Below are 42,849 nucleotides of genomic sequence, written 5' to 3' on the forward strand. Positions count from 1 at the left end.
ACGACGACGGAGCGAACACTTCAGGCGACCCCACCCCCGGGAGGTGGTCCCACGACTGGCAACACGGTGGTCCCATCCATCTGGCAGAACCTGCCTCAGGGTGGTCCCATGCTCATGGCAGCTGACATCAGTGGGACCTGGCCCACCGGTGGCGCCCCCTCCGTCGCCCGTGTGACTCCTGTGGCTCAAGTGGCCCTGTGATGCTCATGAGGTTGTAGTTACACTTGGCCGTCATGGCTCGCCGGCTCGGCATCATGGGCGGCACCTTCGATCCCATCCACATGGGGCACCTGGTGACCGCCGAGCAGGCGCGCGTGGACGTCGGGCTGGACGAGGTCGTGTTCGTCCCCGCCGGCGCGCCGTGGCAGAAGAGCGGGGGGCGTGCGGTCTCCGCCGGTGAGCACCGCTACCTGATGACCGTGCTCGCCACCGCCGCGAACCCGTTCTTCAGCGTCAGCCGGATCGAGATCGACCGGGGCGGGCCGACCTACACCGTCGAGACCCTCCGGTCCCTCCGCGCGAGCCTGACCGACACCGAGCTGTTCTTCATCACCGGTGCCGATGCGATCCTCAACATCCTGACCTGGAAGGACGCCGGTGAGGCGGTCGACCTGGCCTCCTTCGTCGCGGCGACCCGGCCCGGATACGACCTGGCCGCCCTGGAGGAGCACGACCTCACCCGCCAGGTCACCCTGCTCGACGTCCCCGCGCTGGCGATCAGCTCGAGCGACGTCCGCGCCCGCTTCGAGGCGGGACGACCGGTCCGCTACCTCATCCCGCGCGAGGTCGAGGAGTTCGCCCGCAAGCACGGGCTGTACGGCACCCACGGGCAGGGCCTGGCCGCGGCCGACGTCGGGGTGAGCTGATGGACCTCCTCGACCCGCCGGCTCCACCGCCCCCCACCACCGACCGCCCCCGGCACCGTCGTGCCGCCGGTCGCCGCAGCGCCCACCTCGCCCGCAGCCGCCGCACACGCCGGCGGACCAGGTGGCTGCGACGGGCCCGGCGGACCGGACTGGTCCTGGCCCTGGCGGTGGCCATCGGCCTGGTCGTGTGGGCCGTCCTGCTCCTGACCGGCGGGGACGAGACCGCCGAGGCCCCCGCGGACGGCCAGGTGACCCCCGCCGGACCGGTGCCGCAGCAGGTGATCGCCTGGGTCCGCACCGCCGAGCCAGGTGGTCCGGCCATCGGCCTGACGCTGCTCGCCGCCGGCGAGGACGGATCCGCCAACGCCACGTTCGTCCCCTCCACCACCCTCGTCGAGATCCCCGGCGTGGGCATGGACCGGGTCGGCCTGGCCCACCAGTACGGCGGGCACGCGCTGACCGCCGCGACGCTCTCGAACGCGATCGGCATCGAGATCGCCGGGTCGGTGGCCCTCGACCAGCCCGCGCTCGGCACCCTCCTCCAGCGGATCGGCGGGGCGGAGGTCGACGTCCCCGAGCGGCTGGTCGCCCGCGCCGCTGACGGATCCGGCACGGTCGCCTTCGAGCCCGGCCCGCAGTTCCTGAACGGGGTCAGGCTCGCCGCCTTCTGGGCCTTCGCCGAGCGGGGCGAGAGCGAGCTCGACACCTTCCCCCGCCAGCAGCGGGCGCTCGACGCCATGCTGCGGGCGGTGGCCGACGCCGACCCGGCCGCGGTGGCTGACGCGCTCGACCCGCACCGCGCCGACCTCGACCGGACCGTGCTCAGCGACGTGATCGGCACCGCCGCGCGGGCCGCGGTGGACGGGCGGATGACCTACCAGCTGCTCCCCGTCGAACCCCTCGGCTCGGCGGACCAGGGCCTCGGCGCCAGCTTCCAGCTGCTCACCGAGGAGGTGGCGGCCCTCGTCGACGCCGAGCTCCCCGGCGCGGTCCCCGCGGCGGGTGCGACCGGACCGCTGTCGCTGCAGGTGCTGAACGGCGTCGGCACCCCGGGGATCGGGCAGCAGGTCGACGAGCGGCTGCAGGGGATGGGGCTGCGGATCGTGCGCACCGAGAACGCCCGCAGCTTCGACTTCCTCGAGACCCAGATCCTGATCTACGACGAGACCCCCGAGCTCCTGGACGCCGCGCGGCAGGTGCAGTCCGCGCTCGGCGTCGGTACGATCCGGGTCAGCCGCCAGCCACAGAGCGTCGTGGACCTCACCGTGGTGGTGGGCGGCGACTTCATCGGCCGCGGCTCGAGCGCCCCGGCTGGTCTCTAGCCACCGATCCCCGACGAGGCGACTTGCCAGCTCCCACGGACACCACTCCCACCGCAGGCAGCACGACCGCTGAGATGGACCTCGCGCAGATCCGCCAGCAGGTCATGACGGGGGCGTCAGCGGTCAGCGCGAAGAAGGCGACCGACGTGGTGGTCCTCGAGGTGGGCCCGCTGCTCGGCATCACCGACTTCTTCCTGCTGCTGTCCACGGCCAACGCCCGCCAGCTGAAGGCCGCGGTCGAAGAGGCCGAGCACCAGCTGCGCACCACCCACGGCCGCCGTCCGATCGGCCGCGAGGGATCGCCCGAGGCCGGGTGGATCGTGCTCGACTACGGCGACTTCGTCATCCACGCCTTCACCGCGGTCCAGCGGGAGGTCTACGGCCTCGAGCGGCTGTGGAGCGACGCGGTCCGGACCGAGGTCGATGAGGCGGTCGAGGCCCGCTAGCCACCGTCGCGGTGGCTGCTACACTCCACCGCCTGCCCGGGGCTGTAGCTCAGTTGGTAGAGCGCTTCAATGGCATTGAAGAGGTCAGGGGTTCGATTCCCCTCAGCTCCACTCCCCAGGACCCGCCGCCGTGGCTGAGGTCCACGGGGCGGAGGTCGACGAGCTGGTCGCGGGCGCGACCGCCTACGTCAGCTGCCGCTTCCCCGGTGCGGCGCTCGAAGGCGCCGATCTCACCCGCCTGACCTTCGAGGGCTGCGCGTTCGAGGCCGCCAACCTGCGCAACGCGCGGTTCCACGACACCCGGCTGACCGACTGCACGTTCGTGGGGTGCGACCTGCTCGGCGTGGACCTGACCGTCCTCGACTGGCCGCAGTTCGGGCTGGCGGACCCGCCCGCGTTCGTCGACTGCCGCATGGACCACGTCGACGCCCACGGCCTCGCCCTCGACGGGATCGTCCTGTACGGCTGCGCGCTGGTCGAGGCCGATCTCGAGGGCAGCGCCCTCCGCGGCGCGGACCTCCGCCACGCCGACCTGACGGGGACGAGGCTGTCGGGCACCGACCTCTCCGAGGCCGATCTGACCGGCGCGGTCGGCTACGACCTGCACCCGGAGCGGACGACCACGACCGGTGCCCGGGTGTCGCTGCCCGAAGGGGCGGCGATCCTGCGGGCGCTCGGGCTGGTGGTCACCTCGTCGGAGGACCGGATGTCCGCGGTGGAGCGCCTGGCCGACCGCTGACGCCCCACCCCGGCGGCGCCGGCGCCTGCGCGTGTCAGGCTGGTGGAGCCGCGAGGGAGGGGAACCGCACGCACATGAGGTCGTCGACGCACGCAACCACCGTGCTGCCATGGCTGGTGATCGCCGTGCTCGCCGCGGCCTGCAGCGGGGCGGCGGACGGCGACGGCGCGCGGGGCACCGGCCAGGACGGTGGGCAGGCGCTCTCGGGCGAGATCACGATCCTCCACGCGTTCACGGCGGAGGCCGACGTCCAGGCGCTGGAGGCGGTGACCGAGGCCTTCGAAGCCCGGCACCCGAACGTGACGGTCACCGAGGAGGGGTCGAACGACTTCGGCCAGCTCGCCCGGGCCCGGATCGCCTCGGGGACGCCGCCGGACATCATCCTCCACCCCCAGCCCGGCCTCCTCCGGGACTTCATCGCCCAGGGCGTCGTCCAGCCGCTGGACCGTCCCACCCCCGCTCGAGAGCAGGATGCGCGCGTCGACCTCGTCGCGGAGGTCGTCGACCTCACCACGGTCGACGGCGTGCCCTACGCGTTCCCGGTCCGGGTCAGCATCAAGAGCCTGGTCTGGTACGACCTGCCGGTCTTCGAGTCCGCGGGCTACGAGGTCCCCTCCACCTGGGATGACCTCCTCGCCCTGACCGAGCAGATCGCCGAGGACGGCCGCCACGCGCCGTGGTGCATCGGCATCGAGTCCGGCGAGGCCACCGGCTGGCCGGCGACCGACTGGGTGGAGGACGTGGTCCTGCGCGCACTCGGACCCGAGCGCTACGACGCGTGGGTCGCCGGCGAGCTCGCCTTCGCCTCCCCGGAGGTCCTCGATGCGGTCGAGCAGCACATGGTGCCGATCTGGACGACCGACGGCTACGTCGCCGGGGGCCGTGAGGCCATCGCCCGGACCGACTTCGGCCAGTCGGTCGCGGGGATCCTCGGCGGGTCCGATGCGCGGTGCGTGCTGCACCGGCAGGCGACGTTCATCGAGGGGTTCATCGCCGAGGCCGACCCCGACGCCACCTTCGGCACCGACTACGGCGTGTTCGTCCTGCCGCCGATCGACCCCGACCACGGCACGCCGGTGCTCGGCGCCGCCGACCTCGCCGCCCGCTACACCGACACGCCCGCATCGCGTGCCTTCATGGACTTCATCACGACCCGCGAGGCGGGGGAGGGGTGGGCCCGCGGCGGCTTCCTGTCGCCGCTCGCCGACGTCGATCCCACCGCGTACCCGACCGACTCCGCTCGCGAGGCCGCGCGGATCCTCGGCGAGGCCGACGTGTTCCGCTTCGACGGGTCCGACCTGATGCCGGGCGATGTCGGTGCCAGCTCCCGACCGGGGTCGTTCTGGCTCGAGATGACGCGGTGGATCGCCGGCGACGCCACCCTGGAGGAGGCCTTCGCCGCCATCGACCGCCGCTACGCCGAGGTCGCCGGCGGCTGAGCGACCGGTGGGTGTGCGGGCGACGCCTCTAGCATCGGGCCGCATGGCTCACCCCCCGCGCTGGCGAAACTGGTCGGGGTCGGTCCGGGCGACCCCGCAGCGGATCGCTCGCCCCCGCGACGCCGGCGAGGTCGCCGACCTCGTCCGCGGCCTGGCCGGACGCACCCTGCGGGTCGCGGCCAGCGGCCACTCCTTCTCGCCGATCGCCGCGAGCGACGACGTCATGGCCACCCTCGCCGACATGCCCACCCTCGTCGAGCCGGCGCCGGACGGCCGCACGGTGACCGCGAGCGCCGGCACGACCATCCGCCAGCTGAACGCGCGCCTCGCCGACCACGGGCTGGCCCTGCGCAACGCCGGCGACATCGACCACCAGACCATCGCCGGGGCACTCGCCACCGGGACGCACGGCACAGGACTCGCGTTCGGGCCGATGCACGCCGACCTGGTCGGCGTCGAGCTGGTCGACGCCCGCGGCGAGATCAGCTGGATCGACGGGACGGGGACCGACGAGGGGGCCGGCGGGCCGGCGCTCGAGGCCGCCCGCCTCGCCCTCGGGACCCTCGGCGTGGTCACCCGCGTCCGCCTCGCCGTCGTCCCCGCCTACCGGCTGGCCACGCACGTGTCGCGGGTCCTGCTGGACGACGTGCTGACCGACCTCGACCACCACCTGCGCGACCACCGCCACGCCGAGTTCTACTGGCTGCCGCACACCCGCTGGACCCAGCTGAAGCTGGCCGACGCGACCGACGAGCCCGCCCTGCCGACCAGCGCGATGCAGCGGATCAACGACGTGGTGCTCGAGAACGCCGCGATCTGGGCCGCGGGGCAGGTCGCGCGGACCTTCCCGGGCGCGTCCGCCGCGGTCAGCCGGCTTCTCGCCCGCGGCATCGCCGACGTCCAGTCGCGGCTGCCGAGCCACGCGGCGTTCGCGTCGACCCGGTGGGTGCGGTTCCAGGAGATGGAGTACTCCCTGCCCGCCGACGCCCTCGTCCCCGTCCTCGAGGCGCTCGACGCGCTGATCACCGCCGAGCGGCTGCCCGTCGCCCTGCCGGTCGAGGTGCGGGCGGTCGCCGCGGACCGGACCGCGTGGCTCTCACCGGCCTGGGGGCCGGAGGGGTCGCACCGGATGTACGTGGCCATCCACGCGTTCCGCGGCATGCCCTACACCCGGTACTTCCGCCGGGCCGAGGCGATCTTCCGGTCACACGGCGGTCGGCCGCACTGGGGGAAGGTGCACACGCTCGCGGCCGACGACCTGCAGGGCCTGTACCCGCGGTTCGCGGACTTCGCGGCCGAGCGCGAGCGATCGGACCCCGACGGGGTGTTCCTGTCGCCGTACCTCGCGCGGATCCTTTCCCCGACCCCGTCACGGTGTGGCTGATGGGGCGGACTCAGCCGAGGGTCATCGCCCAGAAGGCCGCCTCGTGGCGTGCCACGACCAGGAACGCGTCGGTCGCCGCCGACGTCGGGCCGTCGGGCAGCTCGCGGTCGACGACCCGCCCGAGATCGGTCACGAACGCGGCGAACGCGTCGTTCGCCCAGTGCGTCACGTACTCGGCGTAGGCCTCCGCGCCGGGCAGCGCCCGCTGCCACGCGGCGAGGTACGCCGCCTCCACCGCCCACATCGCGGTGATCGCCACCGGGTACGCACGTCCCGCGAGGTCCATGAGGACCTCGTCGTAGGCGGCGGTGGCGGGCAGCTCCGGACCGTCGAGGTCGAGACCACGCACCGCCGCGATGTCCTCGAACCAGGCCAGCTCGTCTACGAAGGCCCGCATCCCTCCCACGAGGAGCCCCATGTCCCGCCGGGGCGCCGACCCGAGGAGCCGGCCCCATGCGCGGACGAGGGTCTCGACGAAGCGGTGGTCCTGCTCGAGCCAGCGGTCGAAGGCGTCCGCCGGGAGGCTGCCGTCGGCGATGCCGTCGAGGAACGGCGACGTGGTCGCGGCCCGCCAGGCGTCGGGGTGGGCGGTGATCAGCGCGCTCGAGGTGCTCACCGGTCCGTGGCCCCCTCAGCTGCGCTGGCGTGGGCGGAGTCGAAGAACGCGAGCTCGAGCTCCATCGCGGTCTGGTAGCGGTCGGTCAGCGTGGCCGGGTGCCCGCCCAGGTCGTCGAGGAGCTGCTCGACGGTCGCCGCGAGAACCTCGAAGTCGTCGGCGGCGTAGGTGCGGACCCAGTCGATGTAGTCCGAGGACGGGTCGGCGTCCTCGGCGAGCTGCTGCCCCAGCCAGGCGTACAGCCGCATGCACGGCGTCATCGCGGCGAGGACGTTCCCGAGCGGCTCCAGGGCCGCGGTGCGCAGCAGGAAGTCGGTGTAGGCGCGGGTCGCCGCGGTGGGGGAGGGGGTGAGGTCGACGTCCCAGCGCTCGGCGTAGCCGGCGTGGAGGTCGAGCTCGTCGACCGCGCCGTCGAGCAGGGCCTTGAAGCGCCGCAGCACGTCGCCGTCCGGGGAGCGGGCCAGGCCGAGCGCGTACGCCCGCGCGAAGGCCTCGAGGAAGAACGCGTCCTGTGCGACGTAGTGGGTGAAGGCGGGCCGGGCGAGCGAGCCGTCGGCGATGCCGCGGACGAAGGGGTGGCCGAGGCAGGCCTGCGCCGTCGGCTGGGCGGACGCCCACAGGGTTCGTGAGTCCATCGGGGCGACTGTAGTTGTACGGTCTGCGGTGATGCGATCGCGCGCCCTCAAGCTGCTGTTGTTCCTGCTGGCCGCCGCGGGCGGTGTCGTCGCCTGGCAGCGCCGGCACGAGACGCCGCCGCTGCCGCCGGCCGAGCCGTTCATGGACCCCGCGCCGGTCAGCGCCGGCAGCGTCGCCACGCCGGTGCGGCCCACCCCGTCCGCCGGTACGGCCCCGGTGGGTGCCACCGGCGCGGCGGCCTCGGCGGTGCGGGCGGACGAGGCGCCCGGGTCCGAGGCCGTGGAGGAGGTCGACACCGCGGAGCTGCCGACGGCCGCGTCGGCGGAGGCCGTGGAGGGCGGGATCGCCGCGGACGCCGGACGCGTGGCAGCTGACCGTGCGCCGGACGCCGGCGACGCACTGCCGACACCCCCGCACGGCCCGTTCACGACCGCTCCCGACGGGCCGGCTGACGACCTGAAGCAGATCGCGGGCATCGGCCCGGCGATCGAGCGGGCACTCAACGCGCAGGGCATCACGACGTTCGCGCAGCTGGCCGGGTTGAGCGACGACGACGTCGACGCGCTCCAGAAGCGGCTCCCGCAGCTCCCCGGCAGGATCCGCCGCGACGACTGGGTCGGCCAAGCTGCCCGCCTCGCCGCGGGGTAGCCCAGGGCACGCGGAGCGGTCGCGGGAGGGCCGGGCTGGGCGCCACCCCGTGGATGGATTCGACACCGTGGTGGCCGGCCCGTGGATGGATTCGACACCGTCGTCGCCGGCCGTTGGATGGATTCGACACCGTCAGCGACCACATGGACCACGGTGAGCCGCAGTTCCCGCGTTGCGCCACACCGAGACGCAGTGACCGGCCACGGGGATGTCGATTCCATCCCGTGCCGTCCCGTGAGCGTGTCGATTCCATCCGTGTGGGTGGTGAACCGGTGGGGAGGGGTGGAGCGGCCGTCGGGCCGGGTTATCCCCAGGGTCGGTGACATGCGCCGCGGCGGCCACGTCAGCGACGGCATCCTCCGCGTGTGCGCTCCCACCTGGCGCGGCTGCGCGAGTCCCTGGAACCGGTCGGCATCGCGCCGGCGGAGGCGCTGGCTCTGCTCATCCTGCTCGCCGGCGCCGCCGCCCTCAGCGGGGTCGTGTGGTGGACCAATGAGTCCGCCGCTCCCGCGCCACCGGTCGCCTCGACCGTCGAGGAGCGCCCCGGCCCGCTCGAGGTGACCCCGGACGCCCCGCGCGGGCCCCCTCCCGGTCCTGCGACCCCCGCCGGTGATGTCGTCGGCCACGTCGCCGGCGCCGTCGCACGGCCCGGGGTCCTCACGCTGCCGGCCGGGTCCCGGGTCGCCGACGCGGTCACGGCCGCCGGCGGCCCCACCCCCGACGCGGTGACCGGGGCGCTGAACCTCGCCCGTCCGCTCGAGGACGGCGAGCAGGTCCACGTGCCCGCTGCCGGGGAGGACCCGCCCCCGAGCGCCCCGCCTCCGCCCTCCGCTGCGGGCGACCCCCCCGGCCCGCTGGACCTCAACACCGCGACCACGGCCCAGCTGGAGGCGCTGCCGGGGGTCGGACCGGTCATGGCCCAGCGGATCGTCGAGCACCGCGAGGCGATCGGCGGGTACCTGGACGTGACCCAGCTCCTCGAGGTGCCGGGCATCGGCCCCGGGCGGTTCGCCGAGCTCGAGCCGCTGGTCTCGGTGTGACGGGGACGCGGTGACGACCACCACCGCCGCGCTCGTGCTCGCCTGCGCGTGGGTCGGTGCGCTCGTCGGCGCGGCCATCCCCCTCGTCGCGCCGATCGGACTCGTGGCGGGGGTGGCCGCGGTGGCGGGAGCCGCCCTCGCCGCGATCGGCCGCCGCGGACGTCCGCTGCTCGTCGCCGTGGTCCTCGCCGTCGCGGCGACCGCCGCGCGCGGGGCGAGCGTCCGGACCGTCGCCGTGGCGGAGGGCGTCCTCGCACGGGCGGTCGACGAGCGGGTGACGGCGACGGGGGGTGGGCTCGCAGTCTCGGTCGACCTCACCGCGGTCGACGACCCGCGGACCACCCGGACCGGTGGCCGGTGGGTCCTCGCGCGGCTCAGCGCCGTCGAGGTGCCCGCCGACGCGCGGACCCCGACCCCCTCCACGAGATGTGCCGCAGCGCCGGAGCAGGGGCCCGGGTGCACCTCGGCGGCCTCGGCACCGCGGCGGACCCGCGAGCGGGTGGTCCTCCGGTTGCCGGCTGACGTCCGGGCGCCGTTCGACGCCCACCTCCGCGTCCGGGGGCTCGCCACGCCGATCGAGGGCGCGGCGGCGGGGTGGTTCGAGGGACTCGGCGCGGTCGTGCAGATCGACCCCGTCCGGACCGAGCCGATCGCTGACCCGCCGGGATGGCGGGCGGCCACCACCTGGCTGCGGGTCCGGACCGGCGCCGCCGCCGGCACGCACCTGGGACGAGCCCCCGCGGCGCTGCTCGCGGGCCTGGTGACCGGCGACGTCGAGGACCTGCCGGAGGCGACGGCGGACCAGGTCCGCGACGCCGGGCTCAGCCACCTGGTGGCGGTCTCCGGATCGAACGTCGCGCTCGTCGTCGCCGGGGTCCTCGGCTTCGCGGGCCTCGTCGGCGTCGGTCGTCGGGGTGGCTGGTGGCTCGCCCTGGGTGCGGTGTGGTGGTTCGCCGTGCTCGTGCGCGTCGAGCCGAGCGTCGTCCGTGCCAGCGCGATGGCCACGCTGGTCCTCGCCGCGCTCCTCGTCGGCCGCGTCCGGTCCACCGGGCACCTGCTGTGCACCGCCGGTGCGGTGGTGCTGCTGGTCGATCCGATGCTCGCCAGGCGGCTGGGGTTCGTGCTGTCGATGTCCGCGACGGCCGGTGTCGTGCTGATCGCGCCTGCGCTGGCGGCCCGACGTCCGACGTGGCTGCCACGGCCGGTCGCGGCGCTCGCGAGCGCGACCGTCGCCGCCCAGGTGGCCGTCGCCCCGGTCCTGCTGGTCGGCGGGGACGGGGTCCACGCGGCGAGCATCCCGGCCAACGTCCTCGCGGTCCCCGCCGCGGGCGCCGCGAGCCTCGTCGGTGCCGTGGCGGCGGTCGTCGCGGTGATCGACGTCGAGGCGGCCGGCGTGGTGGCGGCCGTGGCGCGGCCGGCGCTGTGGCTCGTGCTGGCGAGCGCTCGCTGGTTCGCCGACCCGGCCGTCCGCCAGGCGGTGGAGGTCATCGGCGCGCTCGCGGCGGCGGGGCTGCTCGCGATCCTGGCGTGGCGTCGCCTGCCGCACCGCGTCCGCGTCGTCGGCCCCGTCGTCGTGGCGGTGGTCGCCGCGATGCTCGTCGGTCGCGGACCCACGTCCACCGGCGCGCCCGCGTCGCCGGTCCTCATCGCCCTCGACGTGGGCCAGGGGGACGCGATCCTCCTCGGCGACCCGAGCGGCGGGTGGGTCCTCGTGGACGGCGGGCCCGATCCCGCTGCGGCGGCGGACCGCCTCGCGGACCGCGGGATCACCCGGCTCGCCGCGGTCGTGGCGAGCCACTCCGACGCCGACCACGTCACGGGCCTCCCGGCGGTGCTGCGCGCCGTCGACGTCGGGACCGTCATCATCGGCCCGCGCGGCGAGGCGGCCGCGGACCTGCTGGCAGCGGCCCGGTCCGCCGGCACGCGGGTGACGACGGTCGCCGCCGGCGGGTCGTGGCAGCACGGGACGACCGCGATCCGGGTGCTGTCCCCGCCCCAGACCGGCCTCGGCGAGGACCCGAACGACAACAGCCTGGTGCTCCGGGTCGACGTGCCGGGTGGGCGGAGCGCGCTGCTCACCGGTGACGCCGAGGTGGTTCCGCAGTCCCTCCTGATCGACGACCCGCTGGTTGACGTGGACGTCCTCAAGGTGCCCCACCACGGGGGTGCCACCAACGCGCAGGGCTTCCTGGCCGCGACCACCCCCGAGGTGGCGGTCATCAGCGTCGGCGCGGACAACGACTTCGGCCACCCCCACCCGGACGTGCTCGCCGACCTGGCCGGGATCGATCTGCGGCGTACCGATGAGGACGGTGACGTGGTCATCATCCTGCGGCCGTGATGTCACCACGTCTGCGGACCCTTGGCCCTAGTGCCTCCTGGTCCGCGACGTCGGTGCGCAGGATGGCTCGGCACGAGCAGCCCGACACGTCGTCGTGGTCGCGTCAGATGGGACCCCATGCGTGGTCGAGTCGCGTGTCAGGCGACCACCTCGACCTGGCACCGTAGACCCGGCGTCCGAGCGAACTTCGCGTCCACCGTCACAAGAGGCACGTCGAGGACCTCGGCCAACGCGACGAAGGCTGCGTCGTAGGGCCACATGTTGTCGCGCAGCTGCCAGATGCGGTCGGTCAGCGGGGCGATGTCGTAGCGGCGGAGGTCCAGCTGCTCCATCAGGAGCAGCGCCCGACGACCGTCCTCCGGCGAGACCTTCCCGCCCAGCACCAGACCCCGGAGTCCGGAGATGACCTCGAGGTCGAGTCCATGCGGAGCGGCCAAGGGGACGCCGGTGATCCGGTCTCTCAACCGCATGGCATCGTCAGCGGCGCTCGTGAAGTACTCGATGAGGGCCGCGGTGTCCACGACGATCATCAGGTCTCGCGTCTTCGAGCCGCGTCGATCGCGTCAAGGACGTCCTGCCTGGTCACCGCGGATCGTGACGCGATCTGCCGGGCTCGCTCCGCGACCTCCTCGGGGGACATGATCGCGGCCTCCCGATCGAGGAGCTGGCGTACGAAGGCCTGCACGGACTGTCCGGCCCGAGCCGACTTCTGCTTCAAAGCGGCCATGGTCTCGTCTGGCACATCGCGGACGTGAAGAACGGCCATGCACACAGGGTACGACCGATGCAAGCACGATGCTTGCATGGGGTGGTGGCCTGCGCGCGATGATGTCCGGACCGTGGTGACGTCCACCCGGGGGACGCGGCCACCGGGGCCGCTGGACGAGGAGCGACGAGATGGCGCGGTACCTGATCTCCTTCGACGACGGCTCGATGGACCACATAGCCGACGAGGACTGGCCCGCGGTCGCCGAGGCGTCGCACGCGGTGGTCAGGGAGGCGAAGGCGGCCGGCGTGTGGATCTTCGGCGGCGGCCTCGAGCGCCAGCGGGCGAGCGTCGTGGCACCCGACGGGTCGGTCGCCGAGAGCCCGTTCCCCGAGACCAAGACCGTCATCGGCGGCTTCTCGATCATCGAGGTCGACTCGCGTCAGGAGGCGCTCGACTGGGCCGCCAGGATCGCCGACGGGTGCCGGTGCGCCCAGGAGGTCCGGGAGATCATGTACGACCCGGAGTCGTGGTCAGCAGGGCGCGGCCAGCGCGTCCCGGACCGCCTGGCTGACGACGTCCGGTCCGCCGATGACCATCGAGTCGGCTCTGGTGCCGCCGTCGCAGAGGGCCTCGTCGGTCTCCGTGGGCAGGCGGTCGGTCTCGACCAGCAGGAGCGGTCGGTTCAGCTGGGCCCCGAGGCCTGCGGCGGCGAGGCCGTAGGCCCACCCGTCCACGGCGTTCCCCGACGTGATCAGGCGGTCGCCCGACGCCGATCCACCCCACAGCTGCGTGGCGATCGCGACCGCCGTGGCGTAGCGGTTGGTGCCCTGGATCCGGACCGGTGCGGTCCCGGCGGCAGCGGCGCCGCTCTCCACGTCGGGGCCGAGCGCCGCCTCGCCACCGAACAGGTAGGTCGTCTCCGGCGCCCGCTCGCGGAGGTACTGCTCGACCGCCGGGTGCAGACCGGATGTCGGGTTCAGGATGACCGGCACCGCCTGGTCCGCCGACCACGTCCCTGCGGTCACCGAGTCCGCCCACGCCGCGGTGGGGTTGTCCGCGGGGCCATCGGCCCTGGCGAGCCCGACCCTGCCGGACCCGCCGATCTCGGACACCTGCTGGGCGATCGCGAGGGACGTCTCGATCCTGGACGGTCCCGCCAGCCGCACGGGGACGAACCCGGCTGCCTCGACCGCGGCCTCGACCTCCGCCGACAGGGCGCTCGGGCCGCCGAGCAGGAACACCCGGTCCCCCGGGGGGAGGACCCGGTCCAGCTCGTCCAGCGAGGCGGCATCCATCGCGTCGGGGGCGGTGAACAGCAGCGGTCCGGCGCCGGTCAGCCCGGATCCGGACAGGGAGTCGGCGAAGACGCCCGTGCGCGCCAGCACCCCCCACGCCGCCCGCGGGATCGTGGTGCCCGCGAACGCGTGGTCGCCGAAGCGCTGCTGGCTGATCGCGATGGCGGTGTCGATCACGGCCTGGTCGTCGGCCGAGGCGGCCGACGGGGTGAGGGTGACGGCGAGGACTGCCGCGACGAGCAGGGCGAGGGATCGGGGTGCGCGTGGCATGGGGAGGACGCTAGCCCCACCCGACGTCCGCACGGGGGCGCGCCGTCCCCGTCGTTAGCCGACCGTTGGCGAGGTGCGGGGACGGCGACGTCCCACCCCCTGCGTAGACTCCCGCACCGATGGCCCGCCCCCCCGCGTACCTCTTCACCGGCCCCGAGCACCTGCTGGTCCGGCGGGCCGCCGACCAGCTGCTCGACGAGCTGCGGGAGGAGGCGGGGGGCGAGCTCGACATCACCGAGGTGCGGGGCAGCGACCTCGGGGAGGACAACCTGCCGGACCTGCGGACCGCCTCGCTGTTCGCGATCCCCCGCGCCTACGTCGTCCGCGATGCCCAGCTGCTCCCCAAGGTGGCGGCGCGGGCGCTGCAGCGCGAGGTCGAGGGCGCGACGGCGGAGGCGACGATCGTGCTCCTGTCCAGCGGCACCAAGCCGATCCTCGGCCTCGCGAAGGCGATCAAGGCCGCCGGCGGTCGGATCGACACCGCCCCGCCGAAGGAGTGGGAGGACAAGGCCTGGCGGCGCCTCGTCATCGACGAGTTCCGACGCCACCAGCGGGTGCCGACCGACGACGCCGTCGATGCGGTCCTCGACGCCTCGGGCCTGACGGTCAACGGGATCGCCGAGAAGGTCGCCCAGGCCAGCGCCGCAACCGAGAAGGGCACGACGGTCAGCCGGGAGGACGTCGAGCAGGTCGTCGTGGGGCACGGCTCCCGCGGTGCCTTCGCCGTGGCGGACGCGATGTGCGCCCGCGAGCCGGCCGAGGCGCTGCGGCTGCTCCGGGGCTGCCTCGAGGCCGGCGACCACCCCGTCATGGTCCTCGGGGCGCTGACCTACAAGATGCGCCAGCTCATCGCGGTCGCGGCGGGACTCGACGGCAAGGCGGTCGGCCTCAGCCTCTCCCGCCCGCAGGTCGCCCGCCTGCAGTCCGCGCGGTCCCGGTTCGGGCCGGGCGAGCTGACAGCTGCGGTCCAGCACCTCGCGGCCTGCGACCTCGAGATCAAGTCCGGCGACCTCGACCCCGCGCTGGCCGTGGAGCGCGCGGTCCTGGGCGTCGCCTCCACCGAGCGGCTGCCCGTGCCCGACCCCGACCGGGAGATCCTTCGCTAAGCCCCCGCGCGGGTCGACCGGCTCCGCGTCACCCACAACCCGGCCGCGCCCACGCCGGCGACGCTGCCGGCGAGCGCCATCGCCACCGGGACGCCGGCCGCGTCGGCGACCACGCCGTCGAGCCCCGCCGCGACCGGGCGGACGCCGAGGAACGCCACGCTCCACAGCGCCATCACGCGTCCCCGGACCCGGTCGTCGACGTGGAGCTGCAAGGCGGTGTTCAACTGCGAGACGGCCTGGATGAACCCGGCGCCGGCCACCGCCATGGCGACGAGCAGCAGCGGGACGGTCGGGGCGGCCCCGCCGGCGGCCATGCCCGCCCCGACGCCGACCAGGCCGAGGATGGCGGTCGGGCGGCTGCCGATCGCCTCGCGCAGCCGCTTGTTGAACACCGCGCTCAGCGTGGCGCCGCCCCCGAACGCCGAGCCGATCGCGCCGACCAGCCAGTCGCCCTCGCCCAGCCGCGCGGCGAGGGCCGGCGCGAGCGTGTTGACCGGGTCCGAGGCGAACCCGACCGCCACCGTCCCGAGGAGGACCGTCAGCACGACCCGGTCCTGCCGCGCCAGCCGGAGGCCCGCCAGGGCGGAGGCGTCCTGGTCGCCACCGGCCCGGCCACCCGAGCCCTGGTCGTCGGCGGGCGCGGCGGGTGGCGGCACGCGCCCGAGCACCACCAGCACGGCGGTGAAGATCGCGAAGCTGAGGGCGTTCACGCCGAAGGACCACCCGGCGCCGACCCCCGCCACCAGGGCACCGGCGGCCGCCGGCCCGATCGCGCGGGCGAGGTTGAAGGTCACCGAGTTCAGCGCGATCGCCTGCGGCAGGTCGACGCTCGGGACCAGGGAGGGCACGTAGGCCTGGATCGTCGGCACCGACACCGCGTAGCCGATCCCGATCACCGCCGTCGCCGCCACCACCGGCCACACCCCGCCCGCCCGATCGAGGCCGACGGTGAGCGCCACCACCGCCAACCCGACGGCCCCGACGAGCCCGATCACCTGCCCGCCGAGCAGCAGCCGGCGACGGTCGACCCGGTCGCCCAGGCTGCCGGCGTAGGGTGCCAGCACGAGCATGAACACGAACTGCAGACCTCCGACGACCCCCACCAGGGTGTTCGACCCGGTCAGCTCGAACACCACGATCCCCGCGGCCACGTTGTGGAACCAGTTGCCGGTGTTCGACAGCCACTGGCCGACGACGTAGGAGCCGAAGCGACGATCTCGGACGAGCGCCCCGGACCCCCGGGCCGTGGCGGCGGGGGCGGGATCGGTCGCCGGGGCGGGGGAGGGGTCGGCAGGAGCGGGGTCTGCGGTCGGCACGACGCCCACCCTGCCCGCTCCCCACGGGACCGACCCCGTCCCTCTCCCGCCACCACCTCAGGGGAGGGTGGCCAGCACCTCGCGGAAGACGAGCTCGAGGGTCTCGGTGGCGTAGGCGTGCGACGGGCTCGAGGTCGTGGTCACCGCCACGCTGACCACCGCGCCGGAGGCGTGCTCGAGGCGGACCGACTGGTGGTCGACCGACCCGGTGCCCGACCCCCAGCCGCCCTTGAACCGGACCACCCACCCCGGCAGGTCGAGGGTGCCGATGCCCCAGCGCTGCTCGGGGACGATCCGGGTCAGCAGGTCGAGGGCGTACGCGCGGTGCCGCTCCGGCAGAACGTCGGGCAGCGCCGCCATGAGCCGGACCTGGTCGCGGGCGGAGGTGCGGGTGTTGCCCCACGGCCGGGTGTAGGCGAAGTCCTGCATGCCCACCTCGGCTGCCAGTCCGTCGAGCGGGCCGGATCCGAGCCGGTTCGCGATCGTCGTGGCGGGTGCGTTCTCCGAGCGGGTGATCATCGGCTCGAGCAGCCCGAGGTCGTCCGCGGTCAGGTCCCGCTCGGCGACCGCGGGCTGGCGCAGGTACGCGACCAGGAACATCACCTTGAGGGTGCTCGCCGCCGCGACGGGGCGCTGGGGCTGGTGGCCGGCCTCGCTCCCGGCGGTGCCCCGGACCGCGATGCTGACGTGACCGGCGCGGGACCGCGCCGCGGCGATCGCGGGACCGAGGTCGGGCGCGGGCCACCGCAGGGTCGTGTCCACGCCCAGCAGGCGGGCGTCCTCGGCGGCGACCGCCGGTCCGGCCGCGAGCGCATCGACCCAGTCAGACCCCGTGACCGCGTACGCGACCCGGCTGCCACCGGGACGCGCGTGGGCGTCGATCGCCGCGGCGGTCTCGAACCGGTCGTCGCCCGCGATCCGCTGCACCTCGGCGCCGGTCAGCGCGGCCACGTGGTCCGCGACCGGAGCGGACACCGCGGCCGTCCCGCCCAGCACGACGACGCGGTCGGGCGCCAGGCGACGCAGCTCGTCGACGGTCGCCGTCGGCACGTCACCGCCGCGCGTCAACACGAGACCCGCGTCCTCCGCGTCCACGACCGGCATGGCCGCGAGGGCGTCGGCCCATCCCTCCCCGGACGCCACGACCACCGTCTCGGCCCCGTCGGGCAGGGTCGCAGCCGAGACGGCGGCGGCCGTCGCGTAGCGGTCCTCCCCGGCGATGCGCTCGGGCGCGACGCCGGTCAGGGCGCGGGCTCGGGCGACGACGTCGGGGCTGACCGCCGCGGACCCGCCGAGGACCACCACCCGGTCCGGCGCGAGCCGCTCGAGCTCCTCCGCCGTCGACGCGGGCACCGCGTCGCGGTCCACGAGCAGCAGCGCCGTGCCGGGCCGGGCCAGGAGCGGCCCGGCGGCGAGGGCGTCGGCGGGATCGCGGCTCGTCGCCAGCACGACGACCTCCGCTCCGTCGGGGTGGATCCGCTGCGACACCGCGATCGCCGTGGCGTGGCGATCTCCGCCGCCGAGCACCTGGGGCTCCACCCCGGTCGCGGCGCGGATCCGCTCGAGGACCTGGGCGTGCATGACCCCAGGACCGCCGAGTGCGAGTGCCTCCTCGACCGCCTCCTGTCCGCGCGCAGGTGCCGGCACCAGCACCCCGGCGAGCAGCACGGCCACCACGACGGCCGCAGCGACGGTCACCACGTCGTGGTGGGTCGGCCTGTCCGGCCGAGGTGGTGGACGTCCCCCGTTCACCCCGCGCACCCTACCCGCAGGCGGTCAGATGACCCGGGCCAGTCCCTCCTGCGCGGTGGTCACCAGCAGTGTGCCCCGCTGGTCGTAGATGCGGCCCAGGCCCAGGCCCCGGGATCCGCCGGCGGCGGGCGACGTCGTCTCGTACAGCATCCACCGGGTGCTGTCCGGCATCGGCTGGTGGAACCACATCGCGTGGTCCAGCGACGCCATCATCAGGTCGGCGTCGCCGAACCACCGGCCGTGGCGCGTCAGGATGTTGCCGAGGAGGGTGTGGTCCGACGCGTAGGTGATGATCGCCGCGTGGACCAGCGGTCCGCCGTCGACCTCCCCGCTGGCCCTGAACCAGTAGCGCGTCGGCGCCTCGGGGTCCGCCGACCGCGGGGCGATGCGGAAGTCGAGGGCGGTGATCTCGCCCATCCCGTCGGGGTCGGCCCCCACCTCGCTCACGAGCGTCGGGAGCCCCTCGGGGTCCGGGGGGTCCGGCGCCACCGGCTGGTGCCGCAGGCCGTCGGGTTCGATGACGTGGAAGGACGCCTCAAGCGTGAAGATGGCCGTGCCGCGCTGCCGGGCGCGGACCCGCCGGGTCGTGAACGACCGGCCGTCCCGCAGGCGGTCCACGTCGTAGACGATCGGGATCCTCGGGTCCCCGGGCCGCATGAAGTAGGCGTGCAGCGAGTGGACGAACCGGTCGTCGGCCACGGTGCGGCCGGCCGCCACCAGGGCCTGCCCGGCGACCTGGCCGCCGTACACCCGGTCCCGCGCCGCGGTGGAGCACTGCCCCCGGTAGAGGTCGACGTCGATCGTCTCGATGTCGAGCAGGCGCAGCAGGTCGGCGAGGTCGGTCATCGCCGCGCACCGTACTGGACCACCCCGGGGCGGCGTCGCCCCACGCGCAGACGGCGGACGGCCACCCGCGGCGTGGCGGGGGGCCGTCCGGAGGCTGGCTGTGCGGCGCTACGCGGAGGGGATCCGCGCGGCCAGGCGCGACTTCTTGTTCGCAGCCTTGTTCTGGTGGATCACGCCGGCGGACGCGGCCTTGTCCAGGCGGCGGGCGACCTCGCGGTACGCCTCGCCGGCCGCGGCGGCGTCACCGGACTCGACGGTCGCCTCGAACCGCTTGATCGCGGTCTTGAGCGAGGTCCGCTTCGCCTTGTTGCGCTGGCGAGCGGCCTCGTTCTGGCGGTTGCGCTTGATCTGGCTCTTGATGTTGGCCATGGGTGGAGAGCTTTCCTCGTACGAGAGGGCGGGAGTGGGGGCGCGACAGGACCGCCGCTCACTCGGCAGGGACCGATGAGGGTACCAGCGGCCCGCAGGCGTGTCACCGCCCGACCGGCCCCGCCAGAGCGGCCGCGGCTACCCTCGATGGCCACATGACCTACCCGATCGAGCGCATCCGCAACTTCGCGATCATCGCCCACGTCGACCACGGCAAGTCGACGTTGGCGGACCGCATGCTGCAGGTGACCGAGCTCGTCGACGCGCGCTCGATGCGGGACCAGTACCTCGACAAGATGGACATCGAGCGCGAGCGCGGGATCACCATCAAGGCCCAGGCCGTCCGGATGCCCTACGCGCACCGCGAGGGCGAGTACCTCCTCAACCTCATCGACACCCCCGGCCACGTCGACTTCTCCTACGAGGTCTCGCGGGCGATGAACGCCTGCGAGGGCGCGGTGCTGCTCGTCGACGCCGCCCAGGGCATGGAGGCGCAGACGATCGCGAACCTCTACCTGGCGATCGAAGCGGGGCTCGAGGTCATCCCGGTCCTCAACAAGATCGACCTGCCCGCCGCCCGCCCCGAGGCGGTGGCCGAGGAGATCTGCGCACTGATCGGGGGGGAGCCGGAGGACATCCTCAAGGTCAGCGCGAAGACGGGGCAGGGCGTCCCCGAGGTCCTCGACCGCATCGTCGAGCTGGTGCCGCCCCCCGCCGGCGACCCGGAGGCGCCGACCCGCGCCCTGATCTTCGACTCGATCTTCGACAGCTACCGCGGCACGATCGTCTACGCGAGGGTCGTCGACGGCCGGCTCCGCCCCAAGGACCCCATCAAGATGATGGCCACCGGGTTCGAGGGGGAGATCGACGAGCTGGGGGTCACCTCACCCGAGGCGAAGCCGATCGACGAGCTCGGACCCGGCGAGGTCGGCTACCTCACCGCGGCGATCAAGGGCGTCGGCGAGGCGAAGGTCGGTGACACGATCACCCTCGGGGGCAAGGCCGGTGCGCCCTCACCCCTCCCCGGCTACCGCGAACCCACGCCGATGGTCTTCAGCGGCCTCTACCCCGTCGACTCGGCGGACTTCCCCGACCTGCGCGACGCGCTCGACCGGCTGCGCCTGAACGACGCCAGCTTCACCTTCGAGCCCGAGACGTCGGTGGCCCTCGGCTTCGGCTTCCGCGCGGGCTTCCTCGGCCTGCTGCACATGGAGATCATCTCCGAGCGGCTCGACCGCGAGTTCAACATCCCGCTGGTCACCACCGCGCCGAACGTCGCCTACCGCGTCGTCATGCAGGACGGCAGCGAGCGCCGCGTGTCGAACCCCGCCGACCTGCCGGACCCCAACCAGATCGAGACGATCTTCGAGCCGACCGTCGACGCGATGATCTACACGCCGGCGGACTACGTCGGCCCGGTCATGCAGCTGTGCGAGAAGCGCCGCGGGACCATGCTGAAGATGGACTACCTGACCGAGGAGCGCGTCGAGCTGCGCTACAACCTGCCGCTCGCCGAGATCGTCTTCGACTTCTTCGACCGGCTGAAGTCCTCCACCCGCGGGTACGCCTCGCTCGACTACGAGGCAGCCGACTCCCAGGCGGCGAACCTCGTCAAGGTCGACGTCCTGCTGAACGGCGAGGCGGTCGACGCGTTCAGCTCGATCGTCCACCGCGACAAGGCGTACGAGTACGGCAAGGCGATGGTGACCAAGCTGAAGGAGCTGATCCCGCGCCAGATGTTCGACGTGCCAATCCAGGCGGCCATCGGCGCGAAGATCATCAGCCGCGAGACGGTCAAGGCCCGCCGCAAGGACGTGCTCGCCAAGTGCTACGGCGGTGACGTCAGCCGGAAGCGCAAGCTGCTCGAGAAGCAGAAGGAGGGCAAGAAGAAGATGAAGAGCGTCGGCACGGTCGAGATCCCGCAGGAGGCCTTCGTCGCCGCGCTCTCCATCGGCGACTGACGCGGTGGCCATGCCGGACGCCGCCGCGGGCCGGCGGGGGCAGGGCATCTACGTCCACATCCCCTTCTGCCTCCGCCGCTGCGACTACTGCGACTTCACCACCTTCGCCGACCGGGACGAGGCGATCCCCGCCTACGTCACGGCGCTCCGCACCCACATCGAGCGGACGGCGGGGGAGTGGGCACCGTTCTCGTCGGTGTTCGTGGGGGGAGGGACCCCGACGTACCTCCCCGCTGACGACCTCGCCCGGATCCTGACCGCCCTCCGCCGGTCGTTCCCGTTCACCGAGGACGCGGAGTGGACCGTCGAGGCGAACCCGGAGACGGTGACCCGGGCGATGGCCGAGGCGCTCGCCGCCGCCGGCGTCACCCGCATCAGCCTGGGCGCGCAGTCCTTCGACAGCCAGGTGCTGTCGACGCTGGGGCGCTGGCACGACCCCGAGTCGGTTCCGACCGCCGTCGGCCGGCTGCGTCAGGCCGGGATCGGTCAGCTCAGCCTGGACCTGATCTACGGGACGCCCGGTGAGACCGACGCGTCCTGGCAGCGATCCCTCGATGCGGTCATCGACCTCGGCGTCACCCACGTCTCCGCCTACGCGCTGACCGTGGAGCCGAACACGCCCTACGCGGCCAGGGTGCGCGCGACCCCGACCCTCGAGCCCGACGAGGACGTGCAGGCCGCCCGGATGGGGGCCGCCGAGCAGCGCCTGACGGCTGCCGGGCTGCGCCGCTACGAGGTCAGCAACTGGGCGGTCCCCGGCCGCGAGTCACACCACAACCTGATGTACTGGCGCGGGGGCGACTGGCTGGCGTTCGGGTCGGGCGCGCACGGGTCGTGGGGCGACCGGCGCTGGTGGCTGGTCCGCGACCCCGAGCGGTACGCCCGCCTGGTCGCCGGGGGAGTCGAGCCCCTCGGCGGCGAGGAGCACGTGGACGCCGGCGGACGCCGCCTGGAGCGGTTGATGATGGGCCTGCGGCTGGTCGAGGGCGTCGAGCGGGCGGACGTGGACCCCCTCGACGGGGACGCCCTCCGGCGGGTCGTGGACCGGGGACTGGTCACGGCCGACCAGCACCGGCTGGCACTCACCGCGGACGGCATGGCCCTGGCCGGCGCCGTGATCCGCGAGCTGGCCTGACACCTGCCCGACCCGCTGAATTCGTCCGAGCTCTTGCACGTAACCCGGTGTCAGGACTAGCGTCCCGCCGGTGAGCCAGGGCCGAGGTGGAGCGCTGGGCGCGCTCCGGGCGCGCAACCGCGAGATGATCGTCGAGCGCTTGTCGCAGGGACCGACCACGCGCCCGGATCTGTCGCGCACGACCGGGCTGAGCAAGACGACGGTCTCGACCCTGGTCGCCGAGCTGATCGACGAGGGGCTCGTCGAGGAGCGCGCCGGCGCGCGACCGGAGGGGAGCCGAGGGCGCGGCCGCCCCGCGGTCCAGCTGGGCCTGACCGCCGGGCACGGCTGGGTCGTCGGCGTCGACTTCGACCACGACCGGCTGCGGGTCGCCTACGCCGACCAGCAGGCCGCGACGTTCGAGGAGCAGATGCTCACCGACCTCGACATCGCGACCGCCGCGGACAGCGCGATCGACGCGGCCGCCGACATGGTGCTCGCGGTGCTCCGGCGCGCCGCCGACCGGGGCGTGCCGATCCGCGGCGTGGTCATGGGCATCCCGGGCCCACTCGACGTGATCAGCGGCACGATCGGCTCGGCGGTCATGCTGCCCGGCTGGCAGACCGCCGCACACGGAGAGCAGATGGCCGCGCGCATCGAGATGCCCGTCGCGGTGGAGAACGACGCGAACCTGGCCGCCCTGGGGGAGCTGCAGTTCGGCGCGGGCCGAGGGGTGGGCGACTTCGTCTCGGTCAAGGTGGGCACCGGCATCGGCGCAGGGCTGGTGCTCGACGGCCGGCTCTACCGCGGGGCCCGCGGCACGGCCGGGGAGATCGGCCACGTCACCGTCGAGGACGGGGGGCGCGTGTGCCGCTGCGGGGGGCGCGGGTGCCTGGAGACGCTGGTCAGCGTGCCCCGGCTGGTCGCCGCCCTGCAGCCCGCGCACGCGCGGCCGCTCGGCCGCGACGACCTGGTCGCGCTCGCGATCCAGGGCGACCCCGGCGCCACCCGCGTCCTGGCCGACGCGGGCCGCACGATCGGGCGGGTCCTGGTCGACCTGTGCACCAACCTCAACCCGGACGCGGTGATCGTGTGCGGTGACCTCGGTGATGCGCTCGAGCCCCTGGTCGACGGCGTCCGCGAGTCCGTCGACCGCTACGGCCAGCCCGGGATGTCCTCAGCCGTCGAGGTCCGCCGGGGGACGCTCGGCTCCCGCGCGGCGATCCTCGGCGCCCTCGTCCGAGCCCACGAGCTGTCGGGCCTCCCCGGTGCCGGACCGACGTGGGCACCCCACGATTTCGGACGTAAATCGGTATAAACAAGACGACAATACCGGCCAGAACGGCCGAGGAATCGCCGAAATGCCCTTGACGTCAGCTGGTCCACAGCGATACGACTCCCGTCGTAGGGCGGAGCCGATAGCCGTCCGGTCCTGGACCGCCGCGGACGTGGTGGGCGCGGAGTCGCACGACCCCGACCAGGGCTTCGGAGCCGATCGTCGCCGACGCAGGCGACAGGAGACACCTGCCATGAGGAAGAACGTGCTGACGCGTCTCATCGTGCTGCTCGCAGCCCTGGCGCTCGCCGCCACGGCCTGTGCGAGCGACGACGGGGGGTCGGACGAGGAGACCGAGGCCGCGGGCGCCGCGGAGGACACGGCCGCCACCGAGGAGGAGCCGGCCGAGGAGGAGCCCGCCGCGACCGAGGAGGAGCCGGCGGAGGAGCCCGAGGACACCGAGGCGGCTGACGGCGGGGAGGCCAGCGGTGAGGGCCTGATCGCGGTCCTGCTGCCGGACAGCGCGTCGTCGTCGCGGTGGGAGTCCGACGACCGCCCGGCGTTCGAGGCCGCGTTCGAGGAGCTCGGGCTGTCCCCCGACGACTACCAGATCCAGAACGCCGAGGGTGACGCCGTCGCCCAGCAGCAGCAGGCCGAGCAGGCCATCACCAACGGCGCGAGCGTCATCGTGATGACCAACCTCGACTCCGGCAGCGGCGCCGCGATCCACCAGATGGCCCGCGACGCCGGCGTCGCCGTCATCGACTACGACCGCCTGACCCTCGACTCCACGGCCGACTACTACGTCAGCTTCGACAACGAGGCCGTCGGCCGCCTGCAGGGCGAGACGCTGGTCCAGTGCGTGGAGGACCAGGGCATCGAGAACCCGGCCGTCGCCGTGCTGAACGGCTCTCCGACGGACAACAACGCCACGCTGTTCAAGAACGGCTACGACGGCGTGATCAACCCGCTCTTCGACTCCGGTGACTGGACCGAGGTCGACGACCAGTCGGTCCCGGAGTGGGACAACCAGCAGGCGCTGCAGATCTTCGAGCAGATGTACACCGCCGCCGGTGGTGAGATCGACGCGGTCCTCGCGGCCAACGACGGTCTCGGCAACGCGGTCGTCCAGGTGCTGCTCACCAACGACGCCGCCGGCATCCCGGTCACCGGCCAGGACGCCACCGTCGAGGGCCTGCAGAACATCGTGCAGGGCTACCAGTGCATGACCGTCTACAAGGCCATCCCCCAGGAGGCCACCGCGGCCGCCGAGCTGGCCGTCGCCCTGCGCAACGGCGAGGAGGCCGAGACCAACGCGAGCGTCGACTCCGGCGCCGGCGAGGTCCCCTCGGTCCTGCTCGAGCCGACCGCGGTCACCGCCGACAACATCATGGACACCGTCGTCGCCGACGGCTTCCGCACCGTGGAGGAGATCTGCACCGGCCCGGTCGCCGAGACCGACTGGTGCACGGAGAACGCCTGATCCCATCCATGGCCTCTCCTGAGACCCCCCTGCTCGAGCTCCGAGGCGTGTCCAAGCGCTTCGGGGCCGTGCAGGCCCTGAGCGGCGTCGACTTCACCCTGCACGCGGGTGAGGTCGTCGCCCTCGTCGGCGACAACGGCGCCGGCAAGTCCACCCTCATCAAGGGCATCGCCGGGATCCACCCCTACGACGACGGCGAGGTGTTCTTCGAGGGCCGTCAGGTCCACATCCACAGCCCGCGGGACACCGCCGACCTCGGCATCGAGGTCGTGTACCAGGACCTCGCGCTGGCCGACAACCTCGACGTGGTGCAGAACATGTACCTCGGCCGGGAGCGTCGGGGCCGCCTCGGGCTCCTCGACGAGGAGGCGATGGAGTCGGCCGCCAAGGACACGATGGCCGGCCTCGCCGTCACCACCCTCGGCAGCGTCCGCCAGCGCGTCGCCGGCCTGTCCGGCGGCCAGCGGCAGTCGGTGGCCGTGGCCAAGGCCGTCATGTGGAACTCGAAGGTCGTCATCCTCGACGAGCCCACCGCGGCCCTCGGCGTGGCCCAGACCCGCCAGGTCCTCGAGCTCGTGAAGCGCCTCGGCCACCAGGGCCTCGGCGTGATCGTGATCACCCACAACCTGCACGACGTGGCCGAGGTGGCCGACCGCATCGCGGTGCTCCGCCTCGGCCAGATGGTCGCGACCTTCGACGCGGGCGACACGACCCAGCAGGAGATCGTCCAGGCCATCACCGCCGGCGAGCTGAAGGCGGTCCCCGGCATGACCACGGCGGAGTCGACGTGAGCGAGACCTCCAACCCCTCCCAGCAGGCCGCCACCGAGGTCACCGACCAGACGGCCGCCGAGCACGACACCGCGGCCGCCGACCTGGCGCAGGACGAGACCGCGTCGGAGCTCGCCGAGGCCGCCGGCGAGCGCGAGATCCACCGCAGCGACGCGACGGTCGGCGACTACGCGCGGGCCTGGTTCCAGCGGGTCAAGGCCGGCGACCTCGGCAACCTGCCGATCATCATCGGCCTCCTCGTCATCACCGTTGTCTTCACGTCGCTGAACGAGCGGTTCCTCAGCTCGATCAACTTCGTCAACCTCATCGTCCAGACGAGCCCGTTCGTGGTCATCGCCATCGGCGCGGTGTTCGTCCTCGCGATCGCCGAGGTCGACCTGTCCGTCGGCTACCTCTCCGGCGTGTCGATGGTCGTCGCCGCCCGGCTGCTCGGGGAGGAGGCGTGGCCGTTCCTGCCCACGTTCCTCGCGGTGCTGGCCGTCGGGCTGTTCGCCGGCTTCGTGCACGGCTGGTTCGTCGCGAAGCTCGGCCTGCCATCGCTGATCGTCACGTTGGCGGCCCTGGTGGGCTACAACGGCCTGGTCCTGATCCTCATCGGCGGCCGCGGCACGATCGTCATCCAGGACGCCACGGTCATCTCGATCGCCAACCGCTACCTGCCGGCCGCGCTCAGCTACGGCCTCGTGGCCGCCTCGGTCGCCGCGTTCGCGGCGGTCCAGCTCACGAGGCGGGCACGACGCAGCCGGGCCGACCTCGAGACGACGCCGCTCAGCATCATCGTGATCAAGGTGGCGGCGCTGCTCGTCGGTGGCCTCGCGGCGGTGTACTTCGCCTACCGCTCCCGCGGCGTCCCCATGATCGCCGTGATCCTGCTGGTCCTGCTGGTCGCCTTCACCATCGTGTTGATGCGCACCGGCTTCGGGCGCCACGTGTACGCCGTCGGCGGCAACCCCGAGGCCGCCCGGCGGGCCGGCATCAGCGTCGACCGCGTCCGCATCGCCGCGTTCATGATCTCCGGCGCCATGGCCGCCATGGGCGGGCTGGTGTTCGCCTCCCGCCTCCGCTCGGTCGACACCGGCTCCGGCGGCGGGCAGATCGAGTTGAACGTGATCGCCGCGGTCGTGATCGGCGGCGTCAGCCTCTTCGGGGGTCGCGGCAAGGTGTCCGCCGCGCTGTTCGGGTCCCTCGTCATCGTCGGCGTCGACAACGGGATGGGCCTGCTCGGCCTGTCCTCCGGCGCGAAGTTCGTCGTCACCGCCGTCGTGCTGCTGCTGGCCGTCCTGGTCGACGCGGTCGCGCGGCGCGGGCGCACCAGATCCGGCGTGGCCTGACGGCTCGGCCCGTCACGCCACGCCCCCAACCACCACCGGAGCCCGAGGTGCCGCCTCGGGCTCCGGTGCCGTCTCAGCCTGCGGGGTCTCGGCGAGCGGGGCCTCGGCCACCGGACCCTGGGCGACCACGACGCGGTCCCGCCCCTCCCGCTTCGCGTCGAACAGCGCGACGTCGGCCAGGCGCATCAGCGCCTCGATGTCGATCGCCATGGACGAGTGGGCCAGCCCGAAGCTGATCGTGACCTGCGGGATCGCGCCGCCCGACGTCGTGAGGCTCACGCCCTCGCGGAGCCGGTCGACGATCACGAGGCCCTGCTCGAGCGAGCAGTCGGCGAGGAGCACGACGAACTCCTCCCCGCCGTAGCGAGCGGCCAGGTCGTTGCCGCGGATCCCCGACGACAGCGCCTTCGCGGCCGCCCGCAGCGCCTGGTCCCCGGCGTCGTGGCCGTGGGTGTCGTTGATCAGCTTGAAGCGGTCGAGGTCGCCGAGCGCCACGACGAACGGCGTGCCGGCCGCGGTCAGGCGCTCCACCCTCGACTCGAACGTCCGCCGGTTGGCGAGCCCCGTCAGCTGGTCGGTTGCGGCCTGGAGCTCGGAGTGCGCCAGCGCGCGCAGCAGCCCGAGGCGCGAGCCGACCTGGTGGACGAGCACCTCCAGCTCGGCGTGGCGCGTCCCGGCCAGCGGCGTGCGGGCCGGGCGGGTGGTGTGGACCACCCCGATCGTCTGGCCCATGACCGACACCGGGACGCACGTCGCGGCGATCTGCCCGCGGCCGCGGAGGTGCGGGCAGGCGTCCAGGGCCTCTGCGTCGGTGAACGTCATGGTCCGGCCGAGCCGGGCCGCGGCGCAGTGGCCGGGCGCGCCGACCTCGCAGCCCGCAGGACCCGCTGCCGAGGCGGTCGCCACCCGCAGGGATGCCTGGGAGTTGTCGGCCAGCAGGAGCTCGGCCGGCTCGTCCGGCGTGATCATCGACAGGGCGCGGCTGGTGACCTCGAGGACCCCGTCCTCGGTCGCCGCCATCCCGAGCGCGCGGGACAGGGACGAGTCGAGGTCGCTGACGTGGGCGTCGGCGACGAGCTGCGCCTGCTGGTCCCGCCGTGTCCGCTCGGCCGCCGCGAGCTGGTGCTGGAAGGGCCGGACCAGCACCGCCCACAGCGCCCAGGCCATGGCCAGGGTGCCGGCGATGGCCCGCAGGATGATCCCGCCGGGGGAGGAGCCCAGGCCCGCCCGGTCGAGCACGACCCACAACCCCAGGTCCGCGGTCACCGCCGCGAGCCCGATCACCGCGACGACCGCCGCGACCCGCCAGCGCTGCAGCCACCACAGGCTCCGGTGCTGATCGTCCATGGTGTCCGCCTCGCCCTCTCGACCCCGCTCGTCGTGACTGGTCACCGGATCGGCGGGGCCGCCCCGGAGTTGAGCGCTGCGCAGTCAGGTTGCGCTGCGTAGTGCATCCCTACGCGGGGGACGGGCTGCGGGCCGTGGCAGGATTGGATCCGCCGTGAACCCCGATCCCGTCCCGTCGATCGAGCTGGACGAGCGCAAGTCCGCCGTCCTGCTCGCCGTCGTGCGGGCGTACGTCCGCGACGGCGAGCCCGTCGGGTCGCGTCGGGTCGTCGAGGAGGCCGGGCTGGGCGTGTCCGCCGCGACCGTCCGCAACGAGATGGCGGCCCTCGAGGACGCCGGGTACATCACCCACCCCCACACCTCCGCCGGGCGGATACCGACCGACCGGGGCTACCGCTACTTCGTCGATGCGCTGCGCGGGCAGGTCAGCGCCGACCCGGACGTGACCGCCGAGCAGGTCGCCCTCCTCGACGATCTGCTGAGCGGCGCCGCCGACCTCGAGGACCTCCTGCGACGGGCGACCGGCGCCCTGTCCCGGCTGACGCGGTTCGCCGGGCTGGTCGCCGCTCCCCGCCTGGACCGGTCGCGGTTGAAGCACATCGAGCTCGTCGGGCTGAGCCCGGTGACCGTGCTGGCCGTGGCGATCCACGACACGGGCCGGGTGACCAAGCGGATGATCGAGCTGGTCGACCCCATCGGCGACGTGGACGTCCAACGGGCCCGCCACGCCATCAACGGCGCCGCCGCCGGCCTGCGCGGGCTCGAGGCGCCCGACGCGATCAGCGGGCTGTCCGCCGGTGCGCCGAGCGAGCTGGCCGAGCTGATCGACGGCGTCGCCGAGGCCGTCCGGGCCGGCATCGACGACCCCGACGTCCGCTCCTCCGCAGGGCTCTTCGTCGGTGGCACCGCGGCCCTCGCCGACGCGGGCCAGTTCGCCCGCTTGGAGGAGGTGAAGCGGGTCTACGAGACCCTCGAGGAGCAGGTGGTCGTCCTCCAGGTCCTCCAGGACGCGTTGCGGGATGCCGACCCCGGGGTCAGGATCGGGGCGGAGCTGCCGCTGCGGGAGCTCGAGGCGTGCGCCATCGTCGCCACCTCCTACGACGCGCCGAGCGACTCGGCCGGCCAGATCGGGGTCCTCGGCCCCAGCCGCATGGACTACGCCGCCACGCTCGGCGCGGTCCGGGCGGTCGCCGAGACCCTCGAGCGGGCCATCGCCGGCATGACCGGCCGCCAGGGTCCAAGCGCCCCCTCCACCCCCACCATCGACGGAAATGCCCACCGTGCGTGATCTCTACGAGGTGCTCGGCGTCGCGAAGGACGCGAGCGACGTCGACATCAAGAAGGCCTACCGCCGGAAGGCCCGCGAGCTCCACCCCGACCAGGGCGGGGACGAAGAGGCCTTCAAGGAGCTGACGGCCGCCTACGAGGTGCTGAAGAACCCCGAGGCGCGCGCCAACTACGACCAGTTCGGCGACCCGCGCGGTCCCGGCGGCGGGATGGGCGGCGGCGACCCGTTCGGCGGGTTCGGCGACCTCAGCGACCTCATCAACGCGTTCTTCGGCCCCGGCGCGGGCATGGGCGGGGGGATGGGCGGCAGCCGGCGCGGCCGACCGACGAACGCCGGCCGCGACGCGATCGTCGATGTCACCGTCACGCTCGAGGAGGCGGCCAGCGGGATCGACAAGGAGGTCGAGGTCACCCTCGACCGGACCTGCGCCACCTGCGATGGCAGCGGCGCCGCCGGGTCGAGCGGTCCCACGACCTGCAGCACCTGCGGCGGGCAGGGCGTCGTCCAGCGGGTCCGCAACGGCATCTTCGGCCAGATGCTGACCCAGTCGGCCTGCCCGACGTGCGAGGGTACCGGCACGACCATCACCGACCCCTGCCGCGATTGCCGCGGCGACGGGCGGCAGCGGACGACCGAGACCCTCACGATCCCGATCCCCGTCGGCATCGACGACGGGCGCCGCGTGCGCCTCACCGGCCGCGGCGAGGCGGGCCGCAACGGCGGGCCGGCTGGCGACCTGTACGTGCGGGTCAACGTCAGGCCCCACGAGGTGTTCACCCGCGACGGCGACGCGCTGCACTGCGAGCTGCGGATCGGGATGATCCCGGCGGCGCTCGGGACCAAGCTGAAGCTGCCGACGCTGTACGGCGAGGCCGAGGTCACCGTCCCGGCCGGCACCCAGTTCGGCGACGTCATCACCCTGCGCCGTGAGGGCATGCCGCGCCTCGGGATGGACGGCCACCAGCGCGGCGACCTCCACGTGCACTGCCGGGTGGAGACCCCCCGCAACCTCGACGACGAGGACCGCGAGGTCCTGCGCCAGCTCGCGGAGAAGCGCGGCGAGGACGTCGTCGACGGGATCGGCGGCAAGGGCTTCTTCGGCCGGCTGCGGGACGCCTTCGCGGGCTAGTGCGCACCCTCCCCGGAGGCATCGGGTCCGGTGGCCCCGGCCTGCCGACCACCGGTCCGCACGTCTTCGTCGCCCCCGTCGGCGCCGCGTCGTCGGTCGACGTGACCGGCGGTGAGGGCCACCACCTCGCCGCGGTCCTGCGCATCCGCGAGGGAGAGCCGGTCAGCCTGGCCGACGACACCGGCTGGGTGTACCAGGCGGTGGCCCGCGGGGTCGGCCGCGACGTCGTGGCCCTCGAGGTGACCGACCGGTTCGAGGTGCCCGCCGACGAGCCGCGGGTCTGCGTCGTCCAGGCGCTCGGCAAGGGCCGGAAGGTCGAGGAGGTCGTCCAGCGGCTCACCGAGGTCGGCGTCGACCGCCTCCGGCCGGTGGTGACCGCCCGCACCGTGAAGCAGGTGGAGGGGGCGAAGGCCGACCGGGTCGCCGAGCGCTGGCGGGCCGTGGCGCTCGCCGCGGCCCAGCAGTCACGTAGGGCGCGGCTGCTCCAGATCGATCCGGTCGCGGCGTGGCCGGTGGCCGGTGCGGTCGGGGCGGTCCTGTACGAGGGCGGTGGGGTCCCGCTGTCAGAGGCCGTCGAGGAGGTGCTCGACGAGGCGGAGATCACCCTCGCGATCGGTCCGGAGGGCGGGTTCGAGCTGCGGGAGGTGGAGGCGTCCGGCCTGACCCCGGCCACGCTCGGCCAGACGATCCTGCGGACCGAGACCGCCGGGGTCGTCGCGGCGTCCGTCGTGCTCCACCGGCTGGGCCGACTGGGCTGATCCGGGTCAGGCCTTCGGGGGGAGGGACCGGACCAGCGCGACGCCGCGGTCCACCCAGGCGGCGAGCTGCGCGTCGGTCTGGACCTGCCCGGCGGCCACCTCCAGCCAGCCGCGCATCGGCCGGCCGCGCATCTCCACGACCGTGGCCTGACCGTCGTCGTCGACCAGCGCGTCGGCGGCGTCCTGGCCGACGCGGACCATCATCCCGCCCGCGTTGATCGCCGCGACGGCCATGTGGCCGCCGAGCAGGAACGCCAGCCCGCCGAACATCCGCTGCTCGGTCACGTCCGGTTCGCCCGCCAGCCGCTCGCGGATCCGGGTCGCCAGCTCCTCGTCGTAGGCCATCGGCGGAGCATAGGCTCGGAGGATGCGATACGGCGTCATCGGCACTGGGCACTGGGCGACGACGGTCCACGCGGCGGGGATCGCGAGGTCGACGTCCGACGAGCTGGTCGGGGTGTGGGGTCGGACGCCCGCCAAGCGGGAGGCCCTGGCGGAGTCCTTCGGCGTGGAGGCCTTCGCCAGCGCCGAGGCGATGTTCGCCGAGGTGGAGGCGGTCGCCTTCGCCGTGCCACCGGACGTGCAGGCGCCGCTGGCGGTCGCCGCCGCCGAGGCGGGGTGCCACCTGCTCCTCGAGAAGCCGATCGCGCTGGACACCGGGGCTGCGTCGGCGATCGTCGACGCCGTCGAGCGCGCCGGCGTCCGGTCCGTGGTCTTCCTCACCCTGCGGTTCGAGCCGGCGACCGCTGCGTGGCTGGCCGACGTCCGCGAGCGGGACGACTGGGAGGGGCTGGACGCCGCGTGGCTCGGCGACCTCTACGCCGAGGACAGCCCGTACCGGGAGTCGGCCTGGCGCCAGCGCCACGGGTCGCTGTGGGACCTGGGCCCCCACGTGCTGTCGCTGGCCATCCCGATCATGGGCCCGGTCGTCGACGTCGTCGCGCGGCGGGGGAGGGGGGACCTCGTCCGGCTGGTCCTGACCCACCAGTCCGGCGGGACCTCAGGGGTCACCCTCAGCCACACGTCGAGCCCTGCGGCGTCCCGACGCGGCCTGGACCTCCACGGGCCGGCAGGAGGGTCCTCGATGCCCGAGGGGGAGGGTGCGGACGACGCGTTCCCCGCCGCCCTGGCCGCTCTGGCCGAGAGCGTGCGGTCGGGCCGACCGCACGAGTGCGACGCGGCGTTCGGCCTCGAGCACGTCCGGCTGCTGGAGGCCGCGCAGGCGGTGCTGGACGAGGTTGCAGGCAGCGCCTGACCAGCTGGTCCAGCCTGGTCAGGACCCCGAGCCACTCGTGTGCATCACGGATCGGGGCCGCCCGCGTGGCCGGGAGCGCGGAGATCCACCCGTGGGCGGCGAGGAGCCGCGTCCGCCGTCGGTGGTGGGCGGCGGGCGCCGACGATCCTGCCGCCTCCTGCGCCGCGCAGCGGTGGGTGGGCTGGGAGTCGGCGGAGATCGTCTGACCGCTGGGGTCGAGCCATCGTCGCCGTCCGGGCGGACCGGTCAGCCGGTGGCCGTGGCGGGTCTTCTCCCGGTGGTGGGTGGAGCACAGCCAGGCGAGCTGGTCGAGGATCGTCCGATGGGTCTCGGACCAGGGCTGGACGTGGTCGATCTCGAGCAGGTGGGTGCTGCGGCAGTGCGGGACTTCGCACTCATAGCCCCGAGATTGGAGTGCGGTGCGTTGGTGGGCGGTGTGGCCTGACGGCTGAGGTGGAGCGTGACCGTGTCCGTGCGGCGGGCCACGTGCTCGTCGTTGTGGCACGTCCAGGGCGGTCAGGGTGGGCGACGGCGTCGCACGCCGCTGCCGACGCGATGCACATCACGGGGGACCGGACCCTCCATCGGTGCGAACGATGCTTCGACGAACGCCGTGGATCACCGGCCGCGGTGTGGCGGCCCTCCCTGCCCCGGGGGGTTGCCGCCGTTGCCTCGGCCCGGGGTGTACACCCGGACGGTCGTCGAGTCGGTGTCGGTCTGGCCGGAGCCGTCCGTCACCTGCACCGACACGGTGTAGGTGCGCGGCGGGCGGTTGCCCCGGAAGGTCGCGGTCGGGCCGTCGGCGTCGTCGAACTCCCCGTCGCCGTCGAGGTCCCAGGCGAACTCGAGGTCCTCACCGGTCGAGGCCGAGGCGTCGAGCGTGACCGTCCGGCCACCCACGCGCACCTCGTACGGGCCTCCCGCGTCCGCGACGGGCGCCGGGACCTCGCCACCCAGGTCCAACCCGACGATGACCGGGTCGTGGTCGGATGAGCGGTAGGGGTCGGACTCGTACAGGGGCAGGGCGGCGGGCTCGCGCTCGAAGCTCTGCTCGCCGGGGTCGAGCACCGTGTCGTTGTAGTCGAACAGCGGCAGCTCGTCGGCGTTGATGTGCCAGGCATCGACGCCCGTCACCTGGTCGAACAGGCTGTCGTTCGCAAGCGCGTAGTCGAGGTACCCGAGCTGCCCGTCGAACTCGTAGCTGTAGGCCTCGTCACCGATCAGTGCCTCCAGCAGGTCGACGTAGCCACCCCCCTCGAGGACGTCGATCGGGTCCTCCATCCGGTAGGAGTTCAGGTCGCCCAGGATGAGGAAGTCGGGATCACCAGACCCGGTGGGGTCGCCGGCGAGGTGGTCGATGATCGCCTCTGCGGCCGCGGTCCGGGTGCCGTTGCAGCTGCCCGCGCCGATCTCCGGGGCGTCATCCCCCGCACCGCAGCCCGAGCCCTTCGACTTGAGGTGGTTCACCGACGCGGTGAACACCTCCCCGGTCGCGACCTCCCGGAACGTCTGGGTCAGCATCGGGCGGTTGCGGTCGTCGTCGAACCGGGCGTCGTCGGACGCGTCGAGGAGGTCGAAGTCGCCGACGGGTTCGACGGTCGCGGGCTGGTAGATGAACCCGACCTTGATCGCGTCGGTGCCGATCGCGCCGGTGTCGATCTGGGCGTAGGTGCCTGCACCGACCTCGGCGTTCAGCGCGTCCACGAGCGCCTGGACGGCCGTCGCGTCGTTCTCGATCTCGATCAGGCCGACGATGTCGGCGTCCATCGCCGCGAGGGCGGCGACGATCTTGGCCTCCTGGCGCTCGAACTCCGCCTCGGAGCTCGCGCCGCGGCAGTCCTGGTTGTCGTCAGGTCCGCAGACGGCCGCCCCGGTGTCCGGTGTCGGGAAGTAGTTGAGGACGTTGAAGCTCGCGACGGTGAGGGTGCCGCCGGTGTCGGCCGGCGAGGCCGTCCGCGGGTTCGTCGACTCGAAGGTGTACGCCTCGCCGTCGATCGGACGGAGCCGCCAGGCGTCGGTGCCCGACTGGCCGGCGAACGACCAGTGCATGACCGCGGTCAGGCCGGTGATGGTGTCGCCACCGCGGAAGTAGTCCTCCGTCGACAGCCCGCCATCGGGCCAGGAGGAGGAGGGGTAGGGGAGGGGCTCGTCGGACTCCGGCCCGTTGACGGCGTCGTTCTGGGTGTTGTTGTCGTCGTCGAGGATGATCCGCTGGGTCGCCAGCTCCTCGAGGTAGTCGTCGTACTCGGCCGCCGTGGGGGACGGGTCGATGTGGGTGTACTGGTACGGACGGGACTCGTCGGCCAGGACGATCTGTCCGTATCGCGCGTACTCGAACGTCTCGGAGACCGCGAGGGTGTCGGTGTAGGTGACGACCATCCCCTCGACGGCTTCGTAGGTCGCCGCGTCGGTCGTCGAGCCACCTGCGGGGAGCGTCAGCTCGACCGCGGTCGGCAGCGCGTTGCCAACCGAGTCGATGATGATGTCGGCGGCGCTCGCCGGCGCGAGCTGGGTCATGCCGAAGTACTCATCGACCACGCCGTCGACCGTCACCTGGTCGCCGACGGCGACCTCGGCCAGGCAGAAGCCGCGGCAGAAGACGAAGATGCCCTCTGAGGTGTCCGGGTCGGTGTCGGCGTCCTCGTCCTCCTCCTGGACGAAGAACCCGTCGGGCTGGTCGCCGGACTCGAACAGCGAGGTCACGATGCCGGACACCTCGACGGTGGCGCCGAAGAGCGCGGCGTCGGCACCGTCCCCCTGGACCTCGTGGATGAGCGCGGGCGTGCCCTCCAGCGGGTCCTCGCCACCGCCGCCGTCCTCCTCGACGACCTCGTTCGGCTCCCCAGGGGTGTTGTAGGCCTCGCCGGGCACCGGCGAGCCCGGGTTGCCCTCGATGCCCGCGAGGTCGAAGTCGTTGCGGACCCAGTCCTCCGCGGAGTCGGTGTCGACGCCGTCCGGGATGCGGGAGGCGCCGCCCGGTGCGAACGGGAGGCCGTCGTACTCCGCCTCGAGGACCGCCGAGGAGTAGCTGACGTCGCCGGATCCACCGTCATCGACGGCGACGGAGTCCACGATCCCCGTCCACGGGGTCACGTCGAGCACGCCGTCGTCGTCGCTGTCGAGGTCATCGGATGCGTCACCTGTGAAACCCGCGACCAGGAGCAGCGTGATCGTCCCGTTCTCGAATTCGTTCGCCCGCAGGGTGCGGAGGAAGAACCCCGCCTCATCCGTCGTGCCCATCGCGACGGCGCTGTCGACCGTGCCGGGGGCAGGCCCATCCCCCTCGATCTCGAGGATCGTCAGGTTCGAGTAGTCGGTGGACGGCTCGCCGAAGAGCTCCAGGAACTCGACGTCCGTGCCGGTCGTGCTCGCGCTGAACTCGTTGATCACGGGCGCCTGCGGGCCGCTGCACCCGTCGTGGCTGCCGAGGCCGTCGAACGTGTCCTGGGCGAACCCGTCCCACTCGTCTGCGGGGTCGAAGTCGTCGTCTGCCACCGTGTCGCCGCCGCAGACGTCGTCCATGCGTCGGAGGGTGTTGTCGGCCGTGGACGCGTCGCCCGAACCCCACTGGGAGCCCGGGTCGGTGCCCACCTGGCCGATGGAGTCGACCACCTGCCCACCCGCCCGCAGGACGATCGCGTCGTCCCCGTTCCAGTTCACGACCGAGCTGTTGGTGAAGTCGGCCACGGCGAGGATCGACGGGCCGGCGGACGCGTGCGCCCCCACGAGGACGTCGCCGGCGGCCACGGTCCCGGCCAGGGCGGTGGACTGGCTGGGGGTGGCCGCCCCGTTGCTGTACAGCTCGAGCACGTAGCCGCCGTCATCCAGATCGACCGCAGCATCCGTGCCGTTGTAGATCTCGATCGCCTTGTTGAAGGATGATCCCTCCACGTACTCGCTGAAGATCAGGTCGGTCGCCTGCGCACCGGCCGGCACCACCGGCGCCAGCGCCAGCAGGCTTGCGATCAGGGCGAGCAGGGACAGCAGGCCGAGCGGGCGGCGGAGAGACATGCGCGGGTCCTATGCGATCAGGCGGAACCGGACCGCGCGGAGCGGTCGGTTGACGGTCGCGGCGAGTGAACCGCCCCCCGGTGACGCCGCGACCACTGCACCGTAGACGGCGGGTTGACTAGACCTCAAGAGGTAGTGCGGACGGTCCCCGTCGCACCGGCCGGCTACGGTCTCACGCGATGGGATTGCGGCTCGGGATCGACATGGACGGCGTCATCGCGGACTTCAACGCGGGCTGGACGCACCACTTCAACGCCCAGCACGGCACGGACCTGTGCGCCGACGACGTGCACAGCTGGGACTGCCTGCCCGAGCTGGCCGGCCTCCCCGACATGGAGGCCTTCTGGGACTGGGCTCGCGACCTGGGGGACGGCCGCTCGGTGTTCCGCCACCTCGACCCGTTCCCCGGCGCGATCGAGGCCCTCCACGGCCTCGACGCTGCCGGCCACGACCTCGTGATCATCACCGCCAAGCCCGACTGGTCGATCCCCGACACCCTCAGCTGGCTCGGCGACCACCGGGTCCCCGTCCGCGAGGTCCACATCCAGCACGACAAGTGGCGGGTCGAGGCGGACGTGTACCTCGACGACTCCCCACACGTCCTCCGCGATCTCGTCCGCCACCACCCCGACCGCCACGTCCTGCGGTTCGTCCGGCGCTGGAACGCCCACCTCGAGGGCACCACGGCGGTCCACGACTGGGACGAGGTCATCGACGCGGTCAGCCGGATCGCCGAGGTGGCCGCCTGATGGACCACCCGGCCACGCGTCGCGACGAGCTGGTCGAGACCCTCCACGGCCACGACGTGGCGGACCCGTACCGCTGGCTCGAGGACCAGACGGCCGACGACGTGGCCGAGTGGGTCGCCGCCCAGGGCGCCCACACCGAGGCCTGGCTGGCCGAGCGACCGCACCGCGATGCCATCCGCGAGCGCCTCGCCGAGATCTGGGACCACCCGAAGGTCAGCCTCCCGTGGCGCCGCGGGGACCGCTGGTTCCAGTCCCGCAACTCCGGCCTGCAGGAGCAAGCCGTCCTCCACGTCGCCGACGACCCCACGGGGGAGGGGAGGGTCCTCCTCGACCCCCACGAGCTCAGCGACGACGGCACGGTCAGCCTCGCGGCCACGTCGATCTCCCGCGACGGTCGCCTGCTGGCCTACGGCACCTCCGACGGGGGGTCGGACTGGATCACCTGGCGCGTCCGCGACGTCGCGACCGGCACCGACACCGGCGACGTGGCCGAGTGGGGGAAGGTCTCCGGCGCGGCCTGGACCGAGGACGCGAGCGGGTTCTTCTACGGCGGCTACGACCCGCCCGCACCGGGCCACGCCCTCGATGGCAAGAACACCGACCACGAGCTGCGCTTCCACCGCCTCGGCGCCGACGAGCCCGTGCTGGTCCACGCGCGCCCCGACCACCCCACCTGGGGCTTCGGCCCGGCGATCACCGAGGACGGCCGTTGGCTGGTGGTCACGGTGTGGGAGGGGACCCAACCGACCAACCGCATCCACCTCGGCGACCTGACCGGCACCGACGACCCGGCCGCGGTCGAGATCACGCCGTGGCTCGACACCGGCGACGCGGAGTACGACGTCATCGGCAACGACGGCGACACGATGTTCGTCCAGACCGACCTCGGCGCGCCGAACGGCCGGCTGCTGGCCATCTCCGCGGCCGACCCGACCGACCGCCGTGAGGTCCTGCCCGCGACCGACCACGCCCTCCTCGCCGTCCGCTACGTGGGCGGTCGGCTGCTCGCCCTGCGGATGGTCGACGCGGTCCACCAGCTGACCGTCCACGCCGTCGACGGCTCGATCGTGACCACCGTCGACCTGCCCGACTCCGCCAGCGTCGGCGGCATCACCGGGCGCCAGGAGGACACGGTGGTCCACCTGTCCCTCTCGTCGTTCACCCAGTCGATGTCGATCGCCCGCCTCGACGTCACGGACCCGGTGCGCCTGACCGAGGTGCGAGCCCCCGCCATCCGCCTGGACGACGTCGTCACCGAGCAGACCTTCGTCGACTCGACCGATGGCGCGCGCGTCCCCCTCTTCCTCATCCACCGCCGCGACGCCCCGATCGACGGGTCCAACCGCACGCTGCTGTACGGCTACGGCGGGTTCGACATCTCCCTCACCCCCGAGTTCAGGCTGTGGTGGTCGGTGTGGCTCGAGCGCGGTGGCGTCGTCGCGGTCGGGTGCTTCAGGGGAGGGGGCGAGTACGGCCGCGACTGGCACGACGCCGGCCGGCTCGCGAACAAGCCGCACACCTTCGACGACGCCCTCGCCTGCGCCCGCTGGCTGGTCGACGCCGGGTGGTGCCGGCCGGGGAACCTCGCGATCACCGGCGGGTCCAACGGCGGGCTGACCGCGGCGGCGACGATGCTCCGCGACCCCTCCGCGTTCGGCGCGTGCGTCCCCGAGGTCGGCGTCCTCGACCTGCTCCGCTTCCACCGCTTCACGATCGGGTGGGGCTGGACCAGCGACTACGGGGATCCCGACGACCCCGACGACTTCGCCTGGATCAGGCCGATGTCGCCGTACCACGCGGTGCTCGACCGTCCGGGTGAGTACCCCGCCACGCTGATCACGACCGCGGACCGCGACGACCGGGTCGTGCCGGCCCACAGCTTCAAGTTCACCGCCGCCCTGCAGGCCGCCCAGACCGGACCGGCGCCGATCCTCGCGCGCATCGACACCAGGGCCGGCCACGGGGCCGGCACTCCCACCTCGAAGCTGATCGACGCCCGCACCGACGTGGTCACCTTCCTCGAGGAGGTCCTCGGTGGGGAGGGGAGCTGACCCGTGGCGCGCATGACGGCCCGCGAACGGCGCAACCAGCTCGTGGACGTCGCGAAGGCGGTGTTCGCCGAGCTGGGGTACGACGGCGCCAGCGTCGAGGAGATCGCCGCCCGCGCCGGGGTCTCCAAGCCGGTCGTGTACGAGCACTTCGGCGGCAAGGAGGGCATCTACGCGGTGGTGGTCGATCGCGAGTCCACGCGCCTGCTCGACAAGATCACCGCCTACATCCACGGCGAGGCGGGGGGCCGCCAGATGGTCCACGCCTCCGCACTCGCGTTCCTCCACTACATCGAGGAGGACCCGGCGGGCTTCCGGGTCCTCACCCGCGACTCGCCCGCGACCGTCGCCGGGCCGGGGATGGCGGGCCTGCTGAGCGACGTTGCGGACAAAGCGACCGGCGTGCTGGTCAGCTTCTTCACCCGCACCGGCCTCGACCCCGCCACCGCGCCGCTCTACGCCGGGGGGCTCGTGGGCATGGTCGCCTACGTCGGGTCGTGGTGGGCGAACGAGCGCGAACCCGCTGCGGAGGAGGTCGCCGCCCACATCACCGCGCTGGCCTACTTCGGGCTGAAGGACCTGCCCTCGGATCCCGTCACCGACCTGGACGTGCCGAGGGGTCGGAACCCCGGTTGAGGTGCGCGGGCGGGCCGGTGTACGAGCCTGCGGTGAGGTCGGGGCCGGGGCTGGACGTGCCCGGCGTCGGGGACCACACGTCGATCGTGCGCGGCACGCCGGTCGCGTCGCTCCCGCCGAGCAGCACCAGCCCCTCACCGGTCCAGGCCAGGTCCGCGTCGACGCGCGCGTCGGCCGGGACGGCGGCCCGCAGGTCCAGGGTCCGCAGGTCCAGGGCCAGCTGGACCGCGGTCGCGTAGCCGACGTGCACCCAGACCGTGTCCTCGCCGTCCCACGCGATCGCCGGGCTGATCCCGTCGAGGCGTCCGGCCAGCGCTGGCGGCAGGTCGACGGCGACGCTGACCCAGTCGGGCGCGTCGAGGTCCAGCACCGCCAGGCGGAGGCTCCCCCCGTCCTGACCCGTGCCGACGGCCACGACCCGCCCCTCACCGCCATCGGCTCCGGGGACGTGGACGGCCGCGCGGACGGCGAGGGGAGGGGCGGGGAGGGCGGTCCAGCCGGCCGCGGTCGCGCCTGCGGGCGACCACCGCGCTGCGGCGAACGCGAGGTCGAAGGGGTCCTCGGGTGTGCCGCTCCCGCCCGCGTACCGGCTGCCGAGGAGGACGAAGCCGTCACCGAGCGGGAGGGTGCCGCCGTGGGGCAGCTCGAACGGGGCCTCGAGGTCGGTGCGCACGCCGGTCCGGACGTCGACCAGGACCAGGTCCGCGTACCCGAAGGACTGGATGTCCTGGGCGACGACCAGGCTCGTCGCGGTCGTCCCGATCAGCGGCCCGCTCGGCACGTCGGGGATCGTCTGCCACGCGGCGCCCTCCAGGCGGGCCGCGGCCGCACCGGACAGGCCGGTGTCAGGGCCGAGCGGTCGCTGGAGCACGACGACCAGACCGTCGACGACTGCGCCCTGCCGCGTCGTGCCCTCCGCCCCGGCGATCGGGAGGTCGGGGAGCGGACGCCACACCGCCGCGGCGGGGTCGTAGGCGACGGCGCTGGTCCGTCCGAGGGCCACCACGCGCTCGCCGTCCCACTCGAGCACCGGGGGCACCGACGGACCGAACTCGTCGTCGGGCAGCCGGATCGGGACCTCCACCCACTCGCCGTCGACGGGGAGCGGCGGGACCGACGTCGGCGTGGCATCGGGGGAGGGTGACGGGCTCGGCTCGCGAGGGGCGGTAGGCGTGTCGGCCGTGTCGGCCGGCCGCGGCTCGGTGAGCTGCGCCTCGGGCACGATGCTCGCCGGCGACCGGACCAGCAGGGCGGCGAGGGCGACCACGCCGAGCACCACGACCACTCCGGTCAGGCCCGGACGCCGGCCCCCGTCGTGGTCCCCGCCGGCGTCACCGGCAGGCGGCGGGCTCGTGGGGTCGCCGTCCACGCCGCGACCGTACCCGCGCCCGAGGAGCGACCACGATGCCCCGGAGGCGACCGCCCCGCGCCACCCTCAGCGCCGTGCGACGGTGAAGCGCACGGTGGTGTGGCTGCCGAGCGTCCCGTCGGGGAGGGGGCGGTCGGCCAGCGCCTCGCCCGCGGCGGCCTTGAACGCGTCGTGGCGGTCGGCCGGGATGGCCTCCAGGGCCGCGCGGCCGCCGTGGGACCACACCCAGCGCCACCACTGGTCGACGTCGGCGAACCGGATGGGGTGGCGGAGGGTCTCGGCGGTGATCGATCCCAGGTCGGCGGCCCGGAGGGCGTCGTCCAGCCACACGGGGTCGCGCACGAGTTCGAAGGACGAGGGGCCGTCCGCGGGGGCGGGCGGCTGCTCGGGCAGCCACGAGCTGACCAGGTCGCGGAACCAGTCGTCGTCGGGGTCCGCCAGGAACGTCGTCAGGCCGAGGCGCCCGCCGGGGGCGACGTGGTCGGCCCAGTGGCGCAGCGTCGCTGCCGGATCCGGTGTGAAGAACAGGACCAGGCTGGACAGCACCACGTCGAAGGTGCCCAGGTCAGCGGGCAGGGCGGTGGCGTCGCCCTGGCGGACCTCGACGTGCGCGTGATCCGCGAGCTCGGCGGCGGTCAGCCAGACCATGGTCGGGGCCATGTCGACACCCACCGCCCGCCCGGCCGCGCCGACGGCATCGGCCGCCGGGCCCAGCACCGCGCCGCGTCCGCACCCGACGTCGAGCACCGACTCGCCCGCCCGCAGATCGGCGAGGGCGACCAGCCGGGCACCGAAGGTGGCGAAGAAGTCGACACCGACCCGGTCGTAGGTCGGCGCGGCCCGGTCGAAGACGGCCGCGTGCTCGGTCAGCTCCATGCCCGGACGCTACCGCCATCCGTGTGACGGTGGGACCGGCGTGCTCCGTGCGCCCGTGGGGCGATGGCGGTCGAGGGGTGGACGGCCTGGTGTTCGCTATGCGCCCGTGGGGCGATGGCGGTCGAGGGGGGGACGGCCTGGTGTGTTCGCGATGCGCCCGTGGGGCGATGGCGGTTGCGGGGTGGACGGCCTGGTGTTCGCGATGCGCCCGTGGGGCGATGGCGGTTGCGGGGTGGACGGCCTGGTGAGATCGGAAGACACACGTCTGAACTCCAGTCACCGCATAC

At 73.6% G+C, this 42,849-nt stretch carries 37 protein-coding genes, 1 tRNA gene and 1 pseudogene; 25 read left to right on the forward strand and 14 right to left on the reverse strand.

Features of this window, described 5'->3' with window-relative positions:
• Positions 1 to 233 precede the first annotated feature (233 nt).
• The 7 genes from nadD to ACEQ2X_RS09900 all read left to right on the forward strand — a co-directional run bounded on the left by nadD (position 234) and on the right by ACEQ2X_RS09900 (position 6,196).
• Positions 234 to 866 carry a nicotinate-nucleotide adenylyltransferase gene (gene nadD / locus ACEQ2X_RS09870; RefSeq protein WP_370325639.1) on the forward strand — a complete coding sequence of 211 codons (633 nt, stop codon included), beginning with the start codon at positions 234 to 236 and terminating at the stop codon, positions 864 to 866.
• Complete coding sequence (locus ACEQ2X_RS09875) at positions 866 to 2,188, forward strand: LCP family protein (RefSeq protein ID WP_370325640.1); 1,323 nt, start codon at positions 866 to 868, stop codon at positions 2,186 to 2,188. The genes nadD and ACEQ2X_RS09875 overlap by 1 nt, the downstream gene beginning before the upstream one ends.
• A 74-nt stretch (positions 2,189 to 2,262) precedes the next feature.
• On the forward strand, positions 2,263 to 2,634 hold the full coding sequence (gene rsfS / locus ACEQ2X_RS09880; RefSeq protein ID WP_370325641.1) for a ribosome silencing factor: 372 nt from the start codon (positions 2,263 to 2,265) through the stop codon (positions 2,632 to 2,634).
• Between the two features lie 38 nt (positions 2,635 to 2,672).
• A tRNA-Ala gene (locus ACEQ2X_RS09885) sits at positions 2,673 to 2,745 on the forward strand.
• Between the two features lie 19 nt (positions 2,746 to 2,764).
• Complete coding sequence (locus ACEQ2X_RS09890; protein ID WP_370325642.1) at positions 2,765 to 3,373, forward strand: pentapeptide repeat-containing protein; 609 nt, start codon at positions 2,765 to 2,767, stop codon at positions 3,371 to 3,373.
• A 101-nt stretch (positions 3,374 to 3,474) separates the two neighbouring features.
• Positions 3,475 to 4,812 (forward strand): ABC transporter substrate-binding protein, encoded by a 1,338-nt coding sequence (locus ACEQ2X_RS09895; protein ID WP_370325643.1) that lies wholly within the window; start codon positions 3,475 to 3,477, stop codon positions 4,810 to 4,812.
• Positions 4,813 to 4,855: 43 nt separating this feature from the next.
• Positions 4,856 to 6,196, forward strand: a complete 1,341-nt coding sequence (locus tag ACEQ2X_RS09900) for a D-arabinono-1,4-lactone oxidase (protein WP_370325644.1) — start codon at positions 4,856 to 4,858, stop codon at positions 6,194 to 6,196.
• Positions 6,197 to 6,206: 10 nt separating this feature from the next.
• Here the strand turns inward: ACEQ2X_RS09900 and ACEQ2X_RS09905 are convergent, their stop codons facing one another.
• Positions 6,207 to 6,812 (reverse strand): TenA family transcriptional regulator, encoded by a 606-nt coding sequence (locus tag ACEQ2X_RS09905; protein WP_370325645.1) that lies wholly within the window; start codon positions 6,810 to 6,812, stop codon positions 6,207 to 6,209.
• Positions 6,809 to 7,447: a TenA family protein gene (locus ACEQ2X_RS09910; protein ID WP_370325646.1), complete on the reverse strand. Its 639-nt coding sequence runs from the start codon at positions 7,445 to 7,447 to the stop codon at positions 6,809 to 6,811. Before ACEQ2X_RS09910 ends, ACEQ2X_RS09905 begins: the two co-directional genes overlap by 4 nt.
• A 31-nt stretch (positions 7,448 to 7,478) precedes the next feature.
• Between ACEQ2X_RS09910 and ACEQ2X_RS09915 the strand changes: the two genes are divergently transcribed.
• The 3 genes from ACEQ2X_RS09915 (at position 7,479) to ACEQ2X_RS09925 (ending at position 11,477) form a co-directional block, all read left to right on the forward strand.
• Positions 7,479 to 8,096: a hypothetical protein gene (locus ACEQ2X_RS09915; RefSeq protein ID WP_370325647.1), complete on the forward strand. Its 618-nt coding sequence runs from the start codon at positions 7,479 to 7,481 to the stop codon at positions 8,094 to 8,096.
• Positions 8,097 to 8,461: 365 nt separating this feature from the next.
• On the forward strand, positions 8,462 to 9,136 hold the full coding sequence (locus ACEQ2X_RS09920) for a helix-hairpin-helix domain-containing protein (RefSeq protein ID WP_370325648.1): 675 nt from the start codon (positions 8,462 to 8,464) through the stop codon (positions 9,134 to 9,136).
• Between the two features lie 10 nt (positions 9,137 to 9,146).
• A complete protein-coding gene (locus ACEQ2X_RS09925; protein WP_370325649.1) occupies positions 9,147 to 11,477 on the forward strand; it encodes a ComEC/Rec2 family competence protein in 2,331 nt (776 codons plus the stop codon).
• Between the two features lie 137 nt (positions 11,478 to 11,614).
• Here the strand turns inward: ACEQ2X_RS09925 and ACEQ2X_RS09930 are convergent, their stop codons facing one another.
• Together ACEQ2X_RS09930 and ACEQ2X_RS09935 are read right to left on the reverse strand one after the other, a co-directional pair.
• Positions 11,615 to 12,007, reverse strand: a complete 393-nt coding sequence (locus ACEQ2X_RS09930; RefSeq protein WP_370325650.1) for a type II toxin-antitoxin system VapC family toxin — start codon at positions 12,005 to 12,007, stop codon at positions 11,615 to 11,617.
• Positions 12,007 to 12,282, reverse strand: coding sequence for a hypothetical protein (locus ACEQ2X_RS09935; RefSeq protein ID WP_372530557.1), 276 nt, complete (start codon positions 12,280 to 12,282; stop codon positions 12,007 to 12,009). The genes ACEQ2X_RS09930 and ACEQ2X_RS09935 overlap by 1 nt, the downstream gene beginning before the upstream one ends.
• 92 nt (positions 12,283 to 12,374) lie before the next feature.
• On the opposite strand from ACEQ2X_RS09935, the pseudogene ACEQ2X_RS09940 reads away from it, so the two are divergent.
• Positions 12,375 to 12,707 (forward strand): annotated as a pseudogene (locus ACEQ2X_RS09940) (YciI family protein); the annotation flags it as partial.
• Between the two features lie 9 nt (positions 12,708 to 12,716).
• On the opposite strand, the gene ACEQ2X_RS09945 reads toward ACEQ2X_RS09940, so the two are convergent.
• Positions 12,717 to 13,751: a cell wall-binding repeat-containing protein gene (locus tag ACEQ2X_RS09945; RefSeq protein ID WP_370325651.1), complete on the reverse strand. Its 1,035-nt coding sequence runs from the start codon at positions 13,749 to 13,751 to the stop codon at positions 12,717 to 12,719.
• A gap of 119 nt (positions 13,752 to 13,870) precedes the next feature.
• Here ACEQ2X_RS09945 and holA point away from each other — a divergent pair, with 119 nt between their 5' ends.
• Complete coding sequence (gene holA, locus ACEQ2X_RS09950) at positions 13,871 to 14,857, forward strand: DNA polymerase III subunit delta (RefSeq protein WP_370325652.1); 987 nt, start codon at positions 13,871 to 13,873, stop codon at positions 14,855 to 14,857.
• On the opposite strand, the gene ACEQ2X_RS09955 is transcribed toward holA, so the two are convergent.
• The 4 genes from ACEQ2X_RS09955 to rpsT all read right to left on the reverse strand — a co-directional run bounded on the left by ACEQ2X_RS09955 (position 14,854) and on the right by rpsT (position 19,140).
• Complete coding sequence (locus ACEQ2X_RS09955) at positions 14,854 to 16,173, reverse strand: MFS transporter (protein ID WP_370325653.1); 1,320 nt, start codon at positions 16,171 to 16,173, stop codon at positions 14,854 to 14,856. The genes holA and ACEQ2X_RS09955 overlap by 4 nt on opposite strands.
• Before the next feature lie 57 nt (positions 16,174 to 16,230).
• On the reverse strand, positions 16,231 to 17,871 hold the full coding sequence (locus tag ACEQ2X_RS09960; RefSeq protein ID WP_370325654.1) for a cell wall-binding repeat-containing protein: 1,641 nt from the start codon (positions 17,869 to 17,871) through the stop codon (positions 16,231 to 16,233).
• Positions 17,872 to 17,949: 78 nt separating this feature from the next.
• A complete protein-coding gene (locus ACEQ2X_RS09965; RefSeq protein ID WP_370325655.1) occupies positions 17,950 to 18,771 on the reverse strand; it encodes an acyl-CoA thioesterase in 822 nt (273 codons plus the stop codon).
• Between the two features lie 108 nt (positions 18,772 to 18,879).
• The gene (gene rpsT, locus ACEQ2X_RS09970) at positions 18,880 to 19,140 is read right to left on the reverse strand and encodes a 30S ribosomal protein S20 (RefSeq protein WP_370325656.1); all 261 of its coding nucleotides are present in this window, start codon (positions 19,138 to 19,140) and stop codon (positions 18,880 to 18,882) included.
• A 155-nt stretch (positions 19,141 to 19,295) separates the two neighbouring features.
• On the opposite strand from rpsT, the gene lepA reads away from it, so the two are divergent.
• The 6 genes from lepA (at position 19,296) to ACEQ2X_RS10000 (ending at position 27,096) form a co-directional block, all read left to right on the forward strand.
• Complete coding sequence (lepA, locus tag ACEQ2X_RS09975; protein ID WP_370325658.1) at positions 19,296 to 21,101, forward strand: translation elongation factor 4; 1,806 nt, start codon at positions 19,296 to 19,298, stop codon at positions 21,099 to 21,101.
• 10 nt (positions 21,102 to 21,111) lie between these two features.
• Entirely contained in the window at positions 21,112 to 22,236 is a 1,125-nt protein-coding gene (gene hemW / locus ACEQ2X_RS09980; RefSeq protein ID WP_370325659.1) for a radical SAM family heme chaperone HemW, read from the forward strand.
• 70 nt (positions 22,237 to 22,306) lie between these two features.
• On the forward strand, positions 22,307 to 23,533 hold the full coding sequence (locus tag ACEQ2X_RS09985) for an ROK family transcriptional regulator (RefSeq protein ID WP_370325660.1): 1,227 nt from the start codon (positions 22,307 to 22,309) through the stop codon (positions 23,531 to 23,533).
• A 211-nt stretch (positions 23,534 to 23,744) separates the two neighbouring features.
• The gene (locus tag ACEQ2X_RS09990; protein ID WP_370325661.1) at positions 23,745 to 24,974 is read left to right on the forward strand and encodes a sugar ABC transporter substrate-binding protein; all 1,230 of its coding nucleotides are present in this window, start codon (positions 23,745 to 23,747) and stop codon (positions 24,972 to 24,974) included.
• A gap of 8 nt (positions 24,975 to 24,982) precedes the next feature.
• Positions 24,983 to 25,765, forward strand: coding sequence for an ATP-binding cassette domain-containing protein (locus ACEQ2X_RS09995; RefSeq protein WP_370325662.1), 783 nt, complete (start codon positions 24,983 to 24,985; stop codon positions 25,763 to 25,765).
• The gene (locus ACEQ2X_RS10000; protein ID WP_370325663.1) at positions 25,762 to 27,096 is read left to right on the forward strand and encodes a sugar ABC transporter permease; all 1,335 of its coding nucleotides are present in this window, start codon (positions 25,762 to 25,764) and stop codon (positions 27,094 to 27,096) included. The genes ACEQ2X_RS09995 and ACEQ2X_RS10000 overlap by 4 nt, the downstream gene beginning before the upstream one ends.
• 12 nt (positions 27,097 to 27,108) lie before the next feature.
• Here ACEQ2X_RS10000 and ACEQ2X_RS10005 read toward each other — a convergent pair whose 3' ends face one another.
• Positions 27,109 to 28,443 (reverse strand): diguanylate cyclase, encoded by a 1,335-nt coding sequence (locus tag ACEQ2X_RS10005; RefSeq protein ID WP_370325664.1) that lies wholly within the window; start codon positions 28,441 to 28,443, stop codon positions 27,109 to 27,111.
• Between the two features lie 154 nt (positions 28,444 to 28,597).
• On the opposite strand from ACEQ2X_RS10005, the gene hrcA reads away from it, so the two are divergent.
• From hrcA to ACEQ2X_RS10020, 3 genes are read left to right on the forward strand one after another with little or no spacing between them, the layout of a single operon-like run.
• Positions 28,598 to 29,731 carry a heat-inducible transcriptional repressor HrcA gene (gene hrcA / locus ACEQ2X_RS10010; RefSeq protein ID WP_370325665.1) on the forward strand — a complete coding sequence of 378 codons (1,134 nt, stop codon included), beginning with the start codon at positions 28,598 to 28,600 and terminating at the stop codon, positions 29,729 to 29,731.
• Positions 29,715 to 30,860 (forward strand): molecular chaperone DnaJ, encoded by a 1,146-nt coding sequence (gene dnaJ / locus ACEQ2X_RS10015; RefSeq protein WP_370325666.1) that lies wholly within the window; start codon positions 29,715 to 29,717, stop codon positions 30,858 to 30,860. Before hrcA ends, dnaJ begins: the two co-directional genes overlap by 17 nt.
• Positions 30,860 to 31,618, forward strand: a complete 759-nt coding sequence (locus ACEQ2X_RS10020) for a 16S rRNA (uracil(1498)-N(3))-methyltransferase (RefSeq protein WP_370325667.1) — start codon at positions 30,860 to 30,862, stop codon at positions 31,616 to 31,618. The genes dnaJ and ACEQ2X_RS10020 overlap by 1 nt, the downstream gene beginning before the upstream one ends.
• Before the next feature lie 6 nt (positions 31,619 to 31,624).
• Here the strand turns inward: ACEQ2X_RS10020 and ACEQ2X_RS10025 are convergent, their stop codons facing one another.
• Positions 31,625 to 31,963, reverse strand: coding sequence for a TfoX/Sxy family protein (locus ACEQ2X_RS10025; protein WP_370325668.1), 339 nt, complete (start codon positions 31,961 to 31,963; stop codon positions 31,625 to 31,627).
• 22 nt (positions 31,964 to 31,985) lie between these two features.
• Here ACEQ2X_RS10025 and ACEQ2X_RS10030 point away from each other — a divergent pair, with 22 nt between their 5' ends.
• Entirely contained in the window at positions 31,986 to 32,873 is an 888-nt protein-coding gene (locus ACEQ2X_RS10030) for a Gfo/Idh/MocA family protein (protein WP_370325669.1), read from the forward strand.
• A gap of 618 nt (positions 32,874 to 33,491) precedes the next feature.
• Here ACEQ2X_RS10030 and ACEQ2X_RS10035 read toward each other — a convergent pair.
• Positions 33,492 to 36,884, reverse strand: coding sequence for an ExeM/NucH family extracellular endonuclease (locus ACEQ2X_RS10035; RefSeq protein ID WP_370325670.1), 3,393 nt, complete (start codon positions 36,882 to 36,884; stop codon positions 33,492 to 33,494).
• A gap of 179 nt (positions 36,885 to 37,063) precedes the next feature.
• On the opposite strand from ACEQ2X_RS10035, the gene ACEQ2X_RS10040 reads away from it, so the two are divergent.
• From ACEQ2X_RS10040 to ACEQ2X_RS10050, 3 genes are read left to right on the forward strand one after another with little or no spacing between them, the layout of a single operon-like run.
• Positions 37,064 to 37,633 carry a hypothetical protein gene (locus ACEQ2X_RS10040; RefSeq protein ID WP_370325671.1) on the forward strand — a complete coding sequence of 190 codons (570 nt, stop codon included), beginning with the start codon at positions 37,064 to 37,066 and terminating at the stop codon, positions 37,631 to 37,633.
• Positions 37,633 to 39,684: a prolyl oligopeptidase family protein gene (locus ACEQ2X_RS10045; RefSeq protein ID WP_370325672.1), complete on the forward strand. Its 2,052-nt coding sequence runs from the start codon at positions 37,633 to 37,635 to the stop codon at positions 39,682 to 39,684. The genes ACEQ2X_RS10040 and ACEQ2X_RS10045 overlap by 1 nt, the downstream gene beginning before the upstream one ends.
• 12 nt (positions 39,685 to 39,696) lie before the next feature.
• Positions 39,697 to 40,317, forward strand: a complete 621-nt coding sequence (locus ACEQ2X_RS10050) for a TetR/AcrR family transcriptional regulator (protein ID WP_370325675.1) — start codon at positions 39,697 to 39,699, stop codon at positions 40,315 to 40,317.
• On the opposite strand, the gene ACEQ2X_RS10055 is transcribed toward ACEQ2X_RS10050, so the two are convergent.
• Together ACEQ2X_RS10055 and ACEQ2X_RS10060 are read right to left on the reverse strand one after the other, a co-directional pair.
• Positions 40,277 to 41,686, reverse strand: a complete 1,410-nt coding sequence (locus ACEQ2X_RS10055) for a hypothetical protein (protein ID WP_370325673.1) — start codon at positions 41,684 to 41,686, stop codon at positions 40,277 to 40,279. The genes ACEQ2X_RS10050 and ACEQ2X_RS10055 overlap by 41 nt on opposite strands.
• A gap of 66 nt (positions 41,687 to 41,752) precedes the next feature.
• Positions 41,753 to 42,562 (reverse strand): class I SAM-dependent methyltransferase, encoded by an 810-nt coding sequence (locus ACEQ2X_RS10060; RefSeq protein ID WP_370325674.1) that lies wholly within the window; start codon positions 42,560 to 42,562, stop codon positions 41,753 to 41,755.
• Positions 42,563 to 42,849 lie beyond the last annotated feature (287 nt).

The sequence above is a fragment of the Euzebya sp. genome (genome assembly GCF_964222135.1).
Lineage (GTDB): Bacteria > Actinomycetota > Nitriliruptoria > Euzebyales > Euzebyaceae > Euzebya.

What these genes read in the sequence shown, in the direction of transcription:
- nadD (WP_370325639.1), top strand. Translation starts at nt 234, where the DNA reads ATGGCTCGCCGGCTCGGCATCATGGGCGGCACCTTCGATCCCATCCAC.
- ACEQ2X_RS09875 (WP_370325640.1), top strand. Translation starts at nt 866, where the DNA reads ATGGACCTCCTCGACCCGCCGGCTCCACCGCCCCCCACCACCGACCGC.
- rsfS (WP_370325641.1), top strand. Translation starts at nt 2,263, where the DNA reads ATGGACCTCGCGCAGATCCGCCAGCAGGTCATGACGGGGGCGTCAGCG.
- ACEQ2X_RS09900 (WP_370325644.1), top strand. Translation starts at nt 4,856, where the DNA reads ATGGCTCACCCCCCGCGCTGGCGAAACTGGTCGGGGTCGGTCCGGGCG.
- ACEQ2X_RS09910 (WP_370325646.1), bottom strand. Translation starts at nt 7,447, where the DNA reads ATGGACTCACGAACCCTGTGGGCGTCCGCCCAGCCGACGGCGCAGGCC.
- ACEQ2X_RS09915 (WP_370325647.1), top strand. Translation starts at nt 7,479, where the DNA reads ATGCGATCGCGCGCCCTCAAGCTGCTGTTGTTCCTGCTGGCCGCCGCG.
- ACEQ2X_RS09930 (WP_370325650.1), bottom strand. Translation starts at nt 12,007, where the DNA reads ATGATCGTCGTGGACACCGCGGCCCTCATCGAGTACTTCACGAGCGCC.
- ACEQ2X_RS09935 (WP_372530557.1), bottom strand. Translation starts at nt 12,282, where the DNA reads ATGCAAGCATCGTGCTTGCATCGGTCGTACCCTGTGTGCATGGCCGTT.
- ACEQ2X_RS09945 (WP_370325651.1), bottom strand. Translation starts at nt 13,751, where the DNA reads ATGCCACGCGCACCCCGATCCCTCGCCCTGCTCGTCGCGGCAGTCCTC.
- holA (WP_370325652.1), top strand. Translation starts at nt 13,871, where the DNA reads ATGGCCCGCCCCCCCGCGTACCTCTTCACCGGCCCCGAGCACCTGCTG.
- ACEQ2X_RS09965 (WP_370325655.1), bottom strand. Translation starts at nt 18,771, where the DNA reads ATGACCGACCTCGCCGACCTGCTGCGCCTGCTCGACATCGAGACGATC.
- rpsT (WP_370325656.1), bottom strand. Translation starts at nt 19,140, where the DNA reads ATGGCCAACATCAAGAGCCAGATCAAGCGCAACCGCCAGAACGAGGCC.
- lepA (WP_370325658.1), top strand. Translation starts at nt 19,296, where the DNA reads ATGACCTACCCGATCGAGCGCATCCGCAACTTCGCGATCATCGCCCAC.
- hemW (WP_370325659.1), top strand. Translation starts at nt 21,112, where the DNA reads ATGCCGGACGCCGCCGCGGGCCGGCGGGGGCAGGGCATCTACGTCCAC.
- ACEQ2X_RS09990 (WP_370325661.1), top strand. Translation starts at nt 23,745, where the DNA reads ATGAGGAAGAACGTGCTGACGCGTCTCATCGTGCTGCTCGCAGCCCTG.
- ACEQ2X_RS09995 (WP_370325662.1), top strand. Translation starts at nt 24,983, where the DNA reads ATGGCCTCTCCTGAGACCCCCCTGCTCGAGCTCCGAGGCGTGTCCAAG.
- ACEQ2X_RS10005 (WP_370325664.1), bottom strand. Translation starts at nt 28,443, where the DNA reads ATGGACGATCAGCACCGGAGCCTGTGGTGGCTGCAGCGCTGGCGGGTC.
- dnaJ (WP_370325666.1), top strand. Translation starts at nt 29,715, where the DNA reads ATGCCCACCGTGCGTGATCTCTACGAGGTGCTCGGCGTCGCGAAGGAC.
- ACEQ2X_RS10025 (WP_370325668.1), bottom strand. Translation starts at nt 31,963, where the DNA reads ATGGCCTACGACGAGGAGCTGGCGACCCGGATCCGCGAGCGGCTGGCG.
- ACEQ2X_RS10030 (WP_370325669.1), top strand. Translation starts at nt 31,986, where the DNA reads ATGCGATACGGCGTCATCGGCACTGGGCACTGGGCGACGACGGTCCAC.
- ACEQ2X_RS10035 (WP_370325670.1), bottom strand. Translation starts at nt 36,884, where the DNA reads ATGTCTCTCCGCCGCCCGCTCGGCCTGCTGTCCCTGCTCGCCCTGATC.
- ACEQ2X_RS10040 (WP_370325671.1), top strand. Translation starts at nt 37,064, where the DNA reads ATGGGATTGCGGCTCGGGATCGACATGGACGGCGTCATCGCGGACTTC.
- ACEQ2X_RS10045 (WP_370325672.1), top strand. Translation starts at nt 37,633, where the DNA reads ATGGACCACCCGGCCACGCGTCGCGACGAGCTGGTCGAGACCCTCCAC.
- ACEQ2X_RS10050 (WP_370325675.1), top strand. Translation starts at nt 39,697, where the DNA reads ATGACGGCCCGCGAACGGCGCAACCAGCTCGTGGACGTCGCGAAGGCG.
- ACEQ2X_RS10060 (WP_370325674.1), bottom strand. Translation starts at nt 42,562, where the DNA reads ATGGAGCTGACCGAGCACGCGGCCGTCTTCGACCGGGCCGCGCCGACC.